We start from the raw sequence: 57,671 nt of genomic DNA on the forward strand, positions 1-57,671 counted from the left end.
GGCCAAGCAGTCCTGCGCCTGAAGCAGGAGAAACTGCTCCTAGGTTCCTTGTGGCGGCTGTTGGATAATGCCGCCTTGCATTGAACCCTCGAGTTTTTGTATGCCTTCCGCGAGTTTTTCTGCTGCACAGCATCAGGCCAGTACCCTGTACCTGCCACCCGGTTCCTGGACCACAGTGCTGGATTGCCTGTGCGATCACTTCAAGGCCATCAGCCGTGAACAGTGGCTGGATCGCATTGCCCGGGGGCGAGTGCTGGACGGACAGGGCCAGCCCATCAGCCTGGATCTGGCGTACCGCGAAGGCCTGCGGATCCATTATTTTCGCGAGGTGCCGGACGAGAAGGTGATCCCGGTGCAGGAGACGATCCTGTACGCCGACGAACACCTGGTGGTGGCGGACAAGCCACACTTTCTTCCAGTGACCCCGGCAGGCGAGTACGTTGAACAGACCTTGCTGCGACGCCTGATCCGGCGTCTGGACAACCCGCACCTGGTGCCCTTGCACCGCATCGATCGGCATACGGCAGGGTTGGTGCTGTTTTCCGCCGATCCCGAGAGCCGCTCCGCCTATCAGGCATTGTTCCCTACCCGGCAGATCGAAAAGCGCTACGAGGCGATCGCCGGAGCCTTGCCCCACTTGAGCTTTCCCCGGGTGCACAAGAGCCGATTGGTGGACGGCGAGCCGTTTTTCCGCATGCAGGAAGGCGAGGGGCCGAGCAACACCGAAACCGTCATCGAGGTCAGGGAAACGCACGGTGAGTTGTGGCGCTATGCCCTGTACCCGGTCACCGGCAAGAAGCACCAGCTGCGGGTGCACATGAGTGCCCTGGGGGCGGCGATCTGCAACGACCCGTTCTATCCCGAGGTGCTCAAGGACGCCGAGGACGATCATGCCAACCCGCTGAAGCTCCTGGCCCAGGGGCTGCGTTTCATCGATCCGCTGACGGGGCAGGAACGGGAGTTCGAAAGCCGCCTCAGCCTGGCCTGGTGAATGGCCACAACCACGGCTGACTCTTCGCGTCCCACAAACAATAAAACCCGCACCAGGCGGGTTTTATTATTTGCGCAGCGCCAGCCGTCGGGCTTACAGCTCTTTGACGGTGCGTACTTGATCCTTGTTGATACGAGTCTGCTTGCCGTCCAACTGCTCGAACTCGTAGAAGCCGGAATCCTTATCGTATTTAGGGGTGTCAACGGCCTGGATTTCGCGACCGTCATTCAGGGTGATCACTGACGGCGAAGCGCAACCGGCAAGCGTGGCCAGGCCCAGAGCGAGCATGAAAGTGGCGAGGGTCCGATGAGTCATTGTGTGTCTCCAAAATGGGTACTTTTGAGTGCTGGTCTTCAGACGTATACAACGTCTGCAAGTTCCTTGGCCAGGGACATTCTGCCACGTTGTCGGATCGATCGCAGGCGTTCGCTGCAGCGGATCCACTGGCTGCGGGGCATCGCTGGTGCAGCGCATCTCTCGGCGACCTGGCGTTCAAGGGCCGGAGCGGGGGTGATTGCCAGCCCCCGGGCGGCGGCAGGGCAGAGGGCTGTGATATAACAACGGGCTGTTTCTTCTACCACTGGATCGAGCCTATGAAAGCCAAGGCGGACGTACCCTTTGCCCCATTGAACATTGCGGTGTTGACCGTCAGTGACACCCGTACCCTGGAAACCGATACCTCCGGACAGGTCTTCGTCGAGCGCCTGGGCGCTGCCGGCCATCGCCTGGCGGCGCGGGTCCTGCTCAAGGACGACCTGTACAAGATTCGCGCCCAGGTCGCCACCTGGATCGCCGATGACGTGGTACAGGTGGTGTTGATCACCGGCGGCACCGGTTTCACCGGGCGCGACAGCACCCCGGAAGCGGTGTCCTGCCTGCTGGACAAGCAGGTCGACGGTTTCGGTGAACTGTTCCGGCAGATCTCGGTGGCAGACATTGGTACGTCCACCGTGCAATCCCGAGCCCTGGCCGGTCTGGCCAACGGCACCCTGGTGTGCTGCCTGCCGGGCTCGACCAATGCGGTCCGCACCGGCTGGGATGGGATTCTGGCCGAACAGCTGGACTCACGTCATCGGCCGTGCAACTTCGTCCCCCATTTGAAACAGGCCGCGCCCTGTGAATCCCGTGGGTAAGCCGGGCAAGCTCGGCGCCTTGATGCCGGTGGAAGAGGCGCTGGAGCGACTGCTGGCGATGGCCGAGGCGGCGCCCATTGTCGAACGTGAGCGGTTGCCCTTGGCAGCCACTCAGGGGCGGGTGCTGGCAGAAGCGCTGATTTCCAGCCTGGACCTGCCGCCCTGGCCCAACAGTGCCATGGATGGCTACGCCTTGCGCCTGGAGGACTGGAAAGGCGAGGCGCTGCCGGTCAGCCAGCGAATCTTTGCCGGGCAGGCCCCCGAGCCGCTGCAGCCGGGAACCTGCGCCCGGATCTTCACCGGTGCCCCGGTACCTGAGGGTGCGGACTGCGTTGAAATGCAGGAAAACGCTCAGGTCCAGGATGATCAGCGAGTGCGCTTCAGCGAGCCGTTGAAGGTGGGCCAGAATATCCGGCCTCAAGGCCAGGAAACCACCGTGGGCGAGGCGGTGCTGGAGGCGGGTACCCGTTTGGGACCGATCGAGCAGGGCTTGGCGGCTTCCCTGGGGTGCGCCGAGCTGGAAGTGGTGCGCCGAGTGCGGGTGGCGGTGCTGTCCACCGGTGATGAGCTGGTGGAGCCGGGCCAACCCCTGGGTCCGGGGCAGATCTACAACAGCAACCGGGTGCTGCTGTGCAGTTGGTTGCAGCGCCTGGGGTGCGAAGTGCTGGATGCGGGGATCTTGCCCGACGATCTTCCCGCGACCCGCCAGCGCCTGGCGGAGCTGGGGGATGTCGACCTGATTCTATCCACCGGCGGTGTGTCGGTGGGGGAGGCAGACTTTCTCGGCATCGCTCTGCGGGAGGCCGGCGAGCTGGCCTTGTGGAAACTGGCGATCAAGCCCGGCAAGCCTCTGACCTTCGGCCATTTTCGCGGGGTACCGGTGATCGGCCTGCCGGGCAACCCGGCCTCGACGTTGGTGACCTTCGCCCTATTGGCACGCCCCTACCTGTTGCGCCGCCAGGGCGTGCAGCAGGTGCAGCCGTTGCGCTTCCAGGTGCCGGCGGGGTTTGTCTGGGCCCAGCCCGGCAACCGTCGCGAATACCTGCGTGGCCGCCTGGAGGGCGGTCGAGCGATCATCTACCGCAACCAGAGTTCAGGCGTCCTGCGCAGTGCAGCCTGGGCCGAAGGGCTGGTGGAGGTGATGGAAGGACGAACCCTGGCGGAAGGCGACTGGGTGAGTTTCATTCCCTTGAGCGAAGTGCTGGACTGAGCATAGCGGGCCCGGTCGTCGGAGCGGGCCCTTGCTTTATGTCAGCGCAGCAGTAACAACAACAGCAGTCCGAAGCGGCTGTGGAAGCCCCAGGTCACCAGGCCGGCCAGCAACATCGCCGCGAGTGCCATCCAGGCAAGACGCCTGAGTGTCGGCAGCAACCTGGCGTGGCGTGACAGTGGCAGGTCGAACTCCCGGGGCGCCTGGTCAGTCCGCCAGGCACGATCTTGCATGTGGTCGAGCGGTGAATGCCCTTGTGGATAGAATCCCTTGTCGTTCATGACGGTGCACTTCCCTGTGTCAGGCGTCAGCGCCTGATAAGCACAGTCACTGATTGGCCTGTTAGGGTCAATTCAGGTGATTCTCATTCTTCGGTCAGAAAAATCACTTTATCTCCGGGCCCTTGTTCAAGCGTGCGGGCTGTCCCAATAACGCCTGTACATGCCCAGGTTTTTCTTCAAGCCCAGGGGCAGGTGGCGCTCCTGCTGGCTGAGCTTGTAGGCGAACAGTTTCAACGCGTTGCGTAGCAACGACCCCGGCCATTCCAGCAACCGCCGGGGGCCGAGGAAGCGCAATTCGGATTTGACGTAGCGCAAGCCCTCGCCCCCGGCACCACCGAATGCCTCGCGGATCCAGGGTTCGCGGGCATGGAACACGCCGATGTCAAAGTAGCGGCGAAACTCTTCCTTGAGGCTGTAGTTGTGGGAATGGCGGCAACAGGCGCTGCCCTCGTAGGCCACCTTCCAACCCGCCAGGAGCATCTTGGCGCCCACGTACATGTCTTCGGACAGGATCACGTGGTTGGGAAATCCGCCGACCTGCATCAAGGCTTCGCGTCGATAGGCACTGAAGGAATTGGACATGAAGGCCGTCTTGATACCCAGCACAGGCACGTCGGCGAGGCTTTTCACCTGGGAGGTCGGTGGGTAGTTGAACAGGCGCGCATGGGTGGCCAGGGGGCTGGCATTCAGGTGCGGCAGTTGGCGCCCGCACACGGCGCCCACTTGCGGGTCGGCGAAGGGCGCAACGATGTTGGCGATGCCCTCTGCATCCTCCAGGTAGGCATCCTGGGTCATGAACACGTACACGTCGTAATCGGCATTGCGTTGCACCATCAGCTGCCGGGTGCCGCCGTGGTTGAAGTCGCGGCTGTCGATGCGCAGCACATGGGGGCAGCGTGACACGGCCAGTTCATAGGTGCCGTCGCTGGAGCTGGAGTCGACGATCAGCGTATCGAAGTGCGCACGCTGGATGGCCAGGGAATCCAGTAGCCGCGCCAGGTCCTGGCGGCCGTTGTAGGTCGGGATCACACAGGCCACGCGCAGTGTCGACATAGTCGATGCCTCCGGTTCGGATCAGGTTCAGGTCAGGTTCTGACGCCAGGGGCGCAGCCACGCGGCGAGCACCAGCAACAGCAGCAGGCCGCAGGAACTGCTCAAGCCCAACTGCCAGGCGATCGAGGTCAGGGGGTGCAGGAACAGCGCCGCCAGCGTCATGCCGCCGATGCCGATCAGCCAATGGCTGCGCCACGGCACCTGCCCCAGCAGTTGCTGGCGGCGCATCAGCAACAGCCCTGTGAGCAGCACCCCGCAGATTGCTGCCAGGGCGATGCCGATCAAGCCAAAGAAATACGGCAGCAGGGCCAGCAGCAGCGCATTCAACAGGCTGCCGGCCAGCTCGCAGTTGAGGGGCATGCGGGTGTCACCTGCGGCGTAGGCATAACGTGCCAGCAGGGCGTTCCAGGCACCGAACAGCAGCGGCACCGAGAACCAGGCCAGCAACTCCGGCAGAGGGCTGCCGGTGGCCTGGTTGGGCAGCAACAGGTGCACCAGGGCCGCCGCCGCGCCGATCAGCCCGACCACCGCCGGAATGGTCAACAAGGTGGCGCTGCTCAGGCCCTTGCGCAGAAGATCCAGGCGCTGTTCGCCGGAGCTGCCGCTCATCAGCCCAAGCAGTACCTGGTTGAGGCTCATCAAGGCAATCAGCGGCAGGTTGATCAGCTTGCGCGCCAGGTTGATCCAGGTAACGGCCCCTTCACCCAGCAGCGACGCGGCCATGCGCTCGAGCAGGGCCAGGCCCTGGCTGGCGAGGTTGCTGCTCAGCAGTGGGCCGATGCGTTGCAGCAGCTCGCGCCCGGCTCCCGGCGCACCCTGGATGCGCCACGGCCGCCAGCCGTCCCGCAGCAGGCTCGGTAGCAGCGCGGTCGGCATCAGCAGGCTGCCCAGGACGCAGGCCGCCGCCAGCCCGGTGGGAGTGGCCGCGTGGTGCAGGCTGGCCAGGTAGAGCACCGGCGGCAGGTTGAACAGCAGCGAGCCCAGGCCGGCCAGGACAAAGCGCGAGCGGGCCTGCAAGGGCACACAGAACAGGCTGTGGAGAATGAACCCCGGCGCGCACCAGGCCAGCAGGTGCAGGCCGCCACCGGCCAGGGCGTAGCCGTCGTTGCCCAGGCCGGGGCCGATCAGGCGCACCCACAAAGGCGCGCCGAGGCTGAGCACGCTCGCCAGCAACAGCCCGCAGAGCAGCAGGCGTGGTGCCAGGGCACTGAGCCAGGCCTGCTGTTCTGCAGCCGAACGCTGCTGGTACAGCGGCAGCGCCGCGGCACTCAGCAAGCCGGCGGCCAGGGCCATGCGCAGGGCTTCGGGCAGGAACATCGCCACCAGGAAACCGTCGCTCTGGCCCCCGGCGCCCCAGGCCGCCACCAGCAGCCATTCCCGGGCAAAGCCGGCGGCCAGCCCGGTCAGGGTGGCGAGGGTCAACCACAGCGTGGCGCCGAACATGGGACGGCTTAGTGGAACAAAGTGAACAGGCCTTTGCCGCCCACTTTGTAGTTGAGGTTGCGGCAGCGTTCGCCCTTGATGGCCGCGTCCGGCCCGCTGACGATGGCGTAAGGCGGCACCGGCTTGGACACCACGGTCTGCCCGCCAACCACCGCGCCTTCACCAATGTCGGCACCAAAGGACAGTAGCGCTCGGCTGGCGATCCAGGCGTAGTCGCCAATGTAGATCGGCCCGCCCACGGCCCAGAATTCCGGCTCCTTGAGGTCGTGGCCGCCGGCGATGATCAGCACGTGGGAGGCGATGGTCACGTGATTGCCGATGATCAGCCCGCCCCGGGCATCCAGCTGGCAGTGCCAGGCCACGGTGCTGTCCTGGCCGATGCGCAGGCTGTCGACACCGAGCACCTCGGTGTTGCGCCAGACCGTGGAGCCCTTGCCGATCTTCGCCCCGCCAAGGCGCAGCCAGAGCAGGCGCAGGGTGTGGCTGGGGATCTTGCAGATGAGGATGTTGTAGATCTGTTCCCAGACCCGCAGCATGCGGTCGCGCAGGGTCGGCCAGTTGATCCCGTACATGGGGATCAGCGCGCCCTTCAGCTCGCGACTCAAGAGTTTGTAGAAGCGCCGTGGCAGGGGCGGCTCGATCTTCGACTCGATGTTCAGGTAGCTGACATAGGTCAGCACATTGCCCTTGAGCGGCTGTTCGAACAGCACGTCGTTTTCCAGCATCCACTGGTAGGCCGTCTCCAGTTCCTCCAGGCTCACGCCCATTTTCTGCGCATATTCAGGCAAGGCCTGCTTCAGGTTCTGCGAATGGAAAAGGCGATGTTTCATGGGCGGATTCCTGGGAGAGGGGAGTCATGGGGGAGCTCGGGGGCTTGGGCGCGGGCCTTGAGCCGCAGGCGCCTGGCCTCATGCAGATTGAGGCCCAGCAACAGCCAGAACAGAGCGATCAACACCTGGGTAAAACTGAAGTAATGGTCGAACAGGCCGCTGATCAGCGCAGCACTGAGACCGGCACCGCTGCCGAGCCAGAGCGCGTTGTCGCGGTTCAGCCTGACCCGTTTCTGGGGAGCCCGGGTTTCCCGCCACCAGCTCCAGATCACTGCGACGAACAACAGCATGCCGGGCACACCGATCTTGTAGATGTAGTTCAGCCAGAGGTTGGAGATGCCCCACAGGCCCGTGCCGGGCACCGGCGGATCGACCTTGAAGCCGATGCCGAAGGGGAACATGGCCATGGCTGCGGGGAAGTGCGAGTACTCGTCGACCCGCACGCTGGTACTGGCATCGTTGGAAGAGAACAACGTCAGCAGGCGGTCCTGCAGGGGCGGATAGGACATCAGTAGCAAGGCGCCCAGGACGAAGCCGCCCATCAGCATGCGCCCGGTGTAGGGCACCCGCTGGCGGGCCATCCAGATCAGCACCACTAACAGGCTCAGCAGGGCACCGCGGGAGCCGGAAAGCAGCAGCCCGATGACACCCAGCAGGGCCACCGCGAGCCCCAGCCGGCGCTCCCAGCCATTGCGGGTCAGGCCGAAGCAGAAGGCCAGGGGCAGCAGCAGGGCCATGGCCCCGCCGGTGACGTTGGGGTGCATCCACGGCGAACCCATGCGGTTGGCCAGGGCTGTGAGGCTGTCCCCCAGCACCGTGATGCCACCGTAGCCAAGCTTTTCCAGGATCGGTGTCATGGCGGTGGCGGTGCCGTTTTTCAGGAACACCGGGATCGACAGCAGCAGGAGCAGCAGGGTCCCCAGCAGCATGCCGCAGACCAGTTGCTCCCGGGCTTTGTATTCCTGGAGCAGGCGTGGCACCAGGAACAATGCCGAGAGGTTGAGCAGCCAACGCACCCAGTTCACCGGACCATTACCGTCGGCATTCACCGTCAACTGGCCGATGATGAACGGCAGCGTGCTGAAGGCCATCAGTGCCAGTAGCAGTTTCTCGGTGCGCAGCAACTTGGGCGCCTGCGGCAGGTTGGAGAACAGGTTCTGCAACAGGACGCCGGCCCAGACCAGCAGCAACAGTGCTTCCGAGACCGTGGTGCGCAGGCCGATCTGTACCGTGGAATAAGGCAGGAAGGTTGCCAGCACGGCGAACAGCAGCAACCCGCGCAGTGGCCGGCGGACCACCGTCACCGCCGCCGCGATGCCGACCATCAGTATCAGCACCTTCAGCGGTGGCAACAGCCAGACCAGCACACCGAAGAGCAGGCTGAAAAGTACCGCCAAGGGTAGCGCGATGGGCATTACTTGAGTTCCTCGAGCAGCTCATCGAAACGCTGGCGATAGGCGCTCTGCGCGTAGCCGGCGGCCCAGGCCTTGAGAGCCTCGGGATCTTCTGCCGGAGCGCTGGCCAGTTGCACCATCAGCTGGCTCAGGGCGGCGCTGTCGGTGGGCGAGAAGCGCGGGCTGGCGGCCGGAGTGATTTCATCCAGGGCCGAGCCGCTGGCCACTGCCACCGGGGTGCCGACACTCAGGGCCTCGATCACCGGCAGGCCGAAGCCCTCGGCGTAGGAGGGTTGCCACAGGCGCTGGGCCTGGCGGTAAACCGCATGCAGTTGGCTGTCGCTGATGTCACTGAGGAAATGCAGCCCGGGCAGGGCTCGCAGCTCGACGGGCAGGTGTTCCGGGGCGCCGACCAGCACCAGTTCCGGCACCTCGGGAGACTGCTGGCGCGCGGCCTGCCAACTGCGCACGAACCAGGGAATGTTCTTGCGCGGTTCGCGGGTGCCCACCGCCAGCCAGTAGCGCTCGGGCAGTTGCAGATCGCTGATGTCGGCGGCTTCACCGCTGAAGCCGCTGACCAGGTTGGGCAACACCCGGACCTTGTCCCGCGCCTCGGGAAACAGTTTCACCAGCTCATCGGCGGTGTACTGCGAAGGGGTCCAGATGCGGTCTGCCTGCTTGACCGAGTGGCCGATGGACAGCTTGTCGCTGAGGCCATAGACCCGTTCCTTGAGCCTGGAGCCGTGGCTGTTGGTCAGGGTCAGCTGGAACAGGTCATGCAGTTGCAGCACATAGCGCAGGCCCTGGGGTTTCTTGCCCAGTGGCAGGCCCATGTTGAAGTTGCAGATGTACAGTTCGACCTCTGCTTCACGCAGGGCGCCGGGCAGGAAGCCGCCCTCGAAACGCAGGCGCGTGGGCAACCTGTGCACGCCTTGCAGGGGCGCGCCCCAGCGTGGGCAATGCACCCGGCGACGCAGCGGATGATCTTCCGGGGCCACGCCGAACAATTGCAGGCTGACCTGGGGGTTGGCTCGCAGGGCGTCTTCCAGTGCCAGGTTCTGCCGGCCGATACCACTGTTGCTGTAGCCCGCGGCGGGGCGGTAATCCAGACCTATGCGCATACGGACACTTCTTCTTTGACAGAGGGGAGTTGCTGATAGACCGCTTCCAGCTGAGCAGCAGCGACGGTCCAGTCGTGTTCGGCCATCACGTAGTCGCGCCCGGCACTGCCGATGCGCTGCAGGTACCCGGGATCGGCCAGGGCCTCGGCGAGGATCTGGGCCAGGGCGCCGGGGTCTTCGCTGCCCAGGTAATGCCGACCGTTTTCCACTTGCAGCCCCGAGCTGCCCTGGGCGGTGGTCACCACCGGCAGGCCGGCGGCCATGGCTTCGAGCACCTTGAGCTTGGAACCGCCCCCCTGGCGCAGCGGGGCGAAGAACAGTGCCGAACGTCGCTGCAGGTCCCGCAGGTCAGGGACGAACCCCTGCCACTCAATGCGCGGGTCCGGCCAGCGCTGGCGGAAGCTGTCCGGCAGGGCGTAGCCGCAGATGGCGAAGCGCACCTCGGGATTGAGGGCCCAGAGCCGTGGCAGGATCTCTTCCAGGGCCCACTCCACGGCGTCCAGGTTGGGGCTGTATTCGTAGTTGCCGATGAACAGCAGGCGCTGGCTGGCCAGGTCCGGCTGCACCGCAGCGTAGTAGCCGCAGTCGACGCCGTTGACCACCACAGCCGCGGGCTTGCCGCTCAGGCGGGCCAGGGTCTGGGCGTCCTGTTCGGTCACTGCGACCACCCTGGCCGCCTGTTGGAAGACTCGGCGTTCCCAGCGCCGGTAGCGCCACTGGTCATACAGAGTGAAGGGTTTCGACCAGGCCGGCAGGCGGTCGTAGCTGGCCGCACCGAGGGCCGACTCGACGTTGTGCTCGGTGAGGATGAAGTCTTGCCGGTGCTGCTGCAGGGGCCGTTCGAAAGGCTGGAAGCTGTAGCTGTGCTCGATCTGGATCACGTCCCAGGGCTCGTGGAGCAATGCGTTGAAGCGCTCCTGCAACGGTTTGGCCAGGCCGTTCACATCGGCCAGCATGGGGTAGGGGGCGAACAGCACTGACATCAGGGTCTTGAAGCTGCGCAAGGGCCGCCGTGGCAGCACGATCAAGCGGTCCAGCCAGGGCTCCAGGGCGGCGCGGGCAGCTTCATCCAGCGGCGTCTTGGACTGCACCAGCAAGGTGATGCGATGGCCCCGGGCTGCGAGGGCTCGCAGCAAGTGGTATTGCCGGGTCTTGCCGCCGCTGGTGGCTGGCCAGGGCAGGTAGGGCAGGGTCCAGAGGATTTTCATGCTCACCACACCAGGAGTTGCAGGCTGGGTTTCAGCGGGACACTGATGCCCTGCTGTGCGCTCAAGTCGGTTCGGCTGCCGCTCAACGGGTCGTGCAGGGTGGCGGCGTTGAGGCCGGGAACCTGCAGACTGGCGCCGCTGGCACTCCAGAACATCCACACATGGGAGCCGTCGGGGCGAGTCCAGGCAATGCTGTACAGGTCGTCGGGGGCATTGGCCAGGGGCGGTGGGTCCGCGGGGGCCAGGCTGGGGCCGGTGGTGTCGAGGAAGTACTTGAGGGCGTTGTACACCGGCTTGGGTTCGCCGCTGAGGTCCACCAGGCCGTAGGACTGGTCACGGTTGCTGGCGCGGGCGTCGAGGTCACTGAGGTTGAACAGGAAGATCCGCTGATAGTCCATGGTCGCCATCAGGGCCAGGCGTCGCAGGGTGTAGTCGGCCTGGCCGTCGCGACCGATCATCGCCTGCATCTCGCGGGCACCGCTGGTGTAGCTCGACCAGCCCCACTCGGTGGCCCAGACCTGCTGCACGCCCCGGCTATGGAGGGCGCTGTTGAGAAAGTTGCCGCGCACCAGGAAGTCCTTGGCCGTGGCATCGTCGCCTTCCGGAAGTTCGGAGTAGGGATGGTAGGCAGCGATCAGATTCTCGCTGCCCAGGCCGTCTTGCAGCAGGTCCTCGAGCATCAGCCCCGGGGTACTGCGCATCTGGCTGTAGTAGGCCATGCCGGCAGTGGCCACGGGCTTGTCGGGAATGGCTGCGCGAATGGCCGTGGCGGTGGTGGTGAGCAGTCGGTCGTAGGCGTCGGGGTCTTCCTTGGGCAGCCAGACGATGTTCGGTTCGTTCCACACCTGCCAGGTGTTCACCTGGGGATAGCGCTGGGCGAGCATCTGCATGCGCTGGGCGAAGACGTTGTAGTCCTTGGGCGGGTACTGGTCGGATGGCGCGGCCCCGGCCGGTACCGCGGCGGCGAAGGGCGCTGAACCGACCAGGTAGGCGAGGATAGAGTACTGGCGCCCCTGCATGGCACTCATGGCGCTGTCCAGGGTATCGAGTTGCAGGTCGTTTTCAGTGGGCTCGATCATTGCCCAGTGAATGGCCAGGCGGACCCAGGTCAGGCCCAGGGCGTCGAGGCGGTCCATCTGTTTTTGAGAGACGCTGGGACTGAAATACTGGAACTGCGCGTTGCCCCCCAGAAAATCCTTCCACACCACCGGGTGTGTGCCGCGCAGGGTGTTGTCCGCCACTGCGGGCCAGGACAGGCAGGCCAGCACCAGCAGAAGAAGCCTGGAGCTACGTTGCATAGGCATGTGCGTTTCCTCCACAGGCATCTGCAAACACGCGGGCGAAACGCTCGGCGGTTTGGCTCCAGACCCGGCGGGTGCCGATCACGGCCGCGTGTTCGGCCCAGCGTTCCGCCAACTCCGGGCTGGCACACAAGTGGCTGAGCTCGGCGGCCAGGGCGGCGACATTGCCCTGGGGAAAGATCACCCCGTTGTCCTGGGCCACCTCTTCGGCGAATGAGCGGGCATCGGAAGTGATGGCGCCGCGACCGCAGGCCACCGCCCAGGACAGGGCGCCGCTGGTGCCCCGCAGCTTGCCCAGGAGCTTCAGTTTGCTGGACTCGCGGTAGGGCAGGACCATCACGTGATGAGCCTGGATCACCTTGGGAATGTCCATGGCCGGCAGGTCCAGTTGCCAGTCGATACTGTCCTGCAGGTTCAGGCGCTGGATATGCTGGCGCAGTTGATCCAGGTAGCTGCCGGCGCTACCGAAGGCCATTTCCGGTTCACTGCCTCCGGCCAGGGTCAGGCGCATGCGCTGGCGCATGCCGGGCTGCTGGGCGAAGGCCATGGCCAGCGCGTCCAGCAGGTCCTCGATGCCCTTGCCACGGTAGATGAAGCCGAAATACAGCAGCCGCAAGGGCGTCAGCGGTGGCAGGGGCTGGGCCGGGATGGCCAGGTTGCCATGGGGGATCACCACCATCTGTTCGGCGCGCAGGCCCATGCGCTGGCGCAGGCAGTCACCACCGGCGTGGGTCAGGGTGATCAGCCGGGTGAGGCTGCGGGCCAGTTGCTTTTCCTCATGCAGGCAAACGGGATCGCTCAGCACCGTGGCGATCTGCGGCAGAGGCGAGGGCAGGCGCGTTGCCAGCGATAATGGCCAGGGCAGTTGCGCCCGACGCCAGACCAGGCGCTCGGGATCATGCACCGTAGCGCTCAGGGGGAGCCTGGGGAAACGCTGGCGCAAGGCCTTGAGGGCGTGAAACTCCGCCAGGCGTCCACCCCCCAGTTCGGCATGGACCAGGTCGATGCCCTGCCAGTCGTATTGCGTCACCCGTTCGACGGCGCGCTGCGGGTCGTTGCCGACCCCCGCCAGCGGTGTACTGATCCGCAGTCCCTGGGCTTGCAGTGCAGCGCGCAGGTGCGCGGCATAGTCGGCGATACCGTTCTGTTCCGGGGGCATGGGGGCCAGCAGGGCAATGTGCATCAGCGATGGCTCCTGACCCGCGCCATGAAGTTCAGCACGTTTTCCGGGATGCCAAAGCGCCGGCGGTTGATGATGATGCCGTCGACCCGCTTGAACGCGGTGTTGAGGATCGACAGGGCGTTTTGCAGCACTGGCACCGTGGTGGTTTCGGCTTCGACAATCAAGGCGATCAGGTCGGCCTCGCGCAGGCTGACGAAGGCTTCCTGGTTGGAGAAGAAGCCCGAGGCCTCCAGCAGCACGATCTCTCCGGGGGCCGCCTTGGGAGCGCCATCGACTCGCACGTTATGGCCTCGCTGCTGCAGCAGGTCGCGCAGGTGCCCGGTGACGAAGCTCACGCCTTCACCGTGCCGGGCGGAGGTCAGGCCAATCACCAGCCCCTGTTCGGCCACCTGTTTGAGAGGCAAAACCCCGTACAGCCGATAGAGACTGGCAGTGAAGGCGCTGTTGCGCTGGGGCAGGTGGCTGTCCAGGTCCTGCAGGCTGGTCCAGACCTTGACCCCGAAGCGTTCCTCGATCTGGTCGCCGTCATGGATGCGCTGGTCCAGCAGATAGAAGAAATACAGGGCCAGCAGGCCCACCGCCAGGCTCAGGGGAATGGCCGCCAAGAGCATGGTCAGGCTCTTGGGGAATACCCGGCTGGGCTTGAAGGTGGCTTCCTCGATCACCGCGATGTTGCTGATCTGGCTCTGGTCCAGCTCGCGGTCGATCCGGGCTTTTTCGGTGCTGTCGCTGTACAGGGCAAAGCTTTTTTCCGCGGCATTGAGCTCGCGCTGCAGGCGCGCCAGCTCGGGTTCCAGGGCCAGGGCCTGGCGCCGATCCTGTTCCAGCTTGAACAGTTGGGCTTCTTGCTGGGCAGCCTGGGTCTGCAGGCGACTGAGGCTGGCCTGCTGGTCGGCGAAGCTGTTCTGCAGGCGGGTATAGACCGGGTTGGGTGCCAGGTTCTCGCTGCGCTGCACGGTGCCGTTTTCCGATTTCAACAAGGCTTGCAGGTTGGCGATCGCCGAGTCCATGGCCCGCACCGGCGGGGCGCCTTCCTTGAAGGTGCGGAGCATTTCCTGGCGTTCGATCTGCTTGGCATTGATCCGTTGCTGCAGGTCCTGGCGATCAGGGTTGAGGCTCATCTGGCGGCCAATGCTGATCTCTTTCTTCATGCTGTTGAGCTGCTTCTGGATGGTGTCCAGGCCGCTCTTGGTGGACGCCACGGCACGGGTGGTATTGAGGTGCTCGCCCTTGAGGTTGTTGAGATTGCGCGAAATATCGTTGAGGCGCTCTTCGATGCTCACCGCACCTAGCTGATTGAGGTAGTCGGTGATCTGCTGCTTGTAGCCGAGGATGCGTTGATTGGTGGTAGCGCTTTCGGTTTCATAGAAGGCATACAGGCTCTTGCGTCCCAGAGTCTGCGCGCGCTCCTGCTGGTACTGCTCGATCCAGCTCTTGACCACTGTCTGCGCCACTTCGGGATCGTTCCAGGTAAAGCTGACCTCCATCACCGAGGAGCCGGGGGAATGGGTGACGCTGAAGTTCTTCAGCATACGTTCGGTCAAGCGTTCGACGGGGGTCTGCTTTTCCACCAGTCCCACCAGTTGCAAGGTGCCGCGCAGCAGGTCGGCAATGCCTTCCACGGCCGCCTTGACCGCGCCCTTGATGCTGGCCAGCACGCCGCTGGGCTGGGGCTGTCGGGACAGATCGTCGAGGTACTTCTCGGCGACTTTGCGGGCAATGGGTTCGCCGCTCAGGATGCGCTCTTCGTCGAGAATCGGATCACGTTGCGCACTGGGAATCACCACCGCCTGGCGATCGGAAATCTCGATCGGCAAGGTGCTGGTGTCGCGGCCCGGCTTGACCAGCAGCAGCGCCGTGGACTCGAAGCGGTTGGGCAGCAGGAAGGCCCCCAGCAAGATGATGATGAAGGTCACCAGAACCGTGATCTTGACCTCGCGCTTGAAGATGAAAAACAACCGCAGCAAATCGCGAAAAGAACGGATATTGATCATAGGGCTGTCCTTGGCGATCAGTTGGCTGATTGGCGGTTGATTTCGTAACTCGCCCCGATGCCGATCGATTTAGTGAACGGAATCAACTGGTTGAGGTACACGTCCACCCATTCAATGCCGTTGCCGACGCTGGATTTGGGCACGAACACCACATCGCCGCGTTGCAACAGCACTGGAGCGGCCCCGGCATTGCCGGCGATCATGAATTTCCGATAGTCGAAGAAGTAGGTCTTGTAGCGCCCATCCTCGCCTTCGCGCAGCAGGGCGATGTTGCGGCTGTCGCCTACTGACAGCAGCCCTCCGGCGCCGACTATGGCCTGCTCCAGGGTGGTGGTCACGGTCACCGGGAGCGAGGCCGGATTGCGCACCGAGCCGCCGACGAACACGGTGTTGCCGGGAGCCTGGTTGATGTTCACGGTGAGCGCTGAATCCTGGTAGATGTTCTTCAGCTTGCTTTCCAGGACCTGGGTCAGTTGCTCGGGGGTCAAGCCTGCCGCCTTGATCTGTCCGGCGTAGGGATAGGCGAAGGTGCCATCGTTGAGCACGGTGAACAGCGTCAGCTCATAGATCGAGTTGGCGGTGAAGGCCGAGATCGACGGGGCTTCGCCGGTGTTGCGCACGATGCGCAGGGTGTCGCCAGGGCGGATCCGCTGGGGCGGCAAGGGCTTGCCGGCCAGGGCATCGCCAGCCTGGTGCCCGGCCTTCAGATCCTGGCCGGGGGGCAACTCCACCTTCGCCGGTATGGAACAGGCACAGAGCATGAAAATACTGGAGATCAGCAGGAGTTTTTTCATCGAACGGTCTTCCTGGCGTGCATAGTTACAACTCCCTGTAGGGCCAGATTGAGGCATGAGGCGTTGTTTCAGGGTTTGCTGGGCTCGGCAGGAACCCGTCCATAAATGTCGTTGAAGCGCACGATGTCGTCTTCGCCGAGGTACTCCCCGCTCTGCACTTCGATCATCACCAGGTCAATCACCCCTGGATTGACCAGCCGATGAGTGCGGCCGGGCTTGATGAAGGTCGATTCGTTGGTGTTGAGCAGGAACTCGTCCTCGCCATTGGTGACCAGGGCCATGCCGCTGACGACGATCCAGTGCTCGCTGCGGTGGTGGTGCATCTGCAGCGACAGCGAAGCGGCGGGCTTGACCATGATGCGTTTGATCTTGAAGCGCGGCCCCTCCTCGAGCACCGTGTAGGTGCCCCAGGGGCGGGTCACGGTGCGGTGCAGCTTGTAGGCGTCGTGGCCGATGCGCTTGAGTTCCTGGGCGATCAGCTTGACGTCCTGGCTGCGTGTGCCGTCAGCCACCAGCAGGGCGTCCGGAGTGTCGATGATGATCAGGTTGTCCAGGCCGACCGCCCCCACCAGGCGCTTGCGCGAATCGATGTAGCAGTTGGTGACGTCGCGCAGCACGGTTTCACCGTTGCACTGGTTGCCGTTCTCGTCGGCGGGAGTCAGTTCGCGCACGGCCTGCCATGAGCCGATATCGCTCCAGCCCAGCTTGCAGGGCACCACGGCGACCTTGTTCGAGCGCTCCATCACCGCGTAGTCGATGGAGATGTCCTGGGCCTGGGCGAAGCTGCCGCCGTCCAGTTCCACCTGCAATTCATGCTTGCCTTCCTTGCGGTGACTCAGTTGCAGGCACTGTTGGACGGCGGTCACCACATCGGGTACCAGTTCGCGCATTTCCTGGAGGATGGCGTCGGCGCGCATGCAGAACATGCCGCCATTCCACAGGTGCTGGCCGCCATCGACATAGGCCTTGGCGGTGGCGGCGTCGGGTTTTTCGACGAAGCGGCTGACCTGGAAACTCTCGGTGTTCAGGGCCTGGCCTTTCTCGATGTAGCCAAAGCCGGTCTCGGCATGGGTCGGCACGATGCCGAAGGTCACCAGCCAGCCTTGTTCGGCCAGTTGCCGGGCGCTGTCCACCGCGGCGGCAAAGGCCTGCACATCCTTGATCAGGTGGTCGGCGGGCAGCACCAGCAGTTGGGCATCCTCGCCATACAAGTGGCTGATGTGCAGGGCTGCGGCGGCGATGGCCGGCGCGGTGTTGCGGCCAAAAGGCTCGAGGATGAAATCCAGTTCGATGCGTGCCTTGTTCAACTGGCGGTAGTCGTCCAGGGTGCGGAAGAACACCTCGCGATTGGTCACCGTCAGCAGGCGCCCAACGTCTTTCAGGGCGGTGGCGCGGACAAAGGTCTTCTGCAGCAGGCTCTCGCCGTCCGGCAGGCGCATGAAGGGTTTGGGCATCGCTTCGCGGGATACCGGCCACAGACGGGTGCCGGCGCCGCCAGCAATGATGCAGGGAATGAGTGTGCTCATTCAGAAGGCCTCGCGGGTCATGATGACGGATGGAACCGTGCGGAACAGGATGTAGAGGTCAAACCAGACCGACCAGTTTTCGATGTATTCCAGATCGAATTCGACGCGTTTCTCGATTTTTTCCAGGGTGTCGGTTTCCCCCCGGTAGCCGTTGATCTGCGCCAGGCCCGTGATGCCCGGCTTGACCCGATGGCGCGAGGTGTATTCCTTGACCGCCTCTTCGAAGAGGATGCCGGCGGCCTTGGTTGCCGTGGCATGGGGGCGCGGGCCGACCATGGACATGCTGCCGCCCAGGACGTTGAACAATTGGGGCAGTTCGTCGAGGCTGGTCTTGCGGATGAAGCGTCCGACCCGGGTGATGCGCGGGTCGCCGCGGGTGGTCTGTTTCTCGGCGTTGGCATCGCTCAGGTGCTGGTGCATCGAGCGGAACTTGTAGACCTCGATCAGCCGGTTGTTGTAGCCGTAGCGCTTCTGCTTGAACAGCACCGGGCCGGAAGAGTCGAGCTTGATCGCCAGGGCCACCGCCAGCATCACCGGCGACAGCAGGATCAGGGCGACGCTGGACAGCACCATGTCTTCCAGTCGCTTGAAAAATGGCGACCAGCCTCGAAGAGGCACTTCGGAGGCGTTGAACATCGGCAGGTTGGCGACTTCGGTGATGCGGTTGTGGGCGTGCCTGAACGCCACCATGTCGGGTACCAGCAGCACGTTCACCGGCAGCCGGCGCAGCTCGCGAATCACGTAGGCCATGCGGTTTTCCGCGGACCAGGGCAGCGCCACCAGGACTTGGGTGACCTTTTCCCCGCGAATCAACTGCTCCAGGTCATTGGAGTTGCCCAGCAGCGGCAGATTGCACAGGGTCTTGGGCAAGCGGCCGATGCGGTCATCGATGAAACCGATGACCCCGGAACGAATGTCCTGGTGCTGCGCCAGGTATTCGGCCAGGCGCTGGCCGTTTTCCGTGGCGCCGAGGATCACGGCGTTCTGCAGAAACACCCCGCGTTGCATCAGTTGCTGGAACAGGGTCAGGAGAATCAGGCGCTCAATGCCGAACAGCAGGAAACTGCCGATGAACCAGGCCAGCAGCTCGGGATTGCTGATATCGCTGAATATCTGCATCGAGTGATGCATGAACAGCAATACGCAGAAGGACGATGCCCAGGCAAACAGGGTCAGCTGGAAGCGCAGCTTGTTGCTGAATATCGACTCGGCATAGACCCCCAGGGCCTGGAAGATCAGGACGCTGATGACACCGAAGAACAACAGGGTCGGCAGGTCGCTTTTCAACTGCCCCAGGTGGTTGTTCGACAGCAGGACCAGCAGCAATCCGGGAAGGATCGCGGTCATTCCATGGACCAGGCGGATGCCAAGGAGGAAGTACTCGACCATGCTGGGTCGGGTCAGTAACAGGCTGTCTACAGGTTGCAACCGCATAAGATCAAAATCCCTCGATCCAAGGCACACCGGTTGACTGGAAAGACTGCGAGGAAGTTCGTAACCATTCCTTCACTTTGTCCGTTCCCGACACCGAATAAAACCACGTCGACTCCTTCCCTGGCGTGGCTGGCATTCACTGGGAAAGCAGGGACTTGTGCCTACTCAAGAGGCTCCCCTGCGTCGGCCAGCGCGCTGGCCTGCACTTCCTCATCCAAACGACTTGGCTGAGTAAAGCTCATGAAACAGCGGCTGGCTAATCGAACGCTGGCCAACCGACAGAAGAAAATTTTCAGTGCCCCGCAGCCCCCTGCAATTGCTCGGGAGGGTGGGCCAGACCGGCTTCGGAAAAAAATAAAGCGTGACCACAGACTTTTTCCCTACCCTGCAAGGTCAACATCCTTGATGCAGTCACACAGGGGAGTCATGGCTGATGAGTAAGCGCAAGGCGCTATTGATACTGCACGGTAAACAGGCCCTCAACGAGGAGGTGCGCGCCGCGGTCGAGGCCAAGCGTGCGGCCGGCTGGGAGTTGGCGGTACGCCTGACCTGGGAGGCAGGGGACGCCCAGCGCCTGGTGGCTGAAGCCCTGGCTGCCGGCCATACCCAGCTGATTGCCGGAGGGGGCGACGGTACATTGCGTGACATTGCCGAGGCCCTGGCCAATGCTGCGGCCCCGGCCAGCCTGGTGCTGCTGCCGCTGGGTACTGCCAATGACTTTGCCCGGGCCGCCGGCGTGCCCCTGGAGCCCGCTGCAGCCCTTGACCTGCTGGATGTACCGGCGCGGGCAATCGACCTTGGAGAGGTCGACGGGCAGATGTTTCTCAACATGGCCACCGGCGGTTTTGGCAGCCAGGTCACAGCCAATACTTCGGAGGACCTGAAGAAAGTCCTGGGGGGCGCGGCCTATCTGTTCACCGGGCTGTCGCGTTTCGCGGAACTGAGTGCCGCCTATGGCGAGTTGCAGGGGCCGGACTTCCACTGGCGAGGCGAACTGCTGGCCTTGGGCATCGGCAACGGTCGGCAAGCCGGGGGAGGGCATGAGTTGTGCCCGGGGGCCCTGGCCGATGATGGCTTGCTCGATATCAGCATCCTGCCGGCGCCCCAGGAGCTGGTGGGCACCCTGAAAAACCTGCTGGCGGGGGGGCTGGGGATCGACAATCTGTTTGTCCGGGCGCGTTTGCCCTGGGTCGAGATCAAGGCATCGCGAGGGCTGGATATCAACCTCGATGGCGAGCCGCTGCAGGGCGACAGGCTGCGCTTCAGTGCGCGCCCGGCGGCCTTGCAGGTGCATCTGCCGGCGGATTCGCCCTTGCTCGGCGGGGGGCGCTGAGTCAGTCGTCGAGGCTGATGATGCGCTCGCGCACGGCGAACAGCACCAGCCCGGCCACATCGAATATCTGCAGGCGCTTCATGATCTGTGAGCGGTGGGTTTCCACGGTCTTGATGCTCAGGCCCAGTCCCAGGGCGATCTCCCGGGTGGATTTGCCGCGGACGATCAGGCGCAGGATTTCCAGCTGGCGGCCAGTCAGGTTGTGGTTCTCCACGGGCTGCGGCTGGCTTTTCTGGGCCCGGGTCAGGGCCTGGTTGATCACCGTGTGAGCGATGGCCGGGCTCAGGTAGCGCTCGTTGTTGCGCAGCGCTTCAAGTGCGTGTTCGAGTTCGGTAGCAGTGGTGTCCTTGAGCAGGTAGCCGTGGGCGCCAGACTCCAGGGCCTGCATGATCAGGTTCGGGTCGGTGTGCATGGAGAGAATCAGCACCTTGCTCTGCGGGTGCAGCGCCTTGAGCTGACGCAGGGCGTCGAGGCCGCCGGTGCGCTTCATCGACAGGTCCAGGAGGATAATGTCCGGCTGCAGCTCCTCGACCATGTCCAGTAGGTGAGCACCGTCATCGGCCTCACCGATCACCGCGTATCCGGGAATGTCCATGACCAGGGCGCGCACGCCAGCCCGGATGAGCGAGTGGTCATCCACCAAGAGTAAATTACAGGTCAATGTAAAACCTTATTCGTACTGGCCCGCTCCAGGGTGCGAGGGGCCCAGGGAAAGAGTGCTTCGATCTGGGTGCCGTGGTCGGCCTCGCTGGTGACCGTGAGGGTGCCCCCCAGCTGGCTGATACGTTCCTGCATGCCGGCCATGCCGCGCTGACCCTGGGCGCCAGGGTTGCTGGCCGGGGCAAATCCCAGGCCGTCATCGCTGATGAACAGGGAAAGCCCTTCCGGCAGGCGTTGTACGCGTACCAGCAGGTTCTTTGCCTGGGCGTGGCGCAGCATGTTGGTCACCGCTTCCTGGGTGATGCGAAATGCGGCGACGGCCATTTCCTCCGGGATTCCCGCCAGGCGCTGGCGGCATTCCAGGCTCCAGTGCACCGAGGTGTTCTCCAGAGTCTTGAGCAGATGGGCGCGCAGGCTGGCTTCCAGTCCGAGACTGGCCAGTTGCCGGGGATGAAGAATGGCGGAGACGTCACGCACCTTGGCCAGGGTTTCTTCCAGGGTGGTGCCGAGCACCGTGCAGTGTTCCTGCAGGTCATCCGGCAGGCGCCGCTTGAGCCAGTCGGTCTGCAGCTTGGCTGCGGTCAGCAACTGGCCGATGTCATCGTGAAGTTCGCGACTGAGGCGGTGGCGTTCATTTTCTTTGACTTCCAGCAGGCGCTCGGCGAGCTCCTGAGGCAGAAACCGGATGGACTTGCGCGAAGAGCCGTATTGCATCCAGATGCAGGCCAGGGCCGCTACATTGAGGGCCAGCAGTGCCAGGGGCAGGGGTTGGCCCTGGCAATAGACCCACACCGTGGCCAATGCCGAGCAGGAGCACAGCAAGAGGCTGAGCCAGCGAAGATGATCACGGGAGGGAGGCCAAGTGAAGAATGACTTGAGGCTGGCGTACATAGCGGATGGAGCCAATGAATGTTCGCTGCGAAGAGCCCGGTCCAACGTGGATGACGGGGCTTGTTTGAGTAACGCTGTATTTTGAATGCCCGGTTTCAATCAATACTCTCGGCCTATCTTGTAGTGGCGGGTAGTGATTGCCGACATTGAAATCAATGTGCCATTAAGTGTGTCCGTTTATGCGCGGCATAATACCACCGAAGATACCGTTGGTCGCGTTTATACGCACAGGTATATATGTCTTTAGAGTCAGGAATATGGGCCCGCGACACATGAGTCCTGTGCGCTCTATCCAGCCCCGGATGGTCGTGGAAAGCGCTATTAATCCGGGCTTCACGGGGCTGCATGTTTTGTAACTGCATGTCCCGGGCAGGGTCGAAGTTAGGGGGCTTTGCTCGGTGATGTCGCTCTTGGGTATGAAATATTCAATAACGACCGAAGGCTTGCCCGCCGGCCCAATTGCTTATTGATTTTTCACTGGTTGACCGGAGTTGTTATCTGTCACCTGGCAGGGGGAGTTACAACTTCTAATGATTGCAGGAGGGGTATGCGCAGGTGCAGTTCTGTGCCACCTGACCTGCCAGCTCTTCGATCAGCATGACCTGCTCGGTGTCATCCAGATTGAGCTGTCCGTTTTGCGGGTCGATCAGTTCCAGTTGCCAGGCCATCAGTGTCAGGCAGCTTTTCAGTGCATCGAGGAGGGTGTCGTTGAGGTCCAGCGGGTGCTCTGGGCGTTTGAGCAGGACATGGATGCGCAGGGAGAACTCGGACACCGGCTGGATGGCGCTGTGGGCTGCGGCCTGAGCCAGGCGTAGCAGGGTGTTGAGCAGGCAGTTGATGGCTTCCTCGTCATTCCTGATCAGATGCAGATGATTCAGGCAGTCCTCTGATTTGGCGAGCAGCGTCTGGGCTTCAAGCAAGAACTCGGGCAGGGGGGTAACGCACTTGTGGCCGTCCTCTAGCATGCTTATCTCCATGACGTCGTGTCCGATGGGGGGATAGGGCGTTGGCTGAACGGGTTTAAGGTAAAGCGCGATTTTTGCAATTGGATATAGGATAAATCTGTTTTCTTTGCAGCGACCGCAGGCTGTCGCGAAAGCTGATTTGGATTGTTTTCGAACGCTGCCCACGTGTCGGCTGCAGCACGGCGAAGCGTATGTGCCGGGGCTTGAGGGGCGTGGGGGTTTAGGCTTGAAAGGGTGCTGGGCCACCTTTCTGCGATCAAAAACAAAAGCCTGACTCCATTCATGCAATGAGAATGGCGTCACATTAATGGCTATTGGATATTGCGAATATCAGGCTGGTCCTGATTGTTGATAGGGGAATCCCCTAGGCGCAGGAACTTAGCGCCGAGATAGAGGTCTCGCCGTCGCAGGGTAGTGCTGCTGAATTGACCGCGTCAGTAAACCATGATGTTAATGTGACATCAATGGCATCGTGTGGCAATTTGCATGCGGGTCAAGATACGGCGCATCCGGCCGATATCAGTCTTTAGTGAATTCATCAGAACAAGCCCAGGAGTCATTAATGGCCGGCATTCTCGACACGGTAGATCAACGCACCCAGCTGGTGGGTGAGAATCGCCTGGAAATCCTCATGTTCCGCCTGGCCGGTCGACAGTTGTTCGCGATCAACGTGTTCAAGGTCCAGGAAGTCCTGCAACTGCCGAAACTGACCCTGATGCCCCAGCGCCACCCGTTCGTCTGTGGCGTGGTCAACCTGCGTGGCCAGACCCTGCCGGTCATCGACCTGTCCCAGGCCATCGGCATGCGCCCGCTGATTCCGGGGCCGAACAGCACCATCATCGTCACCGAGTACAACCGCTCGGTGCAGGCGTTCCTGGTCGGCGGCGTGGACCGCATCGTCAACATGAACTGGGAAGCCATCATGCCGCCGCCCACCAGCGCCGGGCGCCAGCATTACCTGACGGCGATCAGCAAGGTCGATGACCAGTTGGTGGAAATCATCGACGTGGAGAAGGTGCTGGCGGAAATCGTTCCCTACAACGCCAAGGTCTCCCGGGAAAAACTCGAGGACCCGGTCCTGGAGCGTGCCCGCGGCCGTGAGGTGCTGCTGGTGGACGACTCCAACGTGGCGCTCTCGCAATTGCGCGACACCCTGGGCCAGTTGGGGGTGAAGATGCACATCGCCAGCGATGGCCTCAAGGCCCTGAACATGCTCAAGGCCTGGGCCGATACCGGGGTCGAGATGACCGACAAGCTGCTGATGGTGTTCACCGACGCGGAAATGCCGGAAATGGACGGCTACCGCCTGACCACCGAGATCCGCAACGACCCACGCCTGCGCGGGCTCTACGTGGTCCTGCACACGTCGCTGTCCGGCAGCTTCAACGAATCCATGGTGAAGAAAGTCGGTTGCGACAACTTCCTCTCCAAATTCCAGCCGGACAAGCTGGTGGACGTGGTCCGCCAGCGCCTGATGCTCGATGAAGTCGGTGCCTGAGTGCTGCGCATGCCTGAGGCCGATCGTGCTCCTTTGTTTCATCGGAGCCCTGGTATAGGGTGAGCGCTTTGCCCACACAGGGAGCTGGACATGCGTCTTAGCGCGCTTTATCGATACCCGTTGAAATCCGCCCGGGGCGAAACCCTGCAACAGATCAGCCTGGACAAGCTCGGGCTGGAAGGGGATCGCCGCTGGATGCTGGTGGATGAGGCCAGTGGGCGCTTTCTGACCCAGCGCGCCGTGGCGCGAATGAGCCAGTTATCAGCCCTGTGGAATGACCAGGGTGGCCTGACTCTTGAGGCTTCCGGCTTCAATGCCCTTGATGTGCCGCTACCGGCTAGCGATGCCCCTTTGCGTGGCGTGACCATCTGGCAAGACACCCTGCGGGTGCCTGATGCCGGCGATGAGGCAGGAGAATGGGTGAGCCGCTTCATCGGCAAGCCGACCCGCCTGGTGCATGTGCCCCTGGAGCGGGCCCGGACCACCGCCGCTGGCTACGGCAAGGACGATGACCAGGTGGCGTTCGCTGATGGTTTTCCGTTGCTGCTGATTGGCCAGGCCTCCCTTGAAGACCTGTCGAGTCGGGTCGGACGGCCCCTGGAAATGCTGCGCTTTCGGCCCAACCTGGTGATCGAGGGCAGCGCGGCCTTTGCCGAGGACGGCTGGAAGCGGATCCGCATCGGCGAGGTCGAGTTTCGCCTGGTCAAGTCATGCTCGCGCTGCATCCTCACCACCATCGACCCGCAGACCGGCGAGCGCAGTGCCGATCGCGAGCCCCTGGCGACCCTGCAGAAATACCGGGCCCGGGAGGACGGTGCGATGTTCGGCCAGAACCTGGTCAACGATACGGCGGGCCGCTTGCAGGTGGGGATGGCGGTGACGGTCCTGGAATGACCCTGATGCCACCATGAAAAATGCCCGTCTCCTTGGAGGCGGGCATTTTTTTTGATGCTCAGGCAGCGGCTCGATCAGCCGCGGTACTCGCACAGGTAGGCGGTGTCCACGGCGACCTTGAGCTGGAACTTGCTGTTGGCCGGCACATTGAACTGGCTGCCGGCAGGAAAGGTTTCCCAGTCGGCGCTGTCGGGCAGCTTGACGGTCAGCGCGCCGGAGACCACGTGCATGATTTCCCGCTGCGCCGTACCGAATTCGTATTCGCCCGGGGCCATGACGCCAATGGTGGCCGGGCCTTCGGCCGTGCCGAAGGCAATCGACTTGACGGTGCCGTCGAAGTACTCGTTGACTTTAAACATGGGCGATTCCTCAAGAAAGGGTCAAAAAGGTCGGCCAGTATGCACAAGGCCCAAATGGCCGTCACCTGCTACTGGCGTAGATCAACCGGGAAGAATCAACGGTAATAAGCGCGCCGTATTGCGCGCATCCTCCAGGGCCCGATGCTGTTGCCCATTGAACTGCATGCCGGCCAGTTGCAGCGCGGCGTTCAGGCCCAGGGGCCGCTCCAGGCGCCGGGCCTTGGCGAAGCGCTGCTTGAGGTTCATGTGCGGGACATCGTTGAGCAGGCTGTGCAACTGCTGGTTGTGCCATTCCAGTTGCAGTTGCCGGCGGTCGTAGTCACCCCAGCTGGCCCAGCCTTCCAGGCGTGGCTGATGCTGGCCCAGCCAGCGTTCGAACAGCGCCCAGACCTCGCTCAGGGGAGCCGCGCTGTCGATATTGGCCTGAGTGATGTGGGTCAGTTCGCGGCAGAACGGTGTCAGCATGGGGCGGCGCAAGGGTCGGACGAAACGCTGGAAGTGGTCTTGTTCTCGGCCCTGGCGGTTGACCAGGGTGGCGCCGATTTCAATGATTTCCATCTCGCTCAACGGCCAGCCCCCTTCATCCGTCGTGGCTTCCAGATCTATTACCAGCCAGTGGGGCATCACAAATTCCAGCCTTCGACATCCTGATGAGGCTTGAGCGTAGCCAAAGCCGAGGCATCCGCCTAGGGGCTGTCGAGGTTTGTTGGCTGGCCTGCTTCGGCGCTGGTCGCGGAAAAATGCCGGGTCCCGGTCAGCGAGGTTGGCCAGGGGAGCGCAAGGCTGAGGCCACCGAGCTGGCGTCACGCCAGGCATGGAATGGCGCGGACGGCTCAGGCAGGGTCATGGGAGGCGCTTTCCAGCTCATTGAGCAGGGTGTCGGCCAACTCGATGTCGGGGCTGCCAGCTTGCCGGCCGGGCACATGAATGCCTTTTTCCGCCAGGCGCTGCAACTGCTCGCCCAGGCGTGTGGTGAAGTCCTGTGCCAGCAACTGCGGCTGCAGGGCGATGATCAACAACCCGGCGCCGGGGCTCTGGCTGCCATCGGTGAAGGAGGGGGCATCCAGCGACCAGTGGGCACCGGTCAATCCGGCAGCCAGCACTTCGACCATCAGCGCGATATTTGCCCCGCGCGCGCCGCCGAAGGCCAGCAGCAGGCCATTGATCGCTTCACGGGCATCGGTGGTCGGGCGGCCGTGGCGGTCCAGCGCCCAGTCGGGAGGAATCGGCGTGCCGTCCTCGGCGGCCTGGCGCAGGTTGACGAAAGCCGTGGCGCTGGAGGCCTGGTCGATCACCAGCGCAGAGTCGCCGCTGACCGGAGCGGCAAAGGACAGCGGGTTGGTGCAGTACACCGCTTCCCGGCAATGGCCGGTGCCCATCAGGGCCGGACCGTTGGTGGCGGCAAAACACACCAACCCGGCATTGGCCAGGCGTCGGGTGTAGTAGCCGAGCTCGCCTGCGGTATAGCTGTTGTGCTGGGCCAGCAGGCTGATGCCGTAGTGGTTGGCGCGATGGCACAGTTCATCGAAGGCCCGGTCGAACCCCAGTTGGGCGATACCGCCGAGGGCGTCCAGGCGAATCAGGGCCGGCGCCGGGAACTCCAGGCGCGGCTCGACCGTGGCGGCGATTCGTCCACAGCGCAAGGCCCCGAGGTAGTCCAGCAGATGACAGAAGCCCAGCGCCGGCCGCCCCGCGAGCTCGGCGGCTACCGTGGCGGCGGCCAATGAGTCGGCCACTGCAAGGCTGGCTCCGGCCCGCACGGCCAGGCGCTGTGCCAACCGATGGGCCTGTTCCGGGCTGTAGCGCATCTTCATACTCCTGCTGCCAGGCGCCGGCCGGAACGGTCGGCTCACCGCACTTCTATATAGCTGCTCCTTCGGGGAACCGCTCGTTCGATCGGGCCCTGGCGCCGGGTTATTCCACTTCCACGAGTATCTGTCGGTTCTTCACCTGGTCGCCCAGGTTGACCTGGACCCGGGTGATCACCCCATCGATCCCGGCCTTGAGCGGGTGTTCCATCTTCATCGCTTCCAGCACCAGCAACAGCTGGCCCTTGCTGACGCGCATGCCCTCGCTCACCAGCACGTCGACAATCGCCCCGTCCATGGGCGCCTTGAGGGTGCCGCTGTGAACTCCCTGCTGCCCCAGTACCGGGGCATGGGTGCGGTCCTCTAGGTGCAGGCTGCCGTTGGCGCTGTTCAGCCACAACTCTCCGGCCTCCAGTCGATAGGCGCAGTGCCGGCGAAGCCCATTGATCTCCAGCGTGGTCCGGCGACCGTCGGCCCCCAGTACCTTGAGATCGAAGCCTTGTTCTGCCTGCTGCACCCGCAACCGGCCCAATGCCTGAGTGCTCAGTTGCAGTGACCACAGCTGCTCATTCAGGCCGAGGCGGTAATCCAGCGGCACGCTGGCCGGGTTGCGCCAGCCGCGTAGGGTCGAGCCGTGAGCGCTGGCGCTATGGTGATAGAAGAGCGCAGCGGCGATGGCCAGCTCCTCGGCACTGGGGACCCGGGGTTGCAGGCTCGGATCATCGGCGAAATGTTCGGCGATGAAGGCGGTGCTGAATTGGCCGCTGGCGAACAGCGGATGCCTGAGCAGGTTGGCCAGGAGCCGGCGGTTGCTCTCAAGGCCCAGCAGCACACAGTCCTCGACCCCGCGCAGCAGCTTGCGTCGTGCTTCTTCGCGGGTGGCACCGTGGGCGATCAGCTTGCCCAGCATCGGGTCGTAGAACGGGCTGATCCACTGGCCCTCCTGCAGGCCGTGGTCGGTACGCACGCCGGGCGCGGGCTCCCAGCGCAGCACCTGGCCGGTCTGTGGCAGGAAGTTCTGCGCCGGGTCCTCGGCATACAGGCGCACTTCGATGGCGTGGCCTCTGAGCACGACTTGTTCCTGGGACAGCGGCAAGGGTTCGCCGGCCGCCACCTGCAGTTGCAGGGCCACCAGGTCCAGGCCCGTGATCAATTCGGTGACCGGGTGTTCCACCTGCAGGCGAGTGTTCATCTCCAGGAAATAGAATTGCCCACGGGCGTCCAGCAGGAACTCCACGGTGCCGGCGCCGACATAATCCACCGCGCGTCCGGCCTTGAGGGCCGCCTCGCCCATGGCCTGGCGCAGTGCCTCGGTCATCACCGGGCAGGGCGCCTCTTCGATGACCTTCTGGTGTCGGCGCTGGATCGAGCAGTCCCGTTCACCCAGGTAGATCAGTTGCCCATGCTGGTCGCCGAACACTTGCATTTCCACATGCCGCGGCTCGATCAGCGCCTGTTCCAGGATCAGCTCATCACTGCCGAAGGCATGCAGGGCTTCGGAGCGTGCCGTGCGGATGTGCTCCAGCAGTTGCTCCGGTTGATGCACCAGGCGCATACCGCGTCCACCGCCCCCGGCGCTGGCCTTGATCATCAACGGGTAGCCGATGCGCTGTGCCTCGCGCTGCAGGGTGAGATCATCCTGCGCTTCGCCCTGGTAGCCCTGGATGCAGGGCACGCCGGCTTCGAGCATGGCGAGCTTGGAGCGACGCTTGCTGCCCATCAATTCGATGGCCGCGGCGCTGGGGCCGATGAACACCAGGCCGGCGCTGTCACAGGCCGCGGCGAACTCGGCGTTTTCCGAAAGAAAGCCGTACCCCGGGTGAATCGCATCGGCGCCGCTGCGCCGGGCTGCGTCGAGGAGCGCCGCGCTGTTGAGGTAGGACTGTTGCACTGCCGAGGGGCCGATGTGCACGGCTTCGTCGGCCATCTGCACATGCGGGGCATCGGCGTCGGCGTCGCTGAACACCGCCACCGTGCGATAGCCCAGGGCCTGGGCGGTACGCTGGATGCGGCAGGCGATTTCGCCACGGTTGGCAATCAGGATCTTGGTGAAGGCGGGCATCGATGGCTCCCTGAAATCGGTGTGATGGCGACGCGGGCATGGGCCGCTGGCAGGCGTCAACCGGCCCAGGCCGGCTTGCGTTTTTGCACGAACGCCAGGGTGCCCTCGATGCCTTCCTCTGCGGTGACCGCATTGGCGAAGTCTTCGGCGGCCTGGTCGAGCAAGGGCCCCAGGGGCTGTTCGACGCTGGCCAGGAGCAGGGCCTTGGTGGCAGCGTTGGCTCCGGGTGCGCAGCGCAGCACTTGGGCCAGTTGCTGCTGCAGGCGTTCCTCCAGGGCTGGCGCGCCGTGTTCGACGAAGTGCACCAGTCCCAGGCGCTCGGCTTCGCGGCCATCGAAACGCACGGAGGTCAGGGCCAGGCGCCGGGCCTGGGTCAGGCCGATGCGCTGGACCACGAACGGGGCGATCTGCGCGGGCAGCAGGCCAAGGCTGGTTTCCGGCAGGCCGAATTGGGCCTGGGCGTCACTGATGGCGATATCGCTGACGCAGGCCAGGCCGAAACCGCCACCCAGGACCGCGCCCTGAAGCACGCAGATCAGCACCTGGGGCAAGCGTTGCGCCTCTTCCAGCAAGGTGCCGAAAGCCCGGTTCAGCGTGCGATGGGCACTGCTGCCATGGGCCCGGGCGGCGGCCATGTCCTTGATATCGCCACCGGCGCAGAAGTGCCCGCCGCTGCCGCTGATCAGCACCGCCCGCAGGCGGCGCTGGTCGCGTACGGCAGCGAATACTGCCCGCAGCTCGCCGACCATCTGCAGGCTCATGGCGTTGCGGCTGTCGGGGCGGTTCAGGGTAATGCGCAGGACGCCACCGGCGGCTTCCAGTAGCAGGGTTTCGCAGGAGGGCAGGCTGATCATTTTTTCTTCCCCGGCAGAATGCCCATGAGCTTGCAGATGATCCCCAGCATGATCTCGTCGGCGCCGCCGCCGATGGACACCAGGCGCACGTCGCGGTAGGCCCGGGCCACCGGGTTGTCCCACATGAAGCCCATGCCGCCCCAGTACTGCAGGCAGCTGTCGCTGACCTCGCGGCCCAGGCGTCCGGCCTTGAGCTTGGCCATCGAGGCCAGGCGGGTCACATCCTGGCCCCGCACATACTGTTCGGTGGCCTGGTACACCAGGGCCCGCAGGCACTCGATTTCGGTGGCCAGCTCAGCCAGGCGGAAGTGGATCACCTGGTTGTCGATCAGCGGGTTGCCGAAGGTCCGGCGCTCCTTGCAGTACTCGATGGTGCTGTCGACGCAGTACTCCAGGCCCTTGATCATGTTGGCCGCGCCGAACAGCCGCTCCTCCTGGAACTGCAGCATCTGCATCATGAAGCCGGCGCCTTCGTGGCCGATGCGGTTGCGCTGGGGCACCCGCACGTTGTCGAAAAACACCTGGGCAGTTTCCGAGCTGCGCATGCCGAGCTTGTCCAGGTGCGAGCTGAGGCTGATGCCGGGGGTGTTCATCGGCACCATGATCAGCGACTTGTTGACGTGGGGCTTGTCGTCCGAGGTGTTGGCCAGGAGGCAGATGAAGTCGGCGCTGGGGGAGTTGGTGATCCACATCTTGCTGCCGTTGATCACGTAGTCGTCGCCGTCCTTGCGGGCGTGGGTCTTGAGCCCGGCGACGTCGGAGCCGGCACCGACTTCGGAGACGCCGATGCAGCCGACCTGCTCGCCGCTGATGGCCGGGCGCAGGAACTCGTCGCGCAGCTCATCGGAGCCGAAGCGCGCCAGGGCCGGGGTGCACATGTCGGTCTGCACGCCGATGGACATCGGAATGCCACCGCAATGGATGGTGCCGAATTCCTCGGCGGCGACGATGGAATAGCTGTAGTCCAGGCCCATGCCGCCGAATTTTTCCGGCTTGGAGATGCCCAGCAGCCCGAGGTCGCCGGCCTTGCGGAAAATCTCGTGAATCGGGAAGCGCCCGGCTTTCTCCCATTCTTCGACGTGGGGGTTGATTTCGCGGTCGACAAAATTGCGCACCGTGCGCCGCAGTTCTTCGTGTTCCTGGGTGAAGATCATTATTGTTCTCCTGAAGTTGGGTCAGACCGCGTAAATCCCTGTCAAAAACGCGCCACGCCGAAACTGTTGGGCTGTAAGGTGCGCTGCTCGGCCTCGTGGCAGATGTCCAGCAGGTAACCGAGCAGGGTGCGGGTGTCCCGCGGATCGATCAGCCCGTCGTCCCACAGGTTGGCACTGCCGTACAGGGCGGTGGACTGGCTGTCGAGCTTCTGCGCGGTGACTTGCTCCAGCATGTCGAGCATCTTCGGATCGGCCTCCTGGCCGTTCTTCGCATGCTTGGCTTCGGTGACGATGCGCAGCACCTTGCCAGCCTGGGCGCCGCCCATCACTGCGGTGCGGCTGTTGGGCCAGGCGAAGATGAAGCGCGGGTCCAGGCCTCGGCCGCACATTGCGTAGTTGCCGGCCCCGTAGGAGCCGCCGACGACGATGGTCAGCTTCGGCACCCGGGCATTGGCCACCGCCTGGATCAGCTTCGCCCCGTGCTTGATCACCCCTTGCTGCTCCGATTCGGTGCCCACCATGAACCCGGTGGTGTTGTGGAAGAACAGCAGCGGGGTACGGCTCTGATCGCACAGCTGGATGAACTGCGCGGCCTTGCTTGCGCCCTGGGGAGTGATCGGGCCGTTGTTGCCGATAAAGCCGCAGGCTCGGCCCTGGATCTGCAAGTGACCGCAGAGGGTTTGCGCGTCGAACTCGCCCTTGAACTCCAGGAACTGCGAGCCGTCCGCCAGGCGGGCGACGATTTCCCGAGCGTCATAGGGTTTTTTCGGGTCGTCGGGAATCAGCCCCAGCAACTCGTCGATGGGGTACAGCGGTTCGTTCCAGGACCGCGGCGGTTGCACCGGCAGCTGCGCGTTCCATGGCAACAGGCTGACGATCTCGCGGACGATGCGGATGCCGTCGGCGTCGTTCTCTGCCAGGTACTCGGCGGTGCCGGCCACCTGGGCGTGCATTTCGGCGCCCCCCAGTTCTTCATCGGTGGCCACCTCACCGGTGGCGGCCTTGAGCAGCGGCGGCCCGGCAAGGAACAGCTTGGCCTTGCCACGCACCACCACCACGTAGTCCGAGAGCCCGGGCTGATAGGCGCCGCCGGCGGTGGCCGAACCGTGGACCACCGTGATCTGTGGCAGGCCCATGGCCGACATCCGCGCCTGGTTGGCGAAACTGCGTGCCCCCTCGACGAAAATTTCCGCGGCGTAGTTGAGGTTGGCCCCGCCGCTTTCCGCCAGGGTCACCGCTGGCAGCTTGTTCTCCATGGCGATCTGCTGCAGGCGCAGGGATTTTTTCAGGCCGCTGGGGGAAATGGTCCCGCCCTTGATCGCGCTGTTGTTGGCCACCACCAGCATGCGCACCCCGCACACGTAACCGATGCCGGCGATCAGGCCGCCGCCGGCCTGGCTGCCGTCCTTGTCGTCGTGCAGTTTGTAGCCGGCCAGGCCCGCCAGTTCGAGAAAGGGCGCGCCCGGATCGAGCAGCAGGTTGAGGCGTTCCCGGGGCAGCAACTGCCCGCGCTGGTCGAACTTGGCCTTGGCCTCGGCAGCCTTGTCCAGGAGGTTCTGCTGCAGGTGCTGCAACTGTTGCAGGCCCGCCAGCATGGCCTGGCGATTCTGGGCGAACTGTGGGCTGTGGGGGGCGAGTTGGGACTGGATCACCGGCATGGATTATTCCTCGCCCTTGAGTACGTCGGGCAGGTAGGCGCGGTGAAAGCCGTTGTACGACTCGCTGTGGCGCGCCTTGCCCAGGGGCCAGGCGCGGCTGCCCAGGCTGGCGGCGCCGTCGATGCGCAGGGTGCTGCCGCTGATAAAGGCTGCGCCGGGGCTGAGCAGGAAGACGATGGCCGCGCTGACCTCCGACTCGGTGCCGATGCGCTTGAGCGGCACATGCTCGCGCAGGGTGGGGATCACCGCCTTGAACGCGCCTTCATAGGTGTCCATGCCGCTGGAAGCGATCCAGCCCGGCGCCACGGCATTGACCCGCACCCCGGCATGGCCCCATTCGTAGGCGGCGGTCTTGGTGAAGTTGTCCATCCCCGAGCGCGCGGCGCCGGAGTGGCCCATGCCGGGCATGCCGCCCCACATGTCGGCGAGCATGTTGACGATGCTGCCGCCGTGCCGGCTCATGGATTGGTTGAACACTTCCCGGGCCATCAGGAAGCCGCCCACCAGGTTGGTGCGCAGCACGGTCTCGAAACCCTTCTGGTTGATCGAGGCCAGGGGCGCGGGGTATTGGCCGCCGGCGTTGTTCACCAGGCCATGAATCGGACCAAAGCGCTCGATCAGTTGGCCGACCAGGGCCTTGACCGCTTCCTCGTCGCGAATGTCGCAGGCTTGCCAGTCGGCCTTGCCGCCGTCCTCGGCAATCTCGCCGGCGACCTTTTGCAGTTTTTCCGCCTTGCGTCCCACCAGCAGCACCTGGGCACCCAGGGCGGCGAGCTCATGGGCGGTGCAGCGGCCGATGCCACTGCCGCCGCCGGTGACGAGGATGGTCTGGCCGGCGAACAGTTGCGCTTTGAAGATCGAGTCGTACACCACGGCAGCTCCTTTAGTTGACGGCGTCGGCGATGCGCTGGGGCACCGGGATCTGGATTTCCAGCAACTGCTGGGCGAAGGCCTTGCCCTGCGGGTCGATGCGCAGGCTGGCGACCCCCCCACCGCCGAGGGCGTTTTCCAGCAGGAAGTTGAGGCTGTGGGTGCCCGGCAGGTACCAGCGCTGCACCCGGCCGTGGATGGGGTCGAGCACATGCCCCATCCAGTCCACCAGCACTTCGGGGGTCAGCGCCTCGGCGATCCAGGGCAGGTAGTCGGGGTGGCGCGCCAGCACGCCGATGTTGCTGTGGTTGCCCTTGTCGCCGGAGCGCGCCACCGCCAGTTTCATCAGGGGCACGCTAGCATCCGGGCGGCCCTGGGGCGTGGGCAGCGGGTGCGCAGCGGGCAGGGCGCAGGCCTGCGTCTCGTGCTCCGCGGGCAAGGGGCAGGGGTGGCGCTGGCCGGCGAAATCGATCTCCAATCGGCAGGCGTCCTTGGCCAGCAGGAAGGAGAACAGGCGAATCACCGGGTACACCGTCGGCCGTCCGCCGACGATCCCGGTCAGCCCCGGGGCCATGCCAGTGGCGGCCTGGGCGATCTCCCGGGAAAACAGCACCAGGGCGGCCTTGTTCGGGTGGCGCACGGCGAGCTTGATCACCACTTCGCGGCTGTCCTGGCGCCGGCCATGGGGGCCATAGGTGGCCTCGCTGCCCAGCAACTCGATGTTCACTTCGCTGTAGGGACCCCAACCGCGCTGGGTGAACATTTCGCCGGTCTTGTCGATGATCGCCTGGCTGACCCGGCGCGCCTTGGCCACCGCGTCGATGCCGGCCATCAGGCAACTGGCAGTGCAGCGGAAACCGTCCGGGTAGGTGGCGCTGACCTTGTACTGGTGGCTGGGGGGCAGGCCCCGGGCGCCCTGGACGCCCACGGCATTCGGGCCTTGTTGATGCAGTTCAACCTGGGAAAAGTCGCACACCACATCAGGAAGTAGATAAGCCTGTGGGTTGCCGATTTCGTACAGCAGTTGTTCACCCACCGTCAGTGGGCTGATCAGCCCGCCGGTTCCCGCGACCTTGCTGACGACGAAGTGGCCGTCGGCGCCGACTTCCACAATGGGAAAACCTATGTGCTCGTAGTCCGGCACCTCGCGCCAGTCGGTGAAGTTGCCACCGCTGCACTGGGCACCGCATTCGATGATGTGCCCGGCGAGGGCGGCCTGGGCCAGGCGGTCGTAATCCTGCCAGGACCAGGCGAACTCATGCACCAGGGCGGCGCTGACCACGGCGCTGTCGACGCCGCGCCCGGTGATCACGATATCCGCGCCCAGGCGCAAGGCCTCGACGATGCCGGGGGCACCGAGGTAGGCGTTGATCGAGACGCACATCGGCGGCAGCGGTGCGCCGCTGAACATCTCCTCGATTGCGCCGTCGCTCAGTTGCTTGAACTGCGGTTGCAGGTCGTCCCCCAGCAGCACGGCGATCTTCAGTGGCACCCCGGCCTGCTCGCAGGCGGCCTGTAGCGCTCGGGCACAGGCCTGTGGGTTGACCCCGCCGGCGTTGCTGATGACCCGCACTCCCTGCTGATGGATCGACGCCAGCAGGGGCCTGAGCACCTCGATGAAGTCCGTGGCATATCCCTGAGCCGGGTCCTTCATGCGGGCCCCGGCCATGATCGACAAGGTGATCTCGGCCAGGTAGTCGAACACCAGGTAATCCAGGTGGCCGCCTTCTACCAATTGCCCGGCGGCGCTGCTGGTGTCGCCCCAGAAGGCGCTGGCGCAGCCGATTCTTACGGTCTTGGTCATGACAGGGCTCTCGAGGAAAGAACTGCGAGGAGGCTACCAAGCAAGCGCTTGGTTTGTAAATGGGCCAATGGATTCTTCTGCCCAAGCGCTTGCTTGGTGGCGGTGAGGGGCTTAAATTGCGCGCGCCATAGCCGGTATTGCGGGTTAGGCTCAGCTATTGATCGATGTGACTGTAGGAGAACACCGGTGGACGAGCAAAAAGCCTTGCAGGTCGTGCGCGAGCTGATCGCCAGCGGGCAAGTGACCGACCCCGAGAGTGCCCGGGGCAAGCTGTTGCAGACCGCCGCGCACCTGTTTCGCAACAAGGGTTACGAGCGCACCACGGTGCGTGACCTGGCCGGCGCGGTAGGCATTCAATCCGGCAGCATCTTTCATCACTTCAAGAGCAAGGACGACATCCTGCGGGCCGTGATGCAGGAGACCATCCATTACAACACCGCGCTGATGCGTGCCGAACTGGCCGAGGCTGGCAGCGTGCGCGAGCGGGTGCTGGCACTGATCCGCTGCGAATTGCAGTCGATCATGGGCGGCAGTGGCGAAGCCATGGCGGTGCTGGTCTATGAGTGGCGCTCGCTTTCGCCAGAGGGCCAGGCGGCGGTTCTGGCGCTGCGGGACATCTACGAGCAGATCTGGCTGCAGGTGCTGGGAGAGGCCAAGGATGCCGGGTTCATCAAGGGCGATGTGTTCATCACCCGGCGCTTCCTGACCGGCGCCCTGTCCTGGACCACCACCTGGTTTCGCGCCCAGGGCAGCCTGACACTGGAGCAGTTGGCACAAGAGGCCTTGCTGCTGGTGCTCAAGGAGCATTGACCGGCTGTGTAAATATGACCCGCTGCATTGTCGAAGCGCCTGAAAGCGCCTAGCTTTACGGCATTCCTTTTCATTTGTCCGAGGTGTGTTGCCTTGATGTTCCTGCCGCTGCGGTCAGCCTTGCGAATGCTCTTGCTGGCGCTGGCAACACTTTGGCTCTGTCCGGCCTCTTCGGCGCAACTGGTGCGGGTCGCCGCGGCGCATTTTCCGCCTTATACCGTGCGTCCTGAAACCGGTGCCGATACCGGTTTGCTGCCGCAACTGGTGGAAGCCCTGAACCAGTCCCAGGACGACTACCAGTTCGTTCTGGTACCGACCTCGATCCCCCGGCGTTTTCGCGATTTCGAACAAGGTCGGGTAGACCTGGCGATCTTTGAGAATCCGGCCTGGGGCTGGCAGAACATCGAGCACACCAGTGTCGACATGGGCCTGGAGGATGCAGAGATTTTCGTTGCCCAGCGCCAGCCGAGCCGCCAGCAGGACTACTTCAGCGACCTTTCCGGCAAGCGCCTGGCGCTGTTCAGCGGCTATCACTATGCCTTCGCCCAGTTCAATGCCGACCCCAAGTACCTGGCCGACACCTACAACGCCACGCTGACCTATTCCCACGACAGCAACCTGCTGATGGTGCTGCGGGGCAGGGCGGACATCGCCCTGGTGACCCGTTCCTACCTCAGCGACTTTCTGGCGCGCAATGCCGAGAGCGCCGACCGGTTGCTGATCTCCGAGCGGATCGATCAGGTCTACCACCACTTCACCCTGATCCGCCCCAAGTCGCCCATCAGTGCCAGGGACTTCGCCGGGCTCCTGCAAAAGCTGCGGGACAACGGTCAATTGCTGAAGATCTTCGACCCCTACCGCATCGTGGTCATGGCCGTGCCTCGCGCCTGAGGCCGGTTTCAACTTGCCCGCACGGCAGCGGGCTAAATTTCCCGTCCCGGCCCACGTCACTTGGTTGAATGCCTAACCGACGGTGAGCCTTGCCATGTCCCTTGTGAATCCGCTGAGTGTCGAGGCCCTGTCGGCCGGCCTGGCCGCCAGTGCCGATGGGCGCGCGGCGCGCCAGGTGCTGTTCGAACTGTTGGGCGTCAGGGGGCAAGCGGCGCCCATGGACCCCCAGGCCGTCGCAGCCGCGCACCAGGACCGGATGGCCTTCTGGCTCTCGGCGCAAGTGCACGCCCTGTATCTGGACCCGCCGGGTACCGAGTGGCCAAAAGCACTTACCCACACGCCGGCCTGTGCTGCTCATGACCGTTGTCGGTACTGCCAGCAGGAATTCGATCTGTCGCACAAACGCGCAGCGTTGCGGGTACTTGGCCAGAGTGGCCTGCTTGAGCTGTGAACAGCGTTCAAGCCGGTTGTTGCAGGGTGTCGCTGATCAGCGGCGGGCGAAGGTGTCGGGACGGTTGCCCGAAACTTTGCGGCAATGCACCAAGGCATCGCGGATCATGAAGTTCACCAGGGTCGGCGAGACCCCGAGTTCCTTGGCGATGTCCTTTTGCGGCACGCCGTGCAGGCGGTACATCTCGAAGGCATAACGCGTGCGGCTGGGCAGCTCGGTCAGCGCATCGGCGATGTTTTCCAGGGTCGAGAAATTCATGTGGGAGGTTTCAGGTGAGGCGCCGTGAATGACCACATTCAAGCCTTCCTCTTCAGTGCCTGAATACTTCTGTTCCAGTGCCTGCTTGCGGTAGTGGTCGATGGCCAGGTTGCGCACGATCTGGAACAGGTAGCTGAGCTGAGCCTTGAACGAGGAGGTGATCTGCGGCGCTGACTGCAGACGGAAAAAGGCATCCTGAACCACATCTTCAGCCCGGGATCGGCAGCCGGTAATTCGGGCCGCGATTTTGACCAGGATCAGGCGGTTGTCGACAAAGGCCTGGAGTAACGGTGAATCGCACCTGCTTGTGGATACTTGTTCCGTCATGGAAATCACCTTGTTGCAAAGAGGTAAGTGGGACGACAGAAAATTCAGATCCGTCCTACACATCGAGCGACAAATTAGGCTGAATGATAATGATTGTCAATTGAGAAAAAGAACTAATGCTCTCCGTTAGTGCAGATTGAGAGCGGCTGCTCGTTCATGGGCCGGATCAGGGCTTCAGGGCCAGGATGAGGACTAATTATTTCAAGACGTCATCCGTTCTCATTGGAGAAAGATTCCGGGCAGCAGGCCCGGCCACGGCGCCCTCCGGATGCCTGTGACGTTCTTATAACTATTTGATTTATCGATAGTTAATGACGTTATGGCAGAGCAGGGCCCGATCTCCATTGCATGCACTCTCCTGGCAGGAAACCCCATGACGGACGCGTTCGAACTCCCCAGCACCCTGGCCCAAGCCCTGCAACGCCGGGCGGTGCAGACCCCCGATAAAGTGGCCCTGCGCTTTCTTGCCGAAGAGCAGGATCAGAGCGTGGTCCTGAGTTACCGGGACCTGGATCTTCGCGCGCGTAGCATTGCCGCCGCCTTGCAGGCCAATGCTGCATTGGGTGATCGCGCCGTGCTGTTGTTTCCCAGTGGCCCGGATTATGTCGCGGCGTTTTTTGCCTGCCTGTACGCGGGCGTGATCGCTGTGCCGGCCTATCCACCGGAGTCCACCCGCCGTCATCACCAGGAGCGCCTGATCTCGATCATCGCCGACGCCGAGCCGCGCCTGCTGCTGACCAGCAGCGGGCTCGGCGATTCCCTGTTGCAGATGGACGAGCTCAAGGCCGAGGGCGCGCCGCAGCTGTTGTACGTGGACAGCCTGGACGCCGGTCTGGCCGCGCAGTGGCGCGCCGTGGACCTGCAGGACGACGACATCGCCTTCCTGCAATACACCTCCGGTTCCACCGCCTTGCCCAAGGGCGTGCAGGTCAGCCACGGCAACCTGGTGGCCAACGAACTGCTGATCCGTCGCGGCTTCGGTATCGACATCAACCCCGATGACGTGATCGTCAGCTGGCTGCCGCTGTACCACGACATGGGCCTGATCGGCGGCCTGCTGCAGCCGATCTTCAGTGGCGTGCCCTGCGTGCTGATGTCGCCGGCTTATTTCCTTGCTCGGCCACTGCGCTGGCTGGAAGCGATCAGCCAATACGGCGGCACCATCAGCGGCGGCCCGGATTTCGCCTACCGCCTGTGCAGCGAACGGGTCAGCGAGTCAGCCCTGGAACGCCTCGACCTGAGCCGCTGGCGCGTGGCCTATTCCGGTTCCGAGCCGATCCGCCTCGACACCCTGGAACGCTTCGCCGAGAAGTTCGATGCCTGCGGTTTTACCGCGGACAACTTCCTGGCCTCCTATGGCCTGGCCGAAGCCACCTTGTTCGTCGCCGGAGGCGTGCGCGGCCAGGGCATCCCGGCGCTGCACCTGGATGACCAGGCCCTGGCGCAGAACCGCGCCGAGCCAGGATCGGGTAGCGCGATGATGAGCTGCGGCTTCAGTCAGCCGGAGCACGCGGTGCTGGTGATGGATCCGCAGCAACTGAGCGAATTGCCTGACAACCACATCGGCGAAGTCTGGGCTGCTGGTCCAAGCATTGCCCATGGTTACTGGCGCAACCCCGAGGCCACGGCCAAGTCTTTCGTTCAGCACGCCGGTCGTACCTGGCTGCGTACCGGCGACCTGGGCTTCATGCGCGACGGCCAGCTGTACATCACCGGGCGCCTCAAGGACCTGCTGATCGTGCGCGGGCACAACCTGTATCCCCAGGACATCGAAAAGACCATCGAGCGCGAAGTGGAAGTGGTGCGCAAGGGGCGGGTGGCGGCCTTCGCGGTCACCGACCAGGGCCAGGAAGGCATCGGCATCGCCGCGGAGATCAGCCGCAGCGTGCAGAAGATCCTGCCCCCGGAGGCGCTGATCAAGGCCATCCGCCAGGCCGTGGCCGAAGCCTGCCAGGAAGCCCCCAGTGTGGTGGTGCTGCTCAACCCCGGTGCGCTGCCAAAGACCTCCAGCGGCAAGCTGCAGCGTTCTGCCTGCCGCACTCGCCTGGCCGATGGCAGCCTGGATTACTACGCGCTGTTCCCGGATGCATCCACCCGTGAGCCGTCCGGCACCGATCAGGCTGCTGGCGACGAACTGCAAAGCCTGATCGCCGGCATCTGGCAGGAGCAACTGCAATGCGCCTCGGTGGCGGGGGACGATCATTTCTTCCTGCTGGGCGGCAACTCCATCGCCGCCACTCAGGTGATGGCCCGCCTGCGTGAAGCGCTGGGCCTGGAGCTGGGCCTGCGCCTGTTGTTCGAAGCCCCGACCCTGGCAGCCTTCACCGCCGCAGTGGCCCGTCAGCAGCAGGACGGCGGCGTGGCCCAGGGCAGCATCAATGCGCTGTCGCGCCAGCAGGCCCTGCCGCAATCTTTGGCACAGAACCGCCTGTGGATTACCTGGCAACTGGACCCACACAGCAGCGCCTATAACATACCCGGCGGCCTGCGCCTGCGCGGCGAACTAGACGAAGACGCCCTGCGCGCTAGCTTCCAGCACCTGCTCCAGCGCCATGAAGCCCTGCGCACGCGTTTCTTCGAGCGCGATGGCCAGGCCCTGCAGCAGGTGGATCCGGCTGCTGAATTCAACCTGCAAGTCATCGACCTCAGCGACCTGCCCGCCACCGAGCGCGAAGCCCGGGCCCGGCAGATCCGCGAGGATGAAGCCCACACCCAGTTCGACCTGGAGCAAGGCCCGCTGTACTGGGCGACCCTGGTGCGCCTGGATGACGACGAGCACCAGTTGCTGCTGACCTTGCATCACATCATCGCTGACGGCTGGTCGCTGAATGTGCTGATCGACGAATTCTCCCGGCTCTACGCCGCAGCCGCCCAGGGCCAGGCCCTGGAGCTGGCGCCGCTGAGCCTGCAATACGCCGACTACGGCAGCTGGCAGCGCCAGTGGCTGGCCCAGGGCGAGGGCCAGCGCCAGCTGGATTACTGGAAGCAGCAACTGGCCGATGAGGCACCGGTCCTCAGCCTGGCCACCGACCATCCGCGTTCCGCGCAACTCAAGCACAGCGCGGCGCGCCACAGCCTGCGCCTGAGCGCGAGCCTCAGCGAAGCCGTGCGCCAGAGCGCCCAGGCCCAGCAGGCCACGCCCTTCATGCTGTTGCTGGCGGCGTTCCAGACCTTGCTGCACCGCTACAGCGGGCTCACCGATATCCGCATCGGCGTGCCCAATGCCAACCGCCCGCGCCTGGAAACCCAGGGCCTGCTGGGCTTCTTCATCAACACCCAGGTGCTGCGCGGCCAACTGGACTCGCGCCAGTCCTTCGCCGAACGGCTGCAACAGACCCGCACCGCCGCCCTGGGAGCCCAGGCTCACCAGGACCTGCCGTTCGAACAGTTGCTGGAAGCCTTCCCCGAGGCGCGCGAGCAAGGCCTGTTCCAGGTCATGTTCAACCACCAGCAGCGTGACCTCGGCGCCTTGCGCCGCTTGCCCGGCCTGCTGGCCGAAGAGCTGCCGTGGCACAGCCGCGAGGCCAAGTTCGACCTGCAACTGCACAGCGAGGAAGATCGCAATGGCCGCCTGAGCCTGGCCTTCGACTACGCCGACGAGCTGTTCGACGCCAGCACCATCGAGCGTTTGGCCCAGCACTTTGTCAGCTTGCTGGAACACGCCTGCCAACAGCCGGACAGCGCCCTGGGGGATTTGCCGCTGCTGGCCAAGAGCGAAACGGCACAGCTGCAGGAGTGGGGCGTGGCGCCTGGCGCGGTTGCCGAACACTGGCTGCCGTACCTGCTTCACGAACAGCTGCGCCAGACCCCGGAGCGCACCGCGCTGGTCTGGGAGGGCGGTCAGTTGAGCTTTGCCGAACTGCATGCCCAGGCCAACCGCCTGGCCCATTACCTGCGGGACAAGGGCGTGGGCCCGGACGTGTGCGTGGCCATCGCCGCCGAACGCTCGCCGCAACTGCTGATCGGCCTGCTGGCGATCATCAAGGCCGGCGGCGCCTACGTGCCCCTGGACCCGGACTACCCGGCCGAACGCCTGGCCTACATGCTCAGTGACAGCGGCGTGCAACTGCTGCTGACCCAGACCCACCTGCTGGCCCAACTGCCCGAGGCCGAAGGGGTCAGCGCCATCGCCATGGACAGCCTCAAGCTCGACAGCTGGCCGAGCCACGCGCCGGGCCTGCACCTGCATGGCGACAACCTGGCGTACGTGATCTACACCTCCGGCTCCACCGGCCAGCCCAAGGGCGTGGGCAACACCCACAGCGCCCTGGCGGAGCGTTTGCAGTGGATGCAGGACAGCTACCAGCTGCAAGCCGATGACGTGCTGATGCAGAAGGCTCCGATCAGTTTCGATGTGTCGGTGTGGGAGTGCTTCTGGCCGCTGATCACCGGCTGCCGCTTGCTGATCGCCGCCCCTGGCGAGCACCGCGACCCTCATCGCATTGCCCATCTGGTGCAGGAGCACGGGGTGACCACCCTGCATTTCGTGCCGCCGCTGTTGCAACTGTTCGTCGAAGAGCCGTTGAGCGCCGATTGCCACAGCCTGCGCCGAGTGTTCTCCGGTGGCGAGGCGCTGCCTGCCGAACTGCGCAACCGGGTGCTGGAGCAACTGCCCAACATCCAGCTGCATAACCGCTACGGTCCGACCGAAACCGCGATCAACGTCACCCACTGGCACTGCTCCACCCATGATGGCGAGCGTTCGCCCATCGGCCGCCCTCTGGGCAACGTGGTGTGCCGGGTACTCGATGCCGAGCTCAACCCGCTGCCGGTCGGCGTGCCTGGCGAGTTGTGCATCAGCGGCCTGGGCCTGGCCCGGGGTTACCTGGGCCGCCCGGCCATGACTGCCGAACGCTTTGTGGTTGATCCGCTGAGCACGCAGGGCGCGCGCCTGTACCGCACCGGCGACCGTGTGCGCTGGTGTGCCGACGGGGCCCTGGAATACCTCGGGCGCCTCGACCAGCAGGTCAAGCTGCGGGGCTTTCGCGTCGAGCCACAGGAAATCGAAGCCCGCCTGTTGGCCCAAGAGGGTGTGGCCCAGGCTGCGGTCCAGGTACGGCAGACCGTGGCCGGCGCGCAACTGATCGGCTACTACACCGCCAGTGCCGACGACGAGGAAGCCGAGGCGCAGAACCAGCGACTGAAAGCCGCCCTGGCCGCCGAGCTGCCGGAATACATGGTGCCGGCGCAACTGGTGCGCCTGGAGGTCATGCCCCTGAGCCCCAGTGGCAAGCTGGATCGCCGGGCCCTGCCGGAGCCGCAATGGCAAGTGCGCGAGCACATCGAGCCGAGCACCGAGCTGGAACAGCAGATCGCCGCCATCTGGCGTGAAGTGCTGGGCCAGCCGCGCATCGGCCTCAAGGATGATTTCTTTGCCCTGGGCGGGCATTCCCTGCTGGCCACCCAGATCATTTCCCGCACCCGCCAGGCCTGCGATGTCGAGCTGCCGCTGCGGGCATTGTTCGAAGCCAGTGAACTGGGGGCCTTTGCCGAACAGGTGCTGCTGATCCAGGAGTCCGGCGCGCGCAACCAGCAACCGCCGATTGCCCGGGTCGACCGCAGCCAGCCGGTGCCGCTGTCCTATTCCCAGCAGCGCATGTGGTTCCTCTGGCAGATGGAGCCCGACAGCCCGGCCTACAACGTCGGTGGCATGGCGCGCCTTTCTGGCGTGCTGGACGTGGGCCGCTTCGAGGCGGCGCTGCAGGCGCTGATCTTGCGCCATGAAACCCTGCGCACCACCTTTCCCAGTGTCAACGGCGTGGCCCAGCAACGGGTGCATGCCGACACCGGCCTGCGCATGGCCTGGAAGGATTTCTCGGCCCTGGCCGCCGATGCCCGCCAGAGCCGCCTGCAGCAACTGGCCGACAGCGAGGCGCACCAGCCCTTCGACCTGGAGACCGGTTCGCTGCTGCGCGCCTGCCTGGTCAAGGCTGGCGAGCAGGAGCACTACTTCGTCCTGACCCTGCACCACATCGTCACCGAAGGCTGGGCCATGGACATCTTCGCCCGGGAACTGGGCGCGCTGTACGAAGCCTTCCTCGACGACCGCGAGTCGCCCCTGGAACCCTTGCCGGTGCAGTACCTGGACTACAGCGTGTGGCAGCGTCAGTGGCTGGAAGCCGGCGAGCGCCAGCGCCAGCTGGACTACTGGACCGGGCAACTGGGCCGCGAACATCCATTGCTGGAACTGCCCAGCGACCGACCACGGCCGGCGGTGCAAAGCCACCAGGGCGAGCTGTACCGCTTCGACTTGAGCGACCAGCTGGCGGCCCGGGTGCGGGCCTTCAATGCCGAGCACGGCCTGACCCTGTTCATGACCATGACCGCGGCGCTGTCGCTGCTGCTGTACCGCTACAGCGGCCAGACCGACCTGCGCATCGGTGCGCCGGTGGCCAACCGCATCCGCCCGGAGAGCGAAGGGCTGATCGGTGCCTTCCTCAACACCCAGGTACTGCGTTGCCAGCTTGACGGGCAGATGAGCGTCGGCCAGTTGCTGGAGCAGGTACGCCACACCGTGATCGAGGGCCAGTCGCACCAGGACCTGCCGTTCGACCATCTGGTGGAAGCGCTGCAACCGCCCCGCAGCACCGCCTACAACCCGCTGTTCCAGGTGATGTGCAACGTCCAGCGCTGGGAGTTCCAGCAAAGCCGGCAACTGGCGGGCATGACCGTGGAATACCTGGTCAACGATGCCCGGGCCACCAAGTTCGACCTCAACCTGGAAGTCACCGACCTGGATCAGCGCCTGGGTTGCTGCCTGACCTACAGCACCGACCTGTTCGACGAGCCGCGCATTGCACGCATGGCCGACCATTGGCGCAACCTGCTGGAAGCCTTGCTCAATGACCCGCAACAGCGCCTGTGCGAGTTGCCGTTGCTGCAAGCCGAGGAACAGCAACAACTGCTCGACAGCTTGAGTGTGGAGCCCGGCGAGCAACGCCTGGACCAGTGCATCCACCACCTGTTCAGCGAGCAGGCCCTGGTTCGCAAGGACGCCCCGGCCCTGACCTTTGCCGGGCAGACCCTGAGCTACAGCGAGCTGGACAGCCGCGCCAACCGCCTGGCCTGGATGCTCCGCGAGCGCGGCGTGGGCCCGCAGGTGCGGGTCGGCCTGGCCCTGGAGCGCTCCCTGGACATGGTCGTCGGCCTGCTGGCGATCCTCAAGGCCGGTGGCGCCTACGTGCCCCTGGACCCGGAATATCCCCTGGACCGCCTGCACTACATGATCGAGGACAGCGGCATCGGCCTGCTGCTCAGCGATGCGCGGATGTTTGCCGCCCTGGGCGAGTTGCCGGCGGGTGTCGGTCGTTGGTGCCTGGAGGAGGACGGCGCGCTGCTGGCCGACTACCCGGCCAGCGAGCTGCCGTTCATCAGCCTGCCCCAGCACCAGGCGTACCTGATCTACACCTCCGGTTCCACCGGCCAGCCCAAGGGCGTGGTGGTGTCCCACGGGGAAATCGCCATGCACTGCCAGGCGGTGATCCGCCGTTTCGGCATGCGTCCGGACGATTGCGAGCTGCACTTTTATTCCATCAACTTCGACGCCGCCACCGAGCGTCTGCTGGTGCCGCTGCTCAGCGGCGCCCAGGTGGTGCTGCGGGCCCAGGGCCAGTGGGACGCCGAGGAAATCTGCCAGCTGATCCGTCAGCACCGCATCAGCATCCTTGGTTTCACCCCGAGCTACGGCAGCCAGTTGGCCCAGCATCTGGCGACCCAGCAGCAGACCCTGCCGGTGCGCATGTGCATCACCGGCGGCGAGGCCCTGACCGGCGAGCACCTGCAGCGCATCCGCGCGGCCTTCCAGCCGAGCCTGTTCTTCAACGCCTACGGCCCCACCGAAACCGTGGTCATGCCCCTGGCCAGCCTGGCGCCGCAGCAGTTGGCCGAAGGCGTGGCCAGCGTGCCCATCGGCAGCATCGTCGGGGCCCGGGTGGCTTACATTCTCGATGCCGATCTGGCCCTGGTGCCGCAAGGCGCCACCGGTGAGCTGTATGTCGGCGGCGCCGGCCTGGCCCAGGGTTACCACCGTCGTCCGGGGATGAGCGCCGAGCGTTTTGTCGCCGACCCGTTCACCACTGATGGCGGACGTCTGTACCGCACCGGCGACCTGGTGCGCCAGTGCGCCGACGGCCAGGTGGAGTACATCGGCCGGGTCGACCATCAAGTGAAGATCCGTGGTTTCCGCATCGAGCTGGGGGAAATCGAAACCCGCCTGCTGGATCATCCAGCGGTGCGCGAGGCGGTGGTGCTGGCCCTGGACACCCCGGCCGGCAAACAGCTGGCCGGTTACCTGGTGACCGAGGTCGCCGAGCAGAATGAAGTGCAACAGGCCAACCTGCGCGAAGCCCTCAAGCAACAGCTGAAAACCCAGCTGCCGGACTACATGGTGCCGACCCACCTGATCCTGCTGGCCAGCATGCCGCTGACCGCCAACGGCAAGCTCGACCGTCGGGCCCTGCCATTGCCGGACCCGGAGCTCAACCGCCAGCACTACGTGGCGCCGAGCAACGCCCTGGAGCAGACCCTGGCCGGGGTCTGGGGCGAGGTGCTGAACGTGCAGCAAGTGGGCCTCAACGACAACTTCTTCGAACTGGGGGGCGACTCGATCCTGTCGATCCAGGTGGTTAGCCGCGCTCGCCAGCTGGGAATCCATTTCACCCCGCGTGATCTGTTCCAGCACCAGACCGTGCAGACCCTGGCGCGGGTCGCCAGCCACAGCCAGCGCATCAGCGCCGAGCAGGGCCAGCTCAGTGGCGAAGCGCCGCTGACGCCGATCCAGCACTGGTTCTTCGACAGCGCCATTCCCCAGCCCCAGCACTGGAACCAAGCCTTGTTGCTGGAGCCGCTGAGTACCCTGGATGCCCCACTGCTGGAGCAGGCGCTGCTAGCGGTAGTGGAGCAGCACGACGCCCTGCGCCTGCGCTTCAACCAGGTCGGCGGCCAGTGGCGCGCCGAGTACCTGCCGCTGTCCGATGCCCCGTTGTTGTGGCAAGTGCGGGTGCCGTCCATGGCCACCTGCGAGGCGCTGTTCGCCGACGCCCAGCGCAGCCTCGACCTGGAACACGGGCCGCTGCTGCGGGCCGTGCTGGTGGACGGCCCGGAAGGCGAGCAACGCTTGTTGCTGGCCATCCATCACCTGGTGGTGGACGGCGTGTCCTGGCGGGTGCTGTTGGAAGACCTGCAGAACACCTATCGCCAACTGCAAGCCGGGCAGGCCATGAACCTGCCGGCCAAGACCAGCGCCCTGCGCGATTGGTCGAGCCGCCTGCAGGCCTATGCCGGCAGCGAATCCCTGCGTGAAGAACTCGGCTGGTGGCAGCAGCAACTGGCTGGCCCGGCCGCACAACTGCCGGGCCTGAATGCCGCCGGCAGCCAGCAGCATCAGCAGGCCCGCAGCCACAGCGTGACCCTGGATGCCGAGCGCACCCGCCAGCTGCTGCAACAGGCCCCGGCGGCCTATCGCACCCAGGTCAACGACCTGCTGCTGACCGCCCTGGCCCGGGTGCTGTGCCGCTGGAGCGGGCAGCCTTCGGCCCTGGTGCAACTGGAAGGCCATGGCCGCGAAGCGCTGTTCGACGAGATCGACCTGACCCGCACCGTGGGCTGGTTCACCAGCGCCTATCCGCTGCGCCTGACCCCGTTGCAGGTGGAAGAAGCAGCCGGGCAGGGCGCCTCGATCAAGGCCATCAAGGAACAACTGCGCGGCGTGCCGCACAAGGGCCTGGGTTATGGCGTGCTGCGCTACCTGGCGGATGAAAGCTGCCGCGAGGCCCTGGCGGCGTTGCCGCTGGCACCGGTGACCTTCAACTACCTGGGGCAGTTCGATCAGAGTTTTGGCGCCGATGCGTTGCTGCGCCCGCTGGATGAATCCGTCGGCCCGGCCCACGCACCTGAAGCACCGTTGCCCAACGAGTTGAGCATCGACAGCCAGGTCTATGGCGGCGAACTGGTGCTGCGCTGGACCTACAGCAGCCAACGTTTCGATGCCGAGCTAATCGGCGAACTGGCCAGCGCCTACCTCGGCGAGCTGCAAAGCCTGATCGCCCATTGCCTGAAGGACGATGCCGGTGGCCTGACGCCGTCGGACTTCCCCCTGGCGCGCCTGACCCAGGCCCAGCTCGATGCCCTGCCGGTGCCGGCGGCGCAGATCGAGGACGTCTACCCGCTGACCCCGATGCAGGAGGGCATGCTGTTGCACACCCTGCTGGAGCCGGGCACCGGCCTCTACTACATGCAGGACCGCTACCGCATCAACAGCGAGCTGGACCCGCAGCGTTTCGCCCAGGCCTGGCAGGCAGTGGTGGCGCGTCACGAGGCCCTGCGCGCGTCCTTCTGCTGGAACGTCGGCGAAGACATGCTGCAAGTTATCCACAAGCCAGGCAGCACCCCGGTCGAGTTCCTCGACTGGAGCGCTGTACCCGAGGCCGAGCAGGAACCCAAGCTGCAAGCCTTGCACAAAGAGGAACGCGAAGCCGGTTTCGATCTGCTCAGCCAGGCACCGTTCCACCTGCGGCTGATCCGCGTCGGCGCCGCGCGCTACTGGTTCATGATGAGCAACCACCACATCCTCATCGATGCCTGGTGCCGCTCCTTGCTGATGAACGACTTCTTCGAGATCTACACCGCCCTGGGCGAAGGCCGCGAGGCGCAGCTGGCGGTGCCGCCGCGCTACCGCGACTACATCGGCTGGCTGCAGCACCAGAGCCTGGCCGAGGCGCGGCAGTGGTGGCGGCAGAACCTTCAAGGTTTTGAACGCACCACGCCGATCCCCAGCGACCGGCCGTTCCTGCGCGAACACGCCGGTGACAGCGGCGGCATGGTTGTCGGCGACTGCTACACCCGCCTCGATGCCCGGGACGGTGCGCAACTGCGCGAGCTGGCGCAGCAGCATCAGCTGACCATCAACACCTTCGCCCAGGCGGCCTGGGCCCTGGTGCTGCGGCGCATGAGCGGCGATCGCGACGTATTGTTCGGGGTCACCGTGGCCGGGCGCCCAGTGGAAATGCCGGAGATGCAACGCACCGTCGGCCTGTTCATCAACAGCATCGCCCTGCGGGTCAAGCTGCCGGAAGATGGCCAGCGCTGCAGCGTGCGCCAGTGGCTCAGCGGCTTGCTCGACAGCAACATGCAACTGCGCGAGTACGAGTACCTGCCGCTGGTGGCGATCCAGGAAACCAGCGAGCTGCCCAAGGGCCAGCCGCTGTTCGACAGCCTGTTCGTGTTCGAGAACGCGCCGGTGGAAGTCTCGGTGCTGGACCGTGCCCAGAGCCTGAACGCCAGTTCGGATTCCGGCCGTACCCACACCAACTTCCCGATTACCGCGGTGTGCTACCCGGGGGATGACCTGGGCCTGCACCTGTCCTATGACCAGCGCTACTTCGAGCAGGCGACCATCGAGCGCATGCTCGGTGAGTTCAAGCGCCTGCTGCTGGCCCTTATGCAGGGCTTCCATGGCGACATGGCCGAGCTGCCGCTGCTGGGCGCAGAGGAGCAGGACTTCCTGCTGGCCGGCTGCAACCAGAGCGCCCATGAGTACCCGCTGGAGCGCAGTTACGTGGAGCTGTTCGAGGCCCAGGTGGCGGCCCATCCGCAACGTATTGCCGCCAGTTGCCTGGATCAGCGCTACAGCTATGCCGAATTGAACCGCTGCAGCAACCGCCTCGGGCATGCCTTGATCGCCAACGGCGTGGGCTTTGATCAACCGGTGGCCTTGCTGGCCGAGCGCGGCCTGGAACTGCTGGGCATGATCATCGGCAGCTTCAAGGCCGGGGCCGGCTACCTGCCCCTGGACCCGGGCCTGCCGAGCCAGCGCCTGGGCCGCATCATCGAGCTCAGCCGCACGCCGCTGCTGGTGTGCACCGCGGCCTGTCGCGACCAGGCCCAGGCCCTGCTGGATGAATTCGGCTGCGCCGGCCGTCCGCGGCTGCTGGTCTGGGAAGAGCTGCAAGCCGCCGGGCACGCCGAGAGCAACCCGGGACGCTACAGCGCGCCGGACAACCTCGCGTATGTGATCTACACCTCAGGTTCCACCGGCCTGCCCAAGGGCGTGATGGTGGAGCAGCGCGGCATGCTCAACAACCAGCTGAGCAAGGTGCCGTACCTGCAACTGAGCGAGGCCGACGTGATCGCCCAGACCGCCTCCCAGAGCTTCGACATTTCGGTCTGGCAGTTCCTCGCCGCGCCGCTGTTCGGCGCCCGGGTGGACATCGTGCCCAACACCATTGCTCACGATCCCCAGGGCCTCCTGGCCCACGTCGAGGAGCAGGGCATCAGCGTGCTGGAAAGCGTGCCGTCGTTGATCCAGGGCATGCTCGCCCAGGACGCCATCGCCCTGGATGGCCTGCGCTGGATGCTGCCCACCGGCGAGGCCATGCCCCCCGAGCTGGCGCACCAGTGGCTGCTGCGTTATCCACAGATCGGCCTGGTGAATGCCTACGGTCCGGCGGAATGCTCCGATGACGTGGCCTTCTTCCGTGTCGATATGGCCTCGACCCGTGGCGCCTACCTGCCCATCGGCACGCCCACCGACAACAACCTGCTGTACCTGATGGACGACGCCCTGGAGCTGGTGCCCCTGGGCGCGGTGGGCGAGTTGTGCGTGGCCGGCACCGGGGTCGGCCGTGGCTATGTCAGCGACCCGTTGCGCACTGCGCTTGCCTTCGTGCCCCATCCGTTCGGTGCTGCGGGCGAACGCCTGTACCGCACCGGCGACCTGGCACGTCGGCGCAGCGACGGCGTGCTGGAATACGTCGGCCGCATCGACCATCAGGTGAAGATCCGCGGCTACCGCATCGAACTGGGCGAGATCGAAGCGCGCCTGCACGAACAGCCGGAAATCCGCGATGCCGCCGTAGGTGTGCAGGAAGGGGCCAACGGCAAGCACCTGGTGGGCTATCTGGTCGCCAGTGACTCAAGCCTGAGCCCGAGCGAGTGCCTGGAGCGAATCAAGCCGCGCCTGCGCGCCGAGTTGCCGGAATACATGGTGCCGCTGCACTGGCTGTGGCTGGAGCGCCTGCCGCTCAACGCCAACGGCAAGCTCGATCGCAAGGCCCTGCCGGCCCTGGAGATCGGCCAGTTGCAGAGCGAGGACTACCTGGCCCCGAGCAGCGAGCTGGAGCAGACCCTGGCGGACATCTGGGCCGAAGTGCTCAAGGTCGAGCGGGTGGGCGTGCGCGACAACTTCTTCGAGTTGGGCGGGCATTCCCTGCTGGCCACGCAGATCGCCTCGCGGGTGCAGAAGACCCTGCAACGCAACGTACCGCTGCGGGCCATGTTCGAGTGCAGCACGGTGCAGGAGTTGGCCGCGTACATCGACGGCTTGGCCGGGAGCGAGATCAGCGAGGAGAAGGTCGACCTGCTCAGTGATCTGATGGCCGAGTTGGAGGGCTTGTAAGCTTTTGCGGCGGGCGCAGCCACCCCAAAGGCTGCGCCTCACTCCTTCAGGAAGGTCGCGCATTCAGGCTTTACGGCCGCTGCATAACCGAGCGCTCTCTACAGGAAGCCTATACAGGGGGTGAAATAGAAAGGCAGTATTACGCCAAGGGTTTTTGTTTGCCCTTATGGATTGGACTGAGCATGAAGAAAAAATAACAGGGATGCATCGGATGAAAGCAGAGTTGCGAGGCGGCGAAAAAATCATCAAAGAAGGGCCGGCTAACCTTCAAAGAAATATTGAGACGGTGGGCGGAAGGCTTTTTCTGACGAACCAGCGTCTGCTATTTGTCGCGCATAAAATTAACTTCCAAAGCGCTCCTAACGAGATTGAAATTTCAAACATCCAGTCATTGCAACCGGCATGGACTAGATTTTTAGGTCTTATCCCCATTTTCCCCAACTCTTTATCTGTTTTTACAAAGCAGGGTATAGAGTCTCGATTTGTACTATTTGGCCGTGACGCATGGGCTGCTGCGGTTACTGCAACCATGAATGGGGCCAATGGCTAAAAAACCTTCAGTTTGAAATAGTCCGCCGCGCATTGCCCGACAGCAGCCCTGTCGGGCTTTGTCGTTTCAGACAGTTCAAGGACCGGAACCATGGCAGAGCAGCTTTACTGGCACGACATCGAAGACACCCTGGGCAACTGGAGTGGCCTCGGCGTCGAGGTCGAACCGGGCGCCACGGACAAACCGCCGCTGTACCTGCGCACCGGCGCCAATGCCCGGATCAAACTGATGCACCACGACACGCCGCTGTTCTGGGCCACCTCGGCCCGCGACTACGGCGGCGCCTGGCTGGTGCGCAATCCGCTGTCGGAGGGCGCCGAGTGCCGGCTGCTCGCCCCCATCGATTCGCCCACTGTCGAACAGCACGCCGTACTGGCGCCAGAGCAGCGGATCAAGGCCTGGAGCCGCTATTTCGTTTCTCGCCTCAGCGCAAGCGCCAGCCATTTTCTCACCCCCGGCCACTGGCTGGCCCAGGGCCTGCTGCCGGAGCCGTCGACTCGCACGCGCGGCCTGGACAAGTGGCGCTTCACTTCGCACAACGACCCTCTGAGCCATTTGCCCGGCTGGAACCTGTACGGCAGGGACGTCCCCGACAATCTGCAATTGCAGACCCTGGAGTGGATTGACTGGTGGCATGGCGGCAAGCTGATCGGCCTGCACCGCGTCGATCCGCTGGCCGGCCGCTTGAAGTGGTGGCGCAAGAAGGCCCGCGAAGACAGCCTGCCGCCGATCCTGCTGTGGTACATCCGTGGCCTGGATTCCTATGTGATCATCGACGGTCACTACCGCTTGCAGGCGGCCATCGCTGAGAACCTCGCGCCCTTGTTTATCGTCCTCAGCGCCACCCGCGAGCGCGCAGTCACACCGTGCCCCAAGCATCAGGAACGGGTGCTGGATTCGCTGCGCAAGCGTGGCGACGCGGTGCCGCGCAACAAAGTCATCAGCACCGAGCACCTGAACCAGGTGCTGATCCAGGCCTATGACGATCGCCCCGAGCTGCTCAGCGTGACTTATGCCTGGGCCAGCAATGATCCGGAGTCGCTGTGGTGCGAGGAGGTTCGCCGCTGCCTGGCCGGGCAGGGGCTGGAAGCCGAACTGGACGCGGTGATCGCCCGGCACGGCTAACCCGTCGAGCCCATTCGCTGGCCACAAGGTGCCCGGCGTCGCGCTGAGGGGGCTGCAGGAGGGAAGCTGCCGGCAGCCCCCCAGTCATGGTCCCTGCAAGAGGCGCTTCGGGGCGCTGCTGGGTTGGCGGGTGCAAGAGGCTTGGGTGTTTTTGTTATAGTCGCGCCCGTTCGCCGCAGGGCAGTTGCTGGATTAGGGACAATCGTGGATCAGATTTTCTGGCGTGATATCGAGGATTTGGCCGGCCACTGGAACGGCCTGGGGGTGGACGTCAAAGGTCCGGCCAGCGGCAAGCCGAACCTGCGCCTGCTCAGTGGCAACAATGAGCGCATGCAACTGGTGCTGGGGGACCAGACCCTGCTCTGGGGCACCATGTCGCGCTGCCTCTATGGTGTGTGGCTGGTGCGCAATGACCTGCTGCAGCAACTGCCGCAAACCCTGGTGGGCCCTATCGACTCGCCCCTGGTGGAACAGCATGCGCGCCTAGATCCGGCCCTGCGCCTCAAGGCCTGGAGCCGCTTCTTCGTCCAGCAGCTGATGCAGCACCAAGCGGATTTCTTCTACCCCGGTTACTGGCTGGTGCGGGCGCTGCGTCCGCAGTCCCAGAAGCCGCTGCGACCCCTGCTCAAAGGCGTTGACGCCTGGTACTTCAAGGGCGGCGAAGATGCCCTGAGCCGTATGCCGCAATGGGCGATCCATGGCCGCAACATCCTCGACAACCAGCAGCCCGGCGCGGCGCGCTGGGTCGAGCTGGGGGAGTACGGTGGCGCGGTGGTCGGCCTGCATGGCGTAGACCCGCATTCCGGTCGCTTGAAGTGGTGGCGCAAGAAAGCCCGCGAAGGCAGCTTGCCGCCGGTTCTACTGTGGTACGTCAGCGGCCTGAGCTGCTACCTGATTCTCGATGGTCATTACCGCCTGCAGGCGGCCATCGATGAAAACCTGCCGCCGCAGTTCCTGGCCCTCAGCTCGCCACGGTTGCGCCGCTATCGCCTCAACCCGGAGGAGCAACAGAAGGTCATGGGGGCGCTGCAAGTGCAGATCCAGCGCAAGAACCTGGACACCGGGCGCTTCAACCAGCTGCTGATCAGCACCTTCGATGACCGGCCGTATCACGGCTTTGGCAGCCAGTCCTGGGCGGGGATTGCTTCGGAGCAAGTGTGGATCGATCAGGTCAGCGGCATTCTCAAGGAGCGCGGTGACCTCAGCGATCTGGAGGAGCTCCTCGAACGCGAGGGGCCGGCGGAGTACTACTGAGCGCCACCCTCTGGGTTTGCCGTGGCAACTTGGAGTTTTGCTGCAGCGAACGTTGATTTCCGTGACCGGCAAACTGGATAATGATAACAATTACCATTAGCGCGCCGGTCTCGATGCACAGTCCCGTAGACACCAAAGCCATAGTCGCCAATCTATATAGCGAGAATTACCGCTGGTTGCGGGCCTGGCTGTATCGCCGATTGCAGTGCCCGCAGGACGCTGCGGACCTGACCCAGGACACCTTCGTGCGCACGTTGACTGCCGGCCAACTGGCCGATCTCGACGAGCCGCGGGCGTTTCTCGCCACCGTGGCCAGGCGCTTGTTGAGCAACCTGTTTCGGCGCCGCGCCCTGGAGCAGCAGTACCTGCTGGAGCTGGCCCGGATGCCGCAGGCCTTCATCCCCTCCGAAGAGGAACTGGCGCTGGTGCGCGAAGCGCTGGAGTTGATCGACCGACTGCTTGAAGGTTTGCCGCAACGGGTGCGCCACGGGTTTATCCTGCATCGCCTTGAGGGCCTGTCGCAGCCGCAGATTGCCGAGCGCCTGGGGGTTTCCCTGGCGACCGTTGAGCGCGACCTGCGACGGGCCTTTTTGCATTGCCTGAGCGAGTGCGCCGCATGAGCCGTATCGCCATTGATCAGGCCAATCGTGCCGCTGTGGACTGGCTGCTGAAACTGGAATCCAGCACGCCGGGTGATGCCGTGCAGCAGGCCTTTGCCCGCTGGCTGGCGCAGAGCGGCGAACACGCCGCTGCCTGGCAGCGGGTCAACGCCGTGCTCAGCCAGCCCTTGCAGCAACTGCAGAGCGCCGAGCAGGTGCAGGCGGCCAGCCGAGCCTTGCGTTCGCTGCCCTCGCCAGGGCGGCGCAAGGTGCTGGGTGGTGGCCTGGCGTTACTGGTGCTGGGGGGCGGTGCTGCCGGGTTGGTCAACCGCGTGTTGCCCTTGGGCCAGGTGCTGGCCGATCTGGATACCGCCACCGGCCAGCGCAAGTCCATGACCCTGGCCGATGGCAGCCGCATCCACTTGAATGCCCGCAGCGCCGTGGACATCCGTTTCGATGCCGGGCAGCGGCGCATTGTCCTGCGTGAAGGCACGGTGCAGGTCGAGGTCGCCGTCGACCCGGCGCGGCCGTTTATCGTCGACAGCGACGGCGGGCAGGTGCAGGCCCTGGGCACCCGTTTCATGGTCAGCCGCAACGACCTCGGCAGCCTGGTTTCGGTGCAACAGCACAGCGTATTGCTGACCACTCGCCAGGGTCGCCAGCAGCGGGTCGAGGCCGGCGAGGCCTTTGCGTTCAACGGGCAAGGCATCGAGCGCCAGGCGCCGTCGCTGCGCACCCGGGTGGACTGGCTCGACGGCCGCATCGATGTGCGCAACGAGCCTTTGGGCGAATTGATCGAACTGCTGCGGCCCTACCGCAGCGGCCTGTTGCGCATCAGCCCGGAAGCGGCGCGGGTCCGGGTTTATGGGGTGTTCCCCCTGGATGACAGCGATCAGGTGCTGCTGGCTCTGGGTGAAACCCTGCCGATCCAGGTGACCCGCTATGGCTTCTGGCTGACCCGCATCGAGCTGCGCTGATTTTTTTCAAAAAAAAACCGGCACGCTGAGGGGGTTGGGCTTTTCCCGTGTCCTGGTTATGGAAAGCCAACCTAATAACGAGCCCTTTCCATGTCCCAGATTATGTTCCGTCCCAGCTTGCTGGCGATGGCTGTCGTTCTGAGTTACGCCACTCTGCCCGCTGTTGCCCAAGCCGCGGTCGACCCTCAGCAGGCCCAGGCCATGCGAGCGTTCGATCTGCCTGCCGGTGACCTGGGCGAGACCTTGAGCCGCATCGCCCGGGACAGCGGTCGGGTGCTATCGGTGGCTCCGCAGCTGCTCAGCGGCAAGCGTTCCAGCCGGGTCAGCGGGCAACTGACCCCCGAGCAAGCCGTGCAGCAGGCCCTGGCGGGCAGCGGTCTGGGCCTGAGTATCACCCCCAGCGGCACCTGGAGCCTCTACCCGTTGCCCACGGGGTCGGCGCTGCAGCTGCAGCCGACCCATATCCAGGGCCAGAACCAGGAGCAGGCCTGGGGCCCGGTGGACGGTTACGTGGCCACCCGCAGCGCCACTGCGACCAAGACCGACACGCCGATCCTGGAGATTCCCCAGACCATCAACGTGGTCACCGCCGATCAGGTGCAGACTCAGGGAGCGCGCAATCTGACCCAGGTGCTGCGCTACACCCCGGGGCTGAGTGTCAACGGCTACACCGACCGCAACACCATTGCCGACGAGATCACCAGCCGCGGTTTCGCCCCGACCCCGCTGTACCTGGACGGCGCCTACCTGCCCTATGCCGGCAGCCTGGGCGGGGCGCCGCAGATCGATCCCTACACCCTGGAGCGCATCGAAGTGCTCAAAGGCCCGTCGTCGGTGCTCTATGGGCAGAACCAGCCCGGTGGCCTGGTCAACCTGGTGTCCAAGCGCCCCAGCAGCGCGCCGCAACATCAGGTCAAGTTCGGCCTGGGCAGCTACAACCGGGTCAATGGCGCCCTGGACAGCAGTGGCCCGCTGGATGATCAGGGGGAGTTCTCCTACCGCCTGATCGGCGTGGCGAAGAAGGGCAACGAGCAGGTGGCCCACACCAACAGCCAGCGCACCCTGCTGGCGCCGAGCCTGACCTGGAGCCCGAGCGACGCCACCCGCCTGACGCTGTTCGCGCAGATCCAGCGCGACGACGGCCTGGCCGACTACCAGGCCCTGCCAAAGATCGGCACCCTCGAACGCGGCCCCGACGGGCGCAAGATCGACCGGGATTTCTTCAACGGCGATTCGCACTACAACGATTACCAGCGCGACCAGTACATCCTCGGCTACGAGTTGAGCCAGGCCCTGAACGACGACCTGAAGTTCCGTTCCACGGCGCGCT

The 57,671-nt window shown here is 64.5% G+C and carries 44 protein-coding genes (2 of these 44 running past the window's edge); 17 read left to right on the top strand and 27 right to left on the bottom strand.

The features are described 5' to 3' along the window. Positions 1 to 22, top strand: the 3' portion of a protein-coding gene (locus U873_RS0105195) for a hypothetical protein (protein WP_025127223.1). It extends 299 nt beyond the left edge of the window; 22 of the gene's 321 nt are visible here — the last part of the coding sequence; its start codon lies beyond the left edge, outside the window; the stop codon is at positions 20 to 22. Between the two features lie 78 nt (positions 23 to 100). Continuing rightward, positions 101 to 991, top strand: coding sequence for a pseudouridine synthase (locus tag U873_RS0105200; protein ID WP_025127224.1), 891 nt, complete (start codon positions 101 to 103; stop codon positions 989 to 991). A 93-nt stretch (positions 992 to 1,084) separates the two neighbouring features. Here the strand turns inward: U873_RS0105200 and U873_RS0105205 are convergent, their stop codons facing one another. Further along, on the bottom strand, positions 1,085 to 1,306 hold the full coding sequence (locus tag U873_RS0105205) for a YgdI/YgdR family lipoprotein (RefSeq protein ID WP_025127225.1): 222 nt from the start codon (positions 1,304 to 1,306) through the stop codon (positions 1,085 to 1,087). A gap of 278 nt (positions 1,307 to 1,584) precedes the next feature. On the opposite strand from U873_RS0105205, the gene moaB reads away from it, so the two are divergent. Next, positions 1,585 to 2,124, top strand: a complete 540-nt coding sequence (moaB, locus tag U873_RS0105210) for a molybdenum cofactor biosynthesis protein B (RefSeq protein ID WP_025127226.1) — start codon at positions 1,585 to 1,587, stop codon at positions 2,122 to 2,124. A gap of 22 nt (positions 2,125 to 2,146) precedes the next feature. Next, positions 2,147 to 3,334, top strand: coding sequence for a gephyrin-like molybdotransferase Glp (gene glp, locus U873_RS0105215; RefSeq protein ID WP_177330241.1), 1,188 nt, complete (start codon positions 2,147 to 2,149; stop codon positions 3,332 to 3,334). Positions 3,335 to 3,375: 41 nt separating this feature from the next. Here glp and U873_RS0105220 read toward each other — a convergent pair whose 3' ends face one another. From U873_RS0105220 to U873_RS0105280, 13 genes are all read right to left on the bottom strand, one after another. Continuing rightward, positions 3,376 to 3,615, bottom strand: a complete 240-nt coding sequence (locus U873_RS0105220; protein ID WP_025127228.1) for a hypothetical protein — start codon at positions 3,613 to 3,615, stop codon at positions 3,376 to 3,378. A 126-nt stretch (positions 3,616 to 3,741) separates the two neighbouring features. Then, the gene (locus tag U873_RS0105225) at positions 3,742 to 4,668 is read right to left on the bottom strand and encodes a glycosyltransferase family 2 protein (RefSeq protein WP_025127229.1); all 927 of its coding nucleotides are present in this window, start codon (positions 4,666 to 4,668) and stop codon (positions 3,742 to 3,744) included. Positions 4,669 to 4,695: 27 nt separating this feature from the next. Further along, on the bottom strand, positions 4,696 to 6,111 hold the full coding sequence (locus U873_RS0105230; protein WP_025127230.1) for a lipid II flippase MurJ: 1,416 nt from the start codon (positions 6,109 to 6,111) through the stop codon (positions 4,696 to 4,698). An 8-nt stretch (positions 6,112 to 6,119) separates the two neighbouring features. Next, a complete protein-coding gene (locus U873_RS0105235; protein WP_025127231.1) occupies positions 6,120 to 6,941 on the bottom strand; it encodes an acyltransferase in 822 nt (273 codons plus the stop codon). Continuing rightward, positions 6,938 to 8,356: an O-antigen ligase gene (locus tag U873_RS0105240; protein ID WP_025127232.1), complete on the bottom strand. Its 1,419-nt coding sequence runs from the start codon at positions 8,354 to 8,356 to the stop codon at positions 6,938 to 6,940. Before U873_RS0105240 ends, U873_RS0105235 begins: the two co-directional genes overlap by 4 nt. Continuing rightward, on the bottom strand, positions 8,356 to 9,456 hold the full coding sequence (locus U873_RS0105245; RefSeq protein ID WP_025127233.1) for a glycosyltransferase family 1 protein: 1,101 nt from the start codon (positions 9,454 to 9,456) through the stop codon (positions 8,356 to 8,358). Before U873_RS0105245 ends, U873_RS0105240 begins: the two co-directional genes overlap by 1 nt. Continuing rightward, entirely contained in the window at positions 9,447 to 10,664 is a 1,218-nt protein-coding gene (locus U873_RS0105250; RefSeq protein ID WP_025127234.1) for a glycosyltransferase family 4 protein, read from the bottom strand. The genes U873_RS0105245 and U873_RS0105250 overlap by 10 nt, the downstream gene beginning before the upstream one ends. A 2-nt stretch (positions 10,665 to 10,666) precedes the next feature. Beyond that, positions 10,667 to 11,962 carry a cellulase family glycosylhydrolase gene (locus tag U873_RS0105255; protein ID WP_025127235.1) on the bottom strand — a complete coding sequence of 432 codons (1,296 nt, stop codon included), beginning with the start codon at positions 11,960 to 11,962 and terminating at the stop codon, positions 10,667 to 10,669. Continuing rightward, positions 11,952 to 13,148: a glycosyltransferase gene (locus U873_RS0105260; RefSeq protein WP_025127236.1), complete on the bottom strand. Its 1,197-nt coding sequence runs from the start codon at positions 13,146 to 13,148 to the stop codon at positions 11,952 to 11,954. Before U873_RS0105260 ends, U873_RS0105255 begins: the two co-directional genes overlap by 11 nt. Beyond that, positions 13,148 to 15,142, bottom strand: coding sequence for an LPS biosynthesis protein (locus tag U873_RS0105265; protein WP_025127237.1), 1,995 nt, complete (start codon positions 15,140 to 15,142; stop codon positions 13,148 to 13,150). The genes U873_RS0105260 and U873_RS0105265 overlap by 1 nt, the downstream gene beginning before the upstream one ends. Before the next feature lie 17 nt (positions 15,143 to 15,159). After that, entirely contained in the window at positions 15,160 to 15,936 is a 777-nt protein-coding gene (locus U873_RS0105270) for a polysaccharide biosynthesis/export family protein (protein WP_025127238.1), read from the bottom strand. A gap of 68 nt (positions 15,937 to 16,004) precedes the next feature. Further along, a complete protein-coding gene (locus U873_RS0105275) occupies positions 16,005 to 17,462 on the bottom strand; it encodes a mannose-1-phosphate guanylyltransferase/mannose-6-phosphate isomerase (protein ID WP_025127239.1) in 1,458 nt (485 codons plus the stop codon). Further along, the gene (locus U873_RS0105280) at positions 17,463 to 18,896 is read right to left on the bottom strand and encodes an undecaprenyl-phosphate glucose phosphotransferase (protein ID WP_025127240.1); all 1,434 of its coding nucleotides are present in this window, start codon (positions 18,894 to 18,896) and stop codon (positions 17,463 to 17,465) included. Positions 18,897 to 19,329: 433 nt separating this feature from the next. On the opposite strand from U873_RS0105280, the gene yegS reads away from it, so the two are divergent. Next, positions 19,330 to 20,229, top strand: coding sequence for a lipid kinase YegS (gene yegS, locus U873_RS0105285; protein ID WP_025127241.1), 900 nt, complete (start codon positions 19,330 to 19,332; stop codon positions 20,227 to 20,229). A 1-nt stretch (position 20,230) separates the two neighbouring features. On the opposite strand, the gene U873_RS0105290 is transcribed toward yegS, so the two are convergent. From U873_RS0105290 to U873_RS0105300, 3 genes are all read right to left on the bottom strand, one after another. Continuing rightward, positions 20,231 to 20,890 carry a response regulator transcription factor gene (locus U873_RS0105290; RefSeq protein ID WP_025127242.1) on the bottom strand — a complete coding sequence of 220 codons (660 nt, stop codon included), beginning with the start codon at positions 20,888 to 20,890 and terminating at the stop codon, positions 20,231 to 20,233. Further along, positions 20,887 to 21,780, bottom strand: a complete 894-nt coding sequence (locus tag U873_RS0105295; RefSeq protein WP_025127243.1) for a sensor histidine kinase — start codon at positions 21,778 to 21,780, stop codon at positions 20,887 to 20,889. Before U873_RS0105295 ends, U873_RS0105290 begins: the two co-directional genes overlap by 4 nt. 527 nt (positions 21,781 to 22,307) lie before the next feature. Further along, a complete protein-coding gene (locus U873_RS0105300) occupies positions 22,308 to 22,745 on the bottom strand; it encodes a hypothetical protein (RefSeq protein ID WP_025127244.1) in 438 nt (145 codons plus the stop codon). Between the two features lie 562 nt (positions 22,746 to 23,307). Between U873_RS0105300 and U873_RS0105305 the strand changes: the two genes are divergently transcribed. Together U873_RS0105305 and U873_RS0105310 are read left to right on the top strand one after the other, a co-directional pair. After that, positions 23,308 to 24,243: a chemotaxis protein CheV gene (locus U873_RS0105305; RefSeq protein ID WP_025127245.1), complete on the top strand. Its 936-nt coding sequence runs from the start codon at positions 23,308 to 23,310 to the stop codon at positions 24,241 to 24,243. A 90-nt stretch (positions 24,244 to 24,333) separates the two neighbouring features. After that, positions 24,334 to 25,137, top strand: a complete 804-nt coding sequence (locus U873_RS0105310; RefSeq protein WP_025127246.1) for an MOSC domain-containing protein — start codon at positions 24,334 to 24,336, stop codon at positions 25,135 to 25,137. Between the two features lie 74 nt (positions 25,138 to 25,211). Here the strand turns inward: U873_RS0105310 and U873_RS0105315 are convergent, their stop codons facing one another. From U873_RS0105315 to U873_RS0105355, 9 genes are all read right to left on the bottom strand, one after another. Continuing rightward, positions 25,212 to 25,496, bottom strand: coding sequence for a pyrimidine/purine nucleoside phosphorylase (locus U873_RS0105315; RefSeq protein WP_025127247.1), 285 nt, complete (start codon positions 25,494 to 25,496; stop codon positions 25,212 to 25,214). A gap of 81 nt (positions 25,497 to 25,577) precedes the next feature. After that, the gene (locus tag U873_RS0105320) at positions 25,578 to 26,120 is read right to left on the bottom strand and encodes an exonuclease domain-containing protein (protein ID WP_025127248.1); all 543 of its coding nucleotides are present in this window, start codon (positions 26,118 to 26,120) and stop codon (positions 25,578 to 25,580) included. A gap of 209 nt (positions 26,121 to 26,329) precedes the next feature. Continuing rightward, positions 26,330 to 27,304, bottom strand: coding sequence for an Ldh family oxidoreductase (locus U873_RS0105325; protein ID WP_025127249.1), 975 nt, complete (start codon positions 27,302 to 27,304; stop codon positions 26,330 to 26,332). A gap of 106 nt (positions 27,305 to 27,410) precedes the next feature. Continuing rightward, the gene (locus U873_RS0105330; RefSeq protein WP_025127250.1) at positions 27,411 to 29,366 is read right to left on the bottom strand and encodes an acetyl/propionyl/methylcrotonyl-CoA carboxylase subunit alpha; all 1,956 of its coding nucleotides are present in this window, start codon (positions 29,364 to 29,366) and stop codon (positions 27,411 to 27,413) included. A 56-nt stretch (positions 29,367 to 29,422) separates the two neighbouring features. Next, positions 29,423 to 30,217: an enoyl-CoA hydratase/isomerase family protein gene (locus U873_RS0105335; protein ID WP_218188923.1), complete on the bottom strand. Its 795-nt coding sequence runs from the start codon at positions 30,215 to 30,217 to the stop codon at positions 29,423 to 29,425. Next, positions 30,217 to 31,374, bottom strand: coding sequence for a citronellyl-CoA dehydrogenase (gene atuD / locus U873_RS0105340; RefSeq protein ID WP_025127252.1), 1,158 nt, complete (start codon positions 31,372 to 31,374; stop codon positions 30,217 to 30,219). Before atuD ends, U873_RS0105335 begins: the two co-directional genes overlap by 1 nt. 41 nt (positions 31,375 to 31,415) lie before the next feature. Beyond that, on the bottom strand, positions 31,416 to 33,032 hold the full coding sequence (gene atuC / locus U873_RS0105345) for a geranyl-CoA carboxylase subunit beta (protein WP_025127253.1): 1,617 nt from the start codon (positions 33,030 to 33,032) through the stop codon (positions 31,416 to 31,418). Positions 33,033 to 33,035: 3 nt separating this feature from the next. Beyond that, a complete protein-coding gene (locus U873_RS0105350; protein ID WP_025127254.1) occupies positions 33,036 to 33,905 on the bottom strand; it encodes an SDR family oxidoreductase in 870 nt (289 codons plus the stop codon). A 10-nt stretch (positions 33,906 to 33,915) separates the two neighbouring features. After that, entirely contained in the window at positions 33,916 to 35,706 is a 1,791-nt protein-coding gene (locus tag U873_RS0105355) for an acyclic terpene utilization AtuA family protein (protein WP_025127255.1), read from the bottom strand. A gap of 186 nt (positions 35,707 to 35,892) precedes the next feature. On the opposite strand from U873_RS0105355, the gene U873_RS0105360 reads away from it, so the two are divergent. From U873_RS0105360 to U873_RS0105370, 3 genes are all read left to right on the top strand, one after another. Next, positions 35,893 to 36,516 carry a TetR/AcrR family transcriptional regulator gene (locus U873_RS0105360; protein ID WP_025127256.1) on the top strand — a complete coding sequence of 208 codons (624 nt, stop codon included), beginning with the start codon at positions 35,893 to 35,895 and terminating at the stop codon, positions 36,514 to 36,516. A 96-nt stretch (positions 36,517 to 36,612) separates the two neighbouring features. After that, positions 36,613 to 37,407, top strand: a complete 795-nt coding sequence (locus tag U873_RS0105365; protein WP_025127257.1) for an ABC transporter substrate-binding protein — start codon at positions 36,613 to 36,615, stop codon at positions 37,405 to 37,407. A gap of 94 nt (positions 37,408 to 37,501) precedes the next feature. Next, entirely contained in the window at positions 37,502 to 37,858 is a 357-nt protein-coding gene (locus U873_RS0105370; RefSeq protein ID WP_025127258.1) for a hypothetical protein, read from the top strand. 36 nt (positions 37,859 to 37,894) lie between these two features. Here the strand turns inward: U873_RS0105370 and U873_RS0105375 are convergent, their stop codons facing one another. Continuing rightward, positions 37,895 to 38,443, bottom strand: a complete 549-nt coding sequence (locus U873_RS0105375; protein ID WP_025127259.1) for an RNA polymerase factor sigma-70 — start codon at positions 38,441 to 38,443, stop codon at positions 37,895 to 37,897. 373 nt (positions 38,444 to 38,816) lie between these two features. On the opposite strand from U873_RS0105375, the gene U873_RS0105380 reads away from it, so the two are divergent. From U873_RS0105380 to U873_RS0105405, 7 genes are all read left to right on the top strand, one after another. Further along, positions 38,817 to 51,836: a non-ribosomal peptide synthetase gene (locus U873_RS0105380; protein ID WP_025127260.1), complete on the top strand. Its 13,020-nt coding sequence runs from the start codon at positions 38,817 to 38,819 to the stop codon at positions 51,834 to 51,836. A 211-nt stretch (positions 51,837 to 52,047) separates the two neighbouring features. Further along, a complete protein-coding gene (locus U873_RS35040; RefSeq protein ID WP_081818611.1) occupies positions 52,048 to 52,386 on the top strand; it encodes a hypothetical protein in 339 nt (112 codons plus the stop codon). Positions 52,387 to 52,476: 90 nt separating this feature from the next. After that, positions 52,477 to 53,511: a hypothetical protein gene (locus U873_RS0105385; protein ID WP_025127261.1), complete on the top strand. Its 1,035-nt coding sequence runs from the start codon at positions 52,477 to 52,479 to the stop codon at positions 53,509 to 53,511. Positions 53,512 to 53,715: 204 nt separating this feature from the next. After that, on the top strand, positions 53,716 to 54,765 hold the full coding sequence (locus U873_RS0105390) for a hypothetical protein (RefSeq protein WP_025127262.1): 1,050 nt from the start codon (positions 53,716 to 53,718) through the stop codon (positions 54,763 to 54,765). A gap of 113 nt (positions 54,766 to 54,878) precedes the next feature. Continuing rightward, a complete protein-coding gene (locus tag U873_RS0105395; protein WP_025127263.1) occupies positions 54,879 to 55,385 on the top strand; it encodes a sigma-70 family RNA polymerase sigma factor in 507 nt (168 codons plus the stop codon). After that, positions 55,382 to 56,341 carry a FecR domain-containing protein gene (locus U873_RS0105400; RefSeq protein WP_025127264.1) on the top strand — a complete coding sequence of 320 codons (960 nt, stop codon included), beginning with the start codon at positions 55,382 to 55,384 and terminating at the stop codon, positions 56,339 to 56,341. Before U873_RS0105395 ends, U873_RS0105400 begins: the two co-directional genes overlap by 4 nt. Positions 56,342 to 56,431: 90 nt before the next feature. Beyond that, positions 56,432 to 57,671: the 5' portion of a TonB-dependent siderophore receptor gene (locus U873_RS0105405; RefSeq protein WP_025127265.1), read on the top strand. Its footprint extends 1,202 nt past the window's final position; 1,240 of the gene's 2,442 nt are visible here — the first part of the coding sequence; its start codon is at positions 56,432 to 56,434; the stop codon falls past the right edge of the window.

The sequence above is a fragment of the Pseudomonas sp. PH1b genome (assembly GCF_000633395.1).
Lineage (GTDB): Bacteria > Pseudomonadota > Gammaproteobacteria > Pseudomonadales > Pseudomonadaceae > Aquipseudomonas.

Excerpts from the sequence above, each read along its gene's own strand:
- U873_RS0105200 (WP_025127224.1), top strand. The coding sequence starts at position 101 with ATGCCTTCCGCGAGTTTTTCTGCTGCACAGCATCAGGCCAGTACCCTG.
- U873_RS0105205 (WP_025127225.1), bottom strand. The coding sequence starts at position 1,306 with ATGACTCATCGGACCCTCGCCACTTTCATGCTCGCTCTGGGCCTGGCC.
- moaB (WP_025127226.1), top strand. The coding sequence starts at position 1,585 with ATGAAAGCCAAGGCGGACGTACCCTTTGCCCCATTGAACATTGCGGTG.
- glp (WP_177330241.1), top strand. The coding sequence starts at position 2,147 with ATGCCGGTGGAAGAGGCGCTGGAGCGACTGCTGGCGATGGCCGAGGCG.
- U873_RS0105220 (WP_025127228.1), bottom strand. The coding sequence starts at position 3,615 with ATGAACGACAAGGGATTCTATCCACAAGGGCATTCACCGCTCGACCAC.
- U873_RS0105225 (WP_025127229.1), bottom strand. The coding sequence starts at position 4,668 with ATGTCGACACTGCGCGTGGCCTGTGTGATCCCGACCTACAACGGCCGC.
- U873_RS0105230 (WP_025127230.1), bottom strand. The coding sequence starts at position 6,111 with ATGTTCGGCGCCACGCTGTGGTTGACCCTCGCCACCCTGACCGGGCTG.
- U873_RS0105235 (WP_025127231.1), bottom strand. The coding sequence starts at position 6,941 with ATGAAACATCGCCTTTTCCATTCGCAGAACCTGAAGCAGGCCTTGCCT.
- U873_RS0105240 (WP_025127232.1), bottom strand. The coding sequence starts at position 8,356 with ATGCCCATCGCGCTACCCTTGGCGGTACTTTTCAGCCTGCTCTTCGGT.
- U873_RS0105245 (WP_025127233.1), bottom strand. The coding sequence starts at position 9,456 with ATGCGCATAGGTCTGGATTACCGCCCCGCCGCGGGCTACAGCAACAGT.
- U873_RS0105250 (WP_025127234.1), bottom strand. The coding sequence starts at position 10,664 with ATGAAAATCCTCTGGACCCTGCCCTACCTGCCCTGGCCAGCCACCAGC.
- U873_RS0105255 (WP_025127235.1), bottom strand. The coding sequence starts at position 11,962 with ATGCAACGTAGCTCCAGGCTTCTTCTGCTGGTGCTGGCCTGCCTGTCC.
- U873_RS0105260 (WP_025127236.1), bottom strand. The coding sequence starts at position 13,148 with ATGCACATTGCCCTGCTGGCCCCCATGCCCCCGGAACAGAACGGTATC.
- U873_RS0105265 (WP_025127237.1), bottom strand. The coding sequence starts at position 15,142 with ATGATCAATATCCGTTCTTTTCGCGATTTGCTGCGGTTGTTTTTCATC.
- U873_RS0105270 (WP_025127238.1), bottom strand. The coding sequence starts at position 15,936 with ATGAAAAAACTCCTGCTGATCTCCAGTATTTTCATGCTCTGTGCCTGT.
- U873_RS0105275 (WP_025127239.1), bottom strand. The coding sequence starts at position 17,462 with ATGAGCACACTCATTCCCTGCATCATTGCTGGCGGCGCCGGCACCCGT.
- U873_RS0105280 (WP_025127240.1), bottom strand. The coding sequence starts at position 18,896 with ATGCGGTTGCAACCTGTAGACAGCCTGTTACTGACCCGACCCAGCATG.
- yegS (WP_025127241.1), top strand. The coding sequence starts at position 19,330 with ATGAGTAAGCGCAAGGCGCTATTGATACTGCACGGTAAACAGGCCCTC.
- U873_RS0105295 (WP_025127243.1), bottom strand. The coding sequence starts at position 21,780 with ATGTACGCCAGCCTCAAGTCATTCTTCACTTGGCCTCCCTCCCGTGAT.
- U873_RS0105300 (WP_025127244.1), bottom strand. The coding sequence starts at position 22,745 with ATGCTAGAGGACGGCCACAAGTGCGTTACCCCCCTGCCCGAGTTCTTG.
- U873_RS0105305 (WP_025127245.1), top strand. The coding sequence starts at position 23,308 with ATGGCCGGCATTCTCGACACGGTAGATCAACGCACCCAGCTGGTGGGT.
- U873_RS0105310 (WP_025127246.1), top strand. The coding sequence starts at position 24,334 with ATGCGTCTTAGCGCGCTTTATCGATACCCGTTGAAATCCGCCCGGGGC.
- U873_RS0105315 (WP_025127247.1), bottom strand. The coding sequence starts at position 25,496 with ATGTTTAAAGTCAACGAGTACTTCGACGGCACCGTCAAGTCGATTGCC.
- U873_RS0105320 (WP_025127248.1), bottom strand. The coding sequence starts at position 26,120 with ATGCCCCACTGGCTGGTAATAGATCTGGAAGCCACGACGGATGAAGGG.
- U873_RS0105325 (WP_025127249.1), bottom strand. The coding sequence starts at position 27,304 with ATGCGCTACAGCCCGGAACAGGCCCATCGGTTGGCACAGCGCCTGGCC.
- U873_RS0105330 (WP_025127250.1), bottom strand. The coding sequence starts at position 29,366 with ATGCCCGCCTTCACCAAGATCCTGATTGCCAACCGTGGCGAAATCGCC.
- atuD (WP_025127252.1), bottom strand. The coding sequence starts at position 31,374 with ATGATCTTCACCCAGGAACACGAAGAACTGCGGCGCACGGTGCGCAAT.
- atuC (WP_025127253.1), bottom strand. The coding sequence starts at position 33,032 with ATGCCGGTGATCCAGTCCCAACTCGCCCCCCACAGCCCACAGTTCGCC.
- U873_RS0105355 (WP_025127255.1), bottom strand. The coding sequence starts at position 35,706 with ATGACCAAGACCGTAAGAATCGGCTGCGCCAGCGCCTTCTGGGGCGAC.
- U873_RS0105365 (WP_025127257.1), top strand. The coding sequence starts at position 36,613 with ATGTTCCTGCCGCTGCGGTCAGCCTTGCGAATGCTCTTGCTGGCGCTG.
- U873_RS0105370 (WP_025127258.1), top strand. The coding sequence starts at position 37,502 with ATGTCCCTTGTGAATCCGCTGAGTGTCGAGGCCCTGTCGGCCGGCCTG.
- U873_RS0105375 (WP_025127259.1), bottom strand. The coding sequence starts at position 38,443 with ATGACGGAACAAGTATCCACAAGCAGGTGCGATTCACCGTTACTCCAG.
- U873_RS0105380 (WP_025127260.1), top strand. The coding sequence starts at position 38,817 with ATGACGGACGCGTTCGAACTCCCCAGCACCCTGGCCCAAGCCCTGCAA.
- U873_RS35040 (WP_081818611.1), top strand. The coding sequence starts at position 52,048 with ATGAAAGCAGAGTTGCGAGGCGGCGAAAAAATCATCAAAGAAGGGCCG.
- U873_RS0105385 (WP_025127261.1), top strand. The coding sequence starts at position 52,477 with ATGGCAGAGCAGCTTTACTGGCACGACATCGAAGACACCCTGGGCAAC.
- U873_RS0105395 (WP_025127263.1), top strand. The coding sequence starts at position 54,879 with ATGCACAGTCCCGTAGACACCAAAGCCATAGTCGCCAATCTATATAGC.
- U873_RS0105400 (WP_025127264.1), top strand. The coding sequence starts at position 55,382 with ATGAGCCGTATCGCCATTGATCAGGCCAATCGTGCCGCTGTGGACTGG.